The following is a 57,671-nucleotide window of genomic DNA, read 5'->3' as shown; positions in this document are numbered from 1 at the left end:
GTCGGCCGCAATGAGCTGATCACCGTCAAGAGCGAGGTCAGCACCGTCGACGGCGAGCCCGTGTGCACGACCTACAACACCATCGTCGAGCGTGGAGGGGCGGGCTGAGATGGCTGCGACTGTCAAGTACGACGAGGTCGAGACGGGTCTCCAGATCCCGCCCGCCGACTACCCGGTGCGCCGCGCCAACCTGGTGATGTACGCCGGGGCGTCCGGTGACTTCAACCCCATCCACTGGAACGAGCGCTTCGCCAAGACCGTCGGGCTACCGGACGTCATCGCCCACGGCATGTTCACCATGGCCCAGGGGGGACGGTTCGTCACCGACTGGGCGGGCGACCCGGGCGCGGTCGTCGACTACGGGGTGCGCTTCTCCTCCATGGTCGTCGTACCGGATGACGAACAGGGCGCCGTCATCACCGTGAGCGGGATCATCGAGGAGAAGCTTGAGGACAAGCGTGTGGTGGTCGCCCTGACCGCCAGGTCCAACGACTCCCGGGTCCTGTCCAAGGCCCGCGCGGTGGTCCAGCTGTCGTAGGCGCTCATCGGGCGAGGGCGTGCTCGCGGGCCGAATCTTCTCTCGGTCCGTGGGTAGCGTCCCCAGCATGAGCGAAGTACCACCTGATGTGACCAACCTGGCCGAGCGGTGGACCAGGGCGCGAGCCGGGCACGACCATGCCACGGCCGACGCGCTCCGCGACGAGATCAGAGCTGAGGGCTGGCTCGTCCAGGACACCGCGGTCGGCTTCGAGCTCATCCCCGTGCCACCCTTCGAAGTGTGGCCCACGCTCCGTTCCCTGCCCGAGGACGCCTCGGCCGCCGGGAGGCGCGAGGGTTCCGGCGCGGGCTCCGGCGCGCGGCCGGGTACCTCCGCGGACACCGGCACCGAAGACGCAGCCCGGCGGGCCGAATCCGCCGATGCCAGGCAGGTCGCCGAGGCCGCGGATCCGGGGCGGCACCCCGGGCGGCTCGAAACCCTGGACGCGGAGCGGATCGCCGAGACCGAGGCGGCACCCCGGCCGAGGCCCGAGGGCTCCGAGCTGGTCGGCCGGTCGGACGATCTCCACGGCCATCCCGAGCGGATGGTCTCCTCCCAGTTGCTCTGGGACGCCAGCCTGTCGGTCTCCCGGCTCGACGAGACCATCGTCGCCCCCGCCGAGGTCGAGGAGCCGAGGGCGGCGCACTCCACGGTGACCGTCGCGCTGCTGGTCGACGGCCGGCCAGAAGAGCTGCGCGAGTGCGTACGCGCCCTGGTCGCCCGTACGGAGGCCAGGATCCTCGCCCTCGACCTGGGGAACCTGGACGGAGCCGGAGCCGTCCTGCAGGAGTTGGTGCAGGAGTTCCCCCACCGGGTGACGGCATGGCATGTGGCCGAACTCCCGCACTGGAGGGGCGGCTCCGCAGGATGGGGGGAGAGCCGTGACAGGTTGCTGCGCCTCGACACCTCCGACGTGCACGTCGTCATGGACACCTCGATGATCCTGGCAGGCGACGCCATCACCCCGCTGGTCAAGGCGCTGGACGACGACGTCACCGCGGCGGGCTGGAAGGGCGTGAACCCTCGTGAGGACGGCCAGGAGTGGCTGGAGGCCGAGCCGGGCGAGGTCCGGGCACTGCTCGGCCACCTGATCGCGGTCAGACGCGACGCGGCGCTCGCCGCGGGCGGCTTCCCCACCGAGGCCCGTTACTACCGCAACGCCGACCTGGAGTTCTCGCTCGGGCTCCCCGGCACCCTGGTCGGCCTGGGCAAGGACCTCCCGGTCCACCAGGAGCGGCACCGCGGCCAGGACGACGTCGACCCCGAATATCGCGACAGGGAGTCGCGGCGGACCTACGACCGGGTGCTGAGCCTGCTGCGCTCCCCGTAGGCTGGTCGCGGATTTCTGCCGGGTGTGGGGAAGCGTATGACGGAGCGGATGGCAGGGGTACGGCTGGCGCCGTACACGACGCTTGGGCTGGGCGGAGAGGCCAGGGCGTTCGTGGCGGCCGGATCGGCCGAGGAGATCGTCGAGCTGGTGGCCGAGGCCGACCGGGTGGGCGAGCCGGTGCTGGTGCTCGGCGGCGGCAGCAACCTGGTCGTCTCCGACGAGGGGTTCGACGGCCTGGTCGTGCGTGTCGCCTCCCAGGGCGTCGAGATCGACGGGGGCCGGGTCACCGCGCAGGCGGGTGAGGACTGGGACTCACTGGTCGAGCGCGTGGTGGCGGAGGGCCGCTCGGGAGTGGAGTGTCTGTCCGGCATCCCCGGGCTGGTCGGATCCACGCCGATCCAGAACGTCGGCGCCTACGGGCAGGACGTCTCCCAGACGATCACCGCTGTCCGGGTCTACGACCGCCGGAGCGGCGAGGTGCGGGACCTGATCGCGCGGGAGTGCGGGTTCGCCTACCGGCACAGCGCGTTCAAGGAGGAACTCGGGCGGCACGTGGTGCTCGCGGTCACCTACGAACTGGCGGCCGACGACGCGCTGTCCGGCCCGATCGCCTACCGGGAGCTGGCCCTGCGGCTGGGGGTGGCCCTGGGAGACCGGGTGCCGCTGGCGCGGGCTCGCGCGGCGGTACTGGAGTTGCGCGCGGGCAAGGGCATGGTCCTGGACGCGGCCGACCCGGACACCCGCAGCGCGGGGTCGTTCTTCACCAACCCGATCCTGACCGGCGGACAGGCCGCCGAGCTGGAGCTGCGGGCGCCGGGGTTCCCCCGCTGGGACATGCCGGACGGGACGGTCAAGGTCCCGGCGGCATGGTTGATCGAGAACGCCGGGTTCCCGAAGGGATACCGGCGCGGCCCGGCCCGCATCTCCACCAAGCACACCCTTGCAATGACAAATCCGGAAATGTCGGCCTCGACCGAGGAGCTTCTCGATCTCGCCCGCGAGGTCAGGGACGGGGTCTTCGAGAAATTCGGCGTCACTCTCGTCAACGAGCCCGTGATGGTCGGCACCCGCCTCTGAGCTCTGCGGAGCCGAAGGCGCCGGTCTCCGGAAATGAGCATTCCGCCTCGGCTGCTATGGTCTGAGGGAAACACCCGAAGGGGAGTAGTCCCAATCGCGTGATCGACATACTGGCGCCCCTGGGCGCCCGGTCGCGCGGGCCTCGGATCCGGCCGTTCTCACACGGCTCCGGGGCGGACGAGACCTTCGGCCTGGCAGGCAATCATCGATGCCGCCGGGCCGAAGTCGTGCCCGAAACTCCCCGGGTGCCCCCCTTCAGCCCGGCCGCACGTGCGGGAAGGGCACCCTCCATTGGAAGCGTTCTGGATCAGCCTTGTTGTGATCTTCGTCGCGGAGTTGGGCGACAAGAGTCAGCTCATGGCCATGACCTTCGCCACCCGGTTCAAGCCGTGGCCGGTCCTCGCCGGAATCACCCTGGCCACCGCGGTGGTCCACCTGGTCAGTGTCGGTCTCGGCGGCCTTGTCGGTGACTTTCTCCCCACTACGGCGATCACGATCATCGCCGGCATCGCCTTCCTCGGCTTCGCCCTGTGGACGTTGCGCGGGGACGAGTTGACGGACGAGGAGGCCCAGAAGGCGCAGCGCACCACCCGATCGGCGATCATCGCCGTGACCGTCGCCTTCTTCCTCGCCGAGCTGGGCGACAAGACCATGCTCGCCACCATCACCCTCGCCACCCAGCACGGCTGGTTCGGCACCTGGGTCGGCTCGACCGTCGGCATGGTCGCCGCCGACGCCCTGGCCATCCTGGTCGGACGGATGCTCGGCAAGCACCTGCCGGAGAAGGTCATCAGGTACGGCGCCGCCGCCGCGTTCGCCGTCTTCGGCGTGATCCTGCTGCTCGAACCCCTGCTGACCTGACCGCGCTCCTCCCCGGCGGAGCGGTGACCGGTCAGGCCAGCCGGGCTTCGATCTCCCGCACGCTGGGATTGACCAGCGCCGATCCGTCGGGGAGGAGCACGGTGGGAATCAGCCAGGAACCACCGCCGAGGTCGGTGATGAGCTCGATCGCGCCGGGCGTCCGGTCGACGTCCACCTCGACGAAGGGGATCTCCGCGCGGGTGAGCGCGGCCTTCAGCCGGTGGCAGTGACCGCACCACGGAGCGCTGTAAACGGTGAGGGAGGACATGGATTCCCTATTCGAAAGGTGGGTTTGACGTGGACGACAACCAGTGAATATTCTCACTTGCCAAGTGGATGTTAATGGTAGACACAGCAGCTGAGCGGGCTGGCTGGTCGCACGAAAGTGGGTCCCCGTGACCGAGCTCCCCGACGTCGCCCTCACCCGGCGGTCCCTGCTGAGATCCATCGCCATCGTGAGCGGCCTGGCCGCAGTCCCCGGTCTCGCCGCGGCCTGCGGGTCGCCCGAACCGGCGGCCGGGGGCCCGGCGGGGGCGGCGAAGTCCCTTGACGTCCTCAAGGTCGCGCTGCCCTCCTCCCTCGGCTCGCTCGACGCGAGCAAGGAGGCGGGCATCATGAACTACGTCGTCGCGCTCCTGTGCCAGGAGGCGCTCGTCGGGGTGGGGCGCGACGGCAGCCTCCAGCCATCGCTCGCCGAGTCCTGGACCAGGAAGGACGCGACGACCTATGTCTACGCCATCCGCCAGGGCGTGACCTTCTCCGACGGGACGCCGCTGACCGCGGACGACGTCGTGGCCAGCCTCGACCTGCACGCGCGAAAGGGCTCCACCTCGGCCTTCGCGTACGCGTACGCCAATGTGAAAAAGATCGACGCGAGCGGGCCGTCCGAGGTCACGATCACGCTGAAGCGGCCCGACGCCTCGTTCGCCTGGACGCCCTCGCCAGGCACCCTCATGGTCACGAGCAGGAAGTTCATCGAGGTCTCCGGCGACGGCATCGGCACTCCCACCGCGAAGATCCTGGGCACGGGCCCGTACCGGGTGACGGAGTTCGCCCCCGACTCGCACGTGACGCTGGAGCGCAACGACGCCTGGTGGGGAGGCAAGGTCCCGTACCGCCGGATTGAAATCGACTTCGTTCCCGAGGAGTCGACCAGGCTCCTCGCCATGCGCGGCGGGTCCGTCGACGTGGCGCTGAACGTGCCCGCCGAGCAGATCGACCAGTGGAAGGGGCTGCCCGGTGTCGAGGTGAAGGCGGCGAGTGATCGCTCCCTCGTCACGCTCGCCTTCAACACCGCCAAGAAGCCGTGGGACGACGTCCACGTCCGCAGGGCGGTCGCCCACGCCGTCGACAGGGAGGGAATCCTCCGCAGCGTGCTGCGCGGTCACGGCAGGGTGGCCACCACGCTCACCGACCCCGCCCAGTGGGGCGGCGTGCTCGGTGAGGCGGAGGTGGAGAACCTGTACGCGAGCATTCCGCAGTACGGGTTCGACCTGGCCAAGGCGCGTGCCGAACTGGCCGCCTCCTCGGTGCCCGGCGGCTTCGCCGACGTGCTGACCTACCCGAACAGCGGGCCGCAACTCGGCCGGGCCGCACTGACCCTCGCCGAGAACCTCAAGGGCATCGGCATCACCCTTGAGGTCAAGGAGGTCCCGCTGGAGCAGTGGATCGCCGAGCTCGGCAAGCACGCCTCCGGCGTCTACCTGGGATGGTACTTCGCCACCACGGGCGACCCCGCGGAGTACGTCCAGCAGCTTCTGAACGGCGCCGCCACCGGTGTGAACGGCACGAACATCGCCGAGTATGCCAATGCCGAGGTGACCGGGTTGCTCGACGAGGCGAAGACGGGAACCGACGACACGGCACGCGGCAGGCTTCTTGGGGAGGCGCTGGTCAAGGCCGCGGGTGACGTCCCGTACCAGCCGCTCTGGTGGGGAGAGGCGGCGACGGCGTTCGGCCCCGGCGTGGGGACCGGCGAGTTCGGGCCCTACTTCTTCGTAGGCCCCTGGGCCACCGAGATCACCACCCGCTCATGACCGCGGCACTGGAGGCGTACGCCGCACTCGCCGGTCTGCGCGTGCCCGACGCCGTGGTGCTGGATCCGGAGGGGGCTCGCGTCGCCTGCGTTCTTCCGCGCCCGGACGGCCGTCCCGTCGCACACGTACTCGACCTGTCCGGAGCCGAGAGCGGGAACCGAGGACCGGTCCCGGTGCCCGTTCCCGTGGCGGGCACGGGGACGGAATGGCACGCGTTGACGCGGTGGCTGCCGGACGGGAGGCTGCTGCTCGCCGCCGGTGACGGTCCGGACCTCGACCACGTCGAGGTCCGTTCACCCGGCGATCCGGTCCCCGCCTGGCGGGTCCGGGTGGGAGGGGAGATCGAGGACCTCGTCCCCGGTGGTGACGGTACCGTGCTCGTGCGGTTCGCCGACCCCGGCAGCGAGCGCGACGGCAGCCACCTCGGCCTCCGGGTCCGCGACGAGACCGACCCCTTCGTCCGCACGCCGGGCGACAGGCGCAGGCGACTCGCGTGGGCACGGGTGGGCGACGGGGAGCTGCGGCCGGTGCCACTGCGCGGCCTGACCGTGTGGGACGCCGATTGGCGGGACGGCGTCGTACTGGCCGTCACCTCGGCCGACGAGACGCCCGCCGGGTACTACCGGCCCGCCCTCGACCTGGTCGATCCCGAAAGCGGTGAACCCCGGACCCTGCTGCGCACCTCCTGGCAGCTCAGCCGCCCCCGGCTGGCGCCCGGCGGGCGTACCGCCGTCGTGGTCGAGGGGCTCTCCATCGTCTCCGGGCGGATCATCCGCGTCGACCTCGTCACCGGGGAGGCCACGCCACTGGCCGCCGTCGACGACGTCACCGATCTGGGCTGGCTGGACGAGGACACCCTGTGGTTCACCGGGTGGTCGGGTACCGGCACGCACGGCGGAACCCTGACCGCCGACGGCCGCCTGCTGACCCGCTGGACCTCCTGGGGAACCCTGGGCGGGCGCGATGGGCAACCGTCACTCTCGGTGGATCGCACCGGTGCGCTCGCCGTCGCCGTCTGGGAGACGGCCGAATGCCCCCCGGAGGTGGCGGTCGCCCAGGTGGCCAAGGGCGACTGGCGTCAGGTCACCGATCTCAACGCCGCGCTGGCACCGCTCGCCGTGCACCAGGAGGAGATCTCCTGGACCGGCCAGGACGGCCTCGCCGTCCAGGGTCTCCTGCTGCGGAGGTCGCCGATCTCACCCGTCGTCACCGTCGATCCCGCCGTTTCCCCGAACCTCTCCCCCTCCACCGGCCCCGCCGGCCCCACGGGAGGCGGCGGGACCGAAGCGGGACCGTCGCCGCTGGTGGTGATCGTGCATGGAGGGCCGACCTGGCTGTGGTCCACTGCCTTCGCGCCGGCCGAGTCCGGCGGGCTCGCCGCCGCACTCGCGCACGCGGGGGCGGCCGTACTGCTGCCGAACCCGCGCGGGAGCAGCGGGCGCGGCCAGGAGTACGCGCGCCGGGTCATCGGGCGATTCGGTGAGGACGACCTGGGCGACGTCCTCGCGGGTGTGGACCACCTCGTCGCGGCCGGAGTCGCGGACCCGGACCGGATGGCCGTCATGGGGCTCAGCTACGGCGGCTACCTGAGCGCGTGGGCGGTGACCCGGACCGGCCGGTTCCGGGCAGCCGTGGTGATGTCCGGGGTGAGCGACTGGCTCAGCTTCGCCACCGCGAGCAACCTCGGCGGCGGCTTCGACCTCCTCTACCACCGAGGGGCCGACCCCGCCACGCCCCAGGGCAGGGAGTTTCTCGCCGCCCGCTCGCCGGTGTGCCATGCGGCCGGGGTCACCACACCGACGCTGATCCTGCACGGCGCCGAGGACCGCACCACCCCCGTCGGGCAGGCGGAGCAGCTCTATCGTGCCTGGTCGGCGGCCGGCGTCCGGACCCAGCTGGTCGTCTACCCTCGGGAGGGCCACGAGCTGACAGAGAAAGCGCATCGCGGGGACGCGGCGGAGCGCGTGGTCGCGTGGCTGACAGGAAACGGGGTGCTCTGATGGCGGGGCGTGACCGGGGTCTCTTCCTGCTGCGTAGGTTCGCGGGCACCGTCGTCGTCGTCGCGCTGCTGTCGGTCGGCATGTTCGGTCTGCTCTACCTCGCCCCCGGCTCGGTCCAGCAGACCCTGCTGGGCACCCGCCCCGCCACCCTGGAGACCATCGCGGCGATTCAGGCCCGCTACCACCTCGACGAACCGCTGCCCGCGCAGTACCTGCGCTGGCTCGGCGGCGTCCTCCACGGCGACCTCGGGACCTCGGTCAGGACCGGGATGCCGGTCGCCGACATGATCGGCCAGCGACTGCCGCTCACCCTGGCGCTCGTCGGGTACGGTGCGCTGCTCGCCCTGCTCGTGGGGGTTCCGCTGGGCGTGGTCGGGGCGCTGCGGCGGGGCCGGGCCGCCGATCGCCTCGTCGTCACCGCCGGTGTGGTGGGGTTGAGCGCCCCGCCCTTCGCGGTCGGGCTGCTGCTGCTCGTGGTGTTCGCCGCGGGGCTCGGCTGGTTTCCCGTGTACGGGACGGGCGAGGGCCTGGCCGACCAGGCGTGGCACCTCACGCTGCCCGCGGTCGCGCTGGCCGTCGGCGCCGTGGGCATGTTCGTCCGCTTCAGCAGGGCGGCGCTCATCCGCGAACTCGACCAGGACTACGTGGTCTTCGCCCGCGCGCGTGGCCTGAGCGGCGCGGCCGTCATCGGATACGCGCTGCGCAACTCGCTGGTCCCCATCCTCACCGCGGCCGGGCTCATCGTGACCGGCATGCTGGCCGGGACCGTGCTGGTCGAGGTGACGTTCGCGCTTCCCGGTCTCGGATCGCTGCTCGTCGACTCGGTCACCTTCAAGGACGTCCCGGCCGTCCAGGCGCTCGGGCTGCTGTTCACCCTGCTCATCGTCGCAGTCAACCTGCTGGTGGACATCGGCTACTCGGTGGCCGACCCCCGGGTCCGGTTCGGCGGGAGGACATCGTGATTCGCTGTATCTCACCTGAGGGGGCACCGTGAGAGGCCGTTTCCCGGCGGTCGCGCGGCGCCGTCCCCAGGTGGCCGTGGCCGGCGCGCTGGCCGTCCTGCTCGCCGTGGCCGTGGCCGCGGTGCTCTCGCCCTGGCTGGTGCCCGGCGCGACCGACCAGGACCTCGTGCTCGGCATCACCGGCCCCGTGCCAGGTCATCCGCTCGGCACCGACGACCTTGGCCGCGACGTGCTGGAACTGCTCGTCGCGGGAGCCCGTACGGCCGTTCCCGGCGCGCTGTGCGTCGCCGCCGGGTCGATGCTGATCGGCAACCTCATCGGGCTGCCCGCCGGATACTTCGGCGGCTGGGCCGACGCGCTGGCCATGCGCTGGGCGGACCTGATGTTCTCTCTGCCCGCCCTGCTGGTGGCGATCGTCGTCGCCGGGGTACTGGGCGGAGGGTACGGCCTGGCGGTCGCCGTGCTCGTCGTGCTGTTCGCCCCCACCGACACGAGGGTGGTGCGCGGGGCCGTGCTCGAACAGCGGCACCGCCCCTACGTCGAGGCGGCACTGCTCAAGAACCTCTCCGCGTGGCGGATCATGACGAGGCAGATCTGGCCCAACATCGCCTCGGTCACGCTGGCCAACGGGTTTCTCAACTTCGCCTACGCCCTGGTGTCCCTGGCCTCGCTGTCCTTCCTCGGCCTGGGGGTGCCCGCGGGCTCGCCCGACTGGGGGCGCACCCTGGCGGACAATCGGGCCCAACTGCTCGTCAACCCCTGGGCAGTGGTCGCCCCCGGCCTCGCCATCATCCTCACGGCCGCCGCGCTGAACATCGTCGGTGACTGGCTCCACGAACGCGTCGATCGCCGGGGAAGGGCACGTTGAGATGAAGGAGTCCACCGGAACCGGGGCGACCGCCGAGCCCGCGATCCGGGTCGAGGGAATCAAGGTCCGGCAACCCTCCACCGGGCGGACCCTCCTGTCGGAGGTGTCGTTCGAGGTAGCGGCCGGAGAGTCGGTCGCCATCGTGGGGGAGTCGGGTTCGGGCAAGTCCCTCACGGTCCGTGCGATGCTCGGCCTGCTGCCTCAGGGACTGGAGGCCACGGGGCAGGTGCGCATCGCGGGCGAGCGGGTGGACGACGACCCGCGTGCCCGGCGGCGGCAGCGCGGCGGCGTGGTCTCCCTCCTCATGCAGGACCCGTTCACCCTGCTCAACCCGTTGCGCAGGGCCGGGCGCCAGATCGCCGACGGGTTGCCGAAGGGCGCGGACGCGGCCGTCGAGGTGCCACGGCTGCTGGCGGAGGTGGGCCTGCCGGCGAATGTCGCGGGGCGCTACCCCTTCCAGCTGTCCGGCGGCATGCGCCAGCGGATCGGGCTGGCCGCCGCGCTGGCCGGAGGGCCGAGGGTGCTGGTCGCGGACGAGCCGACGACCGCGCTCGACGCCACCACCCAGCGCGAGGTCCTCTCCCTCATCCGGCGTGTCCAGCGCGAACGGGACATGGCGTTCGTCCTCATCACCCACGACCTGCGCCTGGCCTTCTCCACCTGTGACCGGGTCATGGTGATGTACGCGGGACGGGTCATGGAGACCGGCAGTGCGGCGGCCGTGCGGCATGAGCAGTTCCACCCGTACACCAGGGCGCTGCTGGCGGCCGAGCCGCCCGCGGACCGGCGGCTCGCGGTGATCCCCTCAGTGCCGGGGGCCGTCCCCGCGCACGACGCCGCGGCAGGGCGGTGCGGGTTCGCCGACCGGTGCTCGCTGGCCGTGCCGGAGTGCCGCACGGGAGTGCCGGAGCCACGTCCCGTACGCGTGTCGGGGAACGTCCGCGAAGGGCGGCTGTCGGCGTGCCTGCGGGCGGCCGAGCTGCCCGCGCCGCCCGCGCCGGAACCGGGGGTCGTCTCCAGGCCGCCGGTCGCGGCCGAGCCGGTGCTGGAGGTGCGTGACCTGCGCCGGTGGTTCGCCGGGAGCCCGCACCCGGCGCTGGCGGGCGTGAGCCTGACGGTCGCTCCGGGCGAGGTCGTCGGTGTGGTCGGCGAGTCCGGATCGGGCAAGACCACACTGGCCCGATGCGTCGCCGGGCTGGAGCGTCCGGACGGGGGTGCGATCCTGCTCGGCGGCGCGGACTGCTCCGACTACGGGCGGATGGGGCGCGCGGCCGTGCGCCAGGCCCGCCGGATCTCACAGATGATCTTCCAGGACCCCTATTCGACGCTCAACCCCGCCCGGACCGTGGGGGCGACCCTGCGGGAGGCGCTGTGGGCCGACGGCCGTCCCGCCGGGCCGGACGACCTCGCCCGGCTCCTGGAGTCGGTCGGCCTGGCCCGCGACATGGCCGGGATGCGCCCGGCCGGGCTGTCCGGCGGTGAGCGGCAGCGGGTGGCGATCGCCCGCGCGGTGGCGGGCGAGCCTCGCCTGCTGATCTGCGACGAGCCGGTGTCGGCGCTTGACGTCTCGGTCCAGGCCCAGGTACTTGGTCTCCTCGCCGAGCTGCGGGAACGACTGTCCATGGCGATGCTGTTCATCACCCACGACCTGGCCGTGGTCCGCCAGATCGCAGATCGGCTCTACGTGCTGGAGTCGGGCACGTGCGTGGAGACCGGTCTCGCCGACCGGGTGCTCGACGCGCCCGAGCATCCCTACACCCGGACGCTGCTGGCCAGCGTCCCCGACGGCTCCGGCGACTGGCTGGACTGACCGGCTCGCGCGCTCCGTCGTCAGTCCTCGGAGAACGAGATCAGGGTCAGGACGCGGCAGGCGGCGGAGCCGGTGGCGTAGACGTGGTCGGACTCGGCGGCGAAGCGCACGGCGTCGCCCGTGGCGACGGTGACCGACCACCCCTCGGTCTCGACGGTCACCTCGCCGGAGACGACGTAGGCGTGTTCCACCGAGCCGCGGCCGTGGGAGCTCTTGGCGCTGCGGGTGCCCGGCGGGATGTAGCCCTCGGCCAGTTCGAAGCGGCGCCGGTCGGGGGCCGCGAACAAGGCGCGGACCGCCGTGTCCCCGGCGGGGAGGACGAGTCCCTCGTCGTGGCGGATCACCTCCGGGCCGGTCAGGTGAACCCGGGTCAGCTCGCCGAAGGTCAGTTCCAGGGAGGTCGCGAGCCGCGACAGCACCTCGACCGTGGGGTTGGCCACGCCGCGCTCGACCTGGGAGATGAGCGCCTTGCTCACGCCGGTCAGCTCGGCCAGCTCGCGAACGCTGAACCCTCGGGCCAGGCGGGTGCGGCGCAGGTTGGCGGCGATCGCTCCGCGCACCCCCGAAGACTCAGGGGGAGCGGGGGTCATGCCGACGGCGATGCCATTCTCGCGCTGCACGTCTGTCTCCTCTTCCCGATCCGATCGGTATCCATGATGCAGGAGGTCAGCCGATCAGGGCGAGGCGGTGGGCGGCCGCGGAGGCCTCGCCCCGGCTGGAGACGCCCAGCTTGCCGAGGATGTTGGAGACGTGCACGCTCACGGTCTTGGCCGAGATGAACAGCTCGGCGGCGACCTCGCGGTTGGACCGCCCCTGGGCGACCAGCCGGAGCACCTCCAGTTCGCGCGGGGTCAGCAACTGCTCCTGGCTCCCCGTCCGGTCGGTGAGGGAGATCCCCACCCGGCGGGCGAGCGAGGAGATCTCGTCCGCCAGCGGCCGGGCGGAGATCGCCACGGCGATCGGATGGGCGGTGCGCAGCCGGTCGGCTGCACCGTCGCGATCGCCCGCGCCGGCCGCCGCCCGTCCGGCGTGCAGCAGTGACCTCGCCCGGGGCAGAGGACGGCCCAGCCTTTCCCAGAGCGCGGCCGCGGCGTCGTGGTCGCGGTCGACACCGAGCCGGTGGGCCTCGGAGACGGGGCTGTCCACGGTCAACGCGGCCGCCGCCTCCTCGACGTGGGCGCGCAGCGCCGTCACCCGTTCGGGGGCGAACGCCTCGACCGTCTCGCAGATCTCCGCGAGCAGGTCGAGCATCCGCCAGCCCAGCAGGGGCCGGCTCATGATCCGTGCCTCCAGGGCGACCCGCTCGGCGACCCCGAGCGCGGCCAGCGGCTCCCCGTCGAGCATGTGCAGGCCGATCAGGAGCCGGAAGTTGGTGGTCAGCTCCTGGGTGAACTCCGCCGGGGCGGCGCCGAAGGCGCCCACCTCGTTCAGGACGGACCTGAGCACGTCCGTTTCGCCGCGGGCGAGCGCCACGTCCCCGCGGGTCCGCCGCAGGTGGTGGCGGGTGCGCAGGATGGGGCCCATGCCCAGGGTCTGCTCGGCCAGCTGGGCCGCCTCCTCGAACCTGCCCAGCGCGTCCAGCGCCTCGGCCCGGTTGTTGGCGATGAACGTGCCCTGGACCCGGTAGAGGCCGTACTTCCTCGCCAGCCGCTCCCCTTCGAGTGCCAGCTCGATCGCCTCGGTGGAGCGGCCCATGTTGTTCAGCGCGTCCACCTTGTTGGCGAGGGCGCGCAGCACGTTGTCATTGGAGCCGACACGCTCGCCGATCACCCGTGCTGTCGTGTTGAGCTCGATCATGACGTCGATGCGTCCCGCCATCGAGTGACCCACCGCGAGGTCGAGCAGCAGCGTGGCCTCCAGGGGCTCATCGCCGTGCTCGCGCACGATCCGCAGCCCCTCCTCGATGAGCGCCGTTCCCTCGGCCAGCTCGCCGCTGAACATCAGATACGCACCCAGCCTGGACAGCACCTCGGCACGCTCCAGCCCCGGTTCCGGGACCAGCCGCTCGGCTTGGCGGAGGTCATCGAGCACCCCCGGTTTCTGCTTGGCCTTCTTGAACTGCGACCTCCGGACCAGCAGGTCCGCCACCCGTGCGGGCTCGGCCCGCTCGTCGAGCTCGTCCAGTGCGGCCTTGACGAACTTGCTGCCCCGCTCGACCTCCCCGCACGCGCTCGCGGCCTCCGAGGCGCGCTCCAGGACCGTGGTGTGGTCGACACCGATGCGTTCGGCGGCGTCGGGGACCTTGCTCCACAGCGTGAGCACCCGCTCAAGCAACTGCATCATCTCGTTGTAGGCGAAGGTCTTCGCGGCCTTGCCCGCGGCCTCCCAGGCGGAGATGAGGGCCCAGAGGTCGTTTCTGGCGGAGTGCCAGTGGTGGGCGATCTCGATGGCGGCCCGGCCGGGCGGGACGAGTGTGCGGTCTTCGCCGATCTCCTCGGCGAAGCGGGCGTGCAGCCGTACGTGCTCACCCGGCAGGAGCTCGTCGTGCACGGCCTCGCGGATCAGCGCGTGCCGGAAGACATAGGCGTGGCCGTCGGTGACCTGCAGCACGTTGGCCGCGATTGCGGTGCGCAGCGCGTCGTCGAGGTCGGCGTCGGACAGGCCGCTGACCGCGGCGAGCAGGGCGTGGCCCACCCGGATGCCACCGGCCGCGGCGATGCGCAGCACCCGCTGGGTCTCCTCGGGGAGCCGCTCGACGGAGCCGATGATCAGGTCGTGCAGGGAGTCGGGGAAGGCGCAGTCACCGCCGCACTCCATCAGCGCCTCGACGAAGAGCGGAATGCCCTCGCTGCGCTGGAAGACCCTGTTCACCTGGACGAAGTCGGGAGCGGTGCCGAGGATGCCGGCCATCTGGGCCGCCACCTCCGGCAGGGTGAGCCGGGGCAGGTCCATTCGGAGGACCCCGTCCAGCCGGCCGAGCTCGGCCAGCACCGGCCTGAGCGGGTGCTGGCGGTGGAGCTCGTCGGAGCGGTAGGTGAGGACCATCAGCACGGGGACGGCGCGAAGGTTCCGGCTGAGGAAGGCGATCAGGTCGCGGCTGGAGCTGTCGGCCCAGTGCACGTCCTCGACGAGGAGGATCACCGGCCGCCTCTCGGCGAGCCGTTCCAGCAGGGTGAGAACCTGCTCGAAGAGCCGGGCCCGAGCAGTCTCGCTCTCCGTGTCACCGCTCGGCTCACCGAACTCGGGCAGTAGCCGGGCCAGGTCGCGTGCCCCTCCCTCGGGGAGCAGCGCCGCGACCTCCTCGGCACCGCACTCGCGGACGAGTTGGCGGATCGCCGCGGTGAACGGTGCGTAGGCGAGGCCTTCGGTCGACAGCTCCACGCAGCCCCCGTTGAGCACGTGGGCGCTGTCGGCCGAGGCCCGTTCCGCGAAACACCCGATCAGCCGTGACTTGCCGACGCCGGCCTCGCCGCCGAGCAGCACGGTCGTCGCTGCGTTCTTCCGTGTCTGTTCGAACGCCTCGGTCAGATCCGCGAGCTCCGCCTCCCGTCCTACGAAGACAGGGCTTACCGCCCGACCCACCATGTCCGCCAGCATGTCATGCCTTACAGGTAGCACTCTTCTTATTTTTCGTTCGGTGAAATCGATCTTCTACGGAGGCAGAGAGGCCCGGCCGGGCGGGAGGACGCGGCCGGGCTCTCGGGACGTGGTCATGCTGGAATGATCTTGCCGAGGAGACTCCTGCGGAGCCTGCCGCCCGAGCGGGCCTTCCTGGCCTGCTGAGCCTCGCGGGCGAGGCGGTGGTTGTCGGCCTGCTCGCGGAGCTCGGCGGTCCTCTGGGTGATCATCTGGAGCTGAAGTTCGGGACCCATGGGGTTCCTTCCTGAGTGTGGCGCTTTCCTTGCACACTCAAGATTCGTCCTAAGGCCCCCTGTCCCACATCGGAAGGATGTCCTATATCCGGGCCGCTCCACGCCCCACCCCTACCTAGGCCCTACCTAGAACACGTCGGGTGGTTCCCGACCGCCTCCGTCGACGGCCCCGCATGACCCGGAGAGCCCGGACCCGGCGGATGTTGACGAAAACCGACGGGAGGGCTGTGCAAGGTCCAGTTTGGAACTAATCACACCAGTGGGCATGCTGGGGAGGTGTCAACTATGACTACCTCGCTCGCGGACGTGGCCACGTCCAACGCCACGCTGCGAACCTTCCTGCACGGCCTGCCCGGTGTCGATCGCGTGGGCGCCGACCAGCGCGCCGCGATGCTCGCCACCCGATCCATCAAGACGACCGCCAAGGCCCAGGCCATCGATCTCGCCATCGGCATGGTGGACCTGACGACCCTGGAGGGAGCCGACACCCCGGGTAAGGTCCGCGCGATGTGCGCCAAGGCCCTGCACCCCGACCCGGCCGACCCCTCGGTACCCAGGGTGGCCGCGGTCTGCGTCTATCCCGACCTGGTCGCCGAGGCCGCGACTGCGCTGAGGGGCACCGGTGTCAAGGTGGCCAGCGTCGCGACCGCCTTCCCCAGCGGACGCTCCTCGCTCGACGTCAAGATCGCCGACACCGGCTTCGCGGTGGCGGCCGGAGCCGACGAGATCGACATGGTCATCGACAGGGGCGCGTTCCTCGCGGGTGACTACGTCAAGGTCTTCGAGGAGATCGTCGCGATCAAGGCCGCCTGCGGCGCCGCGCACCTGAAGGTGATCCTGGAGACCGGCGAGCTGTCCACGTACGACAACGTGCGCCGCGCGTCCTGGCTGGCCATGCTGGCCGGGGGCGACTTCATCAAGACCTCCACCGGGAAGGTGCAGCCCGCCGCGACCCTTCCGGTGACGCTGATCATGCTGGAGGCGGTCCGCGACTTCCTGGCCGTGAGCGGCCGGAAGGTCGGGGTGAAGCCCGCGGGCGGCATCCGGACCACCAAGGACGCGATCAAGATGCTCGTCCTGGTCAACGAGACCGTCGGCGAGGGCTGGCTCAGCCCCGACTGGTTCCGGCTCGGCGCCTCCACCCTCCTCAACGACCTGCTGATGCAGCGCCAGAAGATGGCCACCGGCAGGTACGCGGGTCCCGACTACTTCACCCTCGACTAAGGCGTTCACATGTTTGAGTACGCACCGGCGCCCGAGTCGCGTGACGTCGTCGACATCAGGCCGTCCTACGGTCTGTTCATCGACGGTGAGTGGGTCGACTCCCAGGGCGGGGAACTTCACAAGACCGTCAACCCGGCATCCGAGGAGGTCCTGGCGGAGGTCGCCTGGGCGACGGAGGCCGATGTCGATCGGGCGGTCTCGGCCGCCCGCAAGGCGTTCGGCGTCTGGTCGGCGCTGCCCGGCTCGGAAAGGGCCAAGTACCTCTTCAGGATCGCGCGGATCATCCAGGAGCGCTCGCGCGAGCTGGCCGTGCTGGAGTCCCTGGACAACGGCAAGCCCATCCGCGAGTCCCGCGACGTGGACCTGCCCCTGGTGGCGGCCCACTTCTTCTACTACGCAGGCTGGGCGGACAAGCTGGGATACGCCGGATACGGCCCCAGCCCGCGCCCGCTCGGGGTGGCCGGCCAGGTCATCCCGTGGAACTTCCCGCTGCTCATGCTCGCCTGGAAGATCGCCCCTGCCCTGGCCTGCGGTAACACCGTGGTCCTCAAGCCCGCCGAGACCACCCCGCTGACCGCGCTGCTGTTCGCGGAGATCTGCGCGCAGGCCGACCTGCCGCCCGGCGTGGTCAACATCGTGACCGGTGCCGGACAGACCGGCGCCGCCCTGGTCGACCACCCGGACGTCGACAAGGTGGCCTTCACAGGCTCCACCGAGGTCGGCCGCCGGATCGCCAGGTCGGTCGCGGGCTCCGGTAAGAAGGTCACCCTGGAGCTCGGCGGCAAGGCCGCGAACATCGTGTTCGAGGACGCCGCGCTGGACCAGGCGGTCGAGGGCATCGTCAACGGGATCTTCTTCAACCAGGGCCACGTCTGCTGTGCGGGCTCCCGGCTGCTGGTGCAGGAGTCGATCGAGACGGAACTGCTCGACGCGCTGAAGCGGCGGCTCGGCACGCTCAGGCTGGGCGATCCGCTGGACAAGAACACCGACATCGGCGCGATCAACTCCGCGGCCCAGCTCGCCAAGATCCGCGAGCTGTCGGACCTGGGGGAGGCGGAGGGCGCCGAGCGCTGGTCCCCGGCCTGCTCGCTGCCCGACAAGGGGTTCTGGTTCCCGCCGACCATCTTCACCGGTGTCGCCCAGTCACACCGGATCGCCCGCGAGGAGGTCTTCGGTCCCGTGCTGTCCGTGCTGACCTTCCGCACCCCGGCCGAGGCGGTGGAGAAGGCCAACAACACCCCGTTCGGCCTCTCGGCGGGCGTGTGGACGGAGAAGGGTTCGCGCATCCTGTGGATGGCGAGCAGGCTCCGCGCCGGCGTCGTCTGGGCCAACACCTTCAACCGGTTCGACCCCACCTCGCCGTTCGGCGGCTACAAGGAGTCGGGATACGGGCGAGAGGGCGGACGACACGGGCTGGAGGCGTACCTCGATGTGTGAGCATCAGCGCCTCAGGCGCCGCCGCCGCCGTGCCCAGAGCACCCGGGGTCACGGCTTCGCCCGTGCCGGGCGGCCGGTGCTGCGTGGCTGGTTCGCCCACCGGTGCGGCGTGAGCCGTTGCGGTCAGGTCTTCGTGCCGGCCCGGCTGGCGCAGCAGGAGAGCTCGTGGAGAGGGCTGGGAAATGAGTAAGGCGGAGAAGCCGGGCCGGGCGCGGGCGACCAAGCAGGTCACTGAGCAGGTCACTGAGCAGGCCCCGGGCCCCGGGGACGGACGCCGGCCCGCGCGGCTCGCCGTGCGCAAGACGTACAAGCTGTACATCGGCGGGGCGTTCCCGCGCTCCGAGAGCGGAAGGTCCTACCCGGTGACCTCCTCCAGCGGCGACTTCCTCGCCAACGCCGCCAAGGCCTCCCGCAAGGACGCCCGCGACGCGGTGACGGCCGCGCGCAAGGCCTTCGGCGGCTGGTCGGGTGCCACCGCCTACAACCGGGGACAGGTTCTCTACCGCGTCGCCGAGATGCTGGAGAGCCGCCGGGCTCAGTTCATCGCCGAGCTGGCCGAGTCCGGGACGAAGAACGCGCGGGAGGTCGTGGACGCGAGCGTCGACCGGCTGGTCTGGTACGCCGGATGGTCCGACAAGATCGCCGCGGTCGCCGGGTCCGCCAACCCCGTCGCCGGTCCCTACTTCAACATCTCCTCGCCGGAGCCGACCGGTGTGGTCGCGGTGGTCGCCCCCGACAAGCCGCTGCTCGGGCTCGTCTCGGTGATCGCTCCGGTGATCGTCACCGGCAACACCTGCGTGGTGATCGCGAGCGAGCGCGCCCCGCTGCCCGCGATCACCCTGGCCGAGGTGCTCGCCACCTCGGACCTGCCCGGTGGGGTGGTCAACATCCTCACCGGCTCCGTCGCCGAGATCGCCCCCCATCTGGCCGCGCACATGGACGTCAACGCCCTCGACCTGGCCGGGGTCACCGACGGGGCCGTGGCGGTCGCGTGCGAGCAGGCGGCGGCGGAGAACCTCAAGCGGGTCCTCCGTCCCGCCGAGACCGACTGGTTCGCCGACCCGGGCACCGGGCGGATGACCGCCTTCCTGGAGACGAAGACGGTCTGGCACCCCACCGGCGTCTGACCCGTACGGGCCGCCCGCGCGGGGTCACCCGCGCGGGCGGCCCCGGCGCCGCGCCGGTGAGCGGCGGCCGGACGGCCGCGGCCGGACAGAAAGACGATCAGGCGGGCAGGGCGTGGCGGGTCCAGGGGCGGGCGGTCTCCAGCTGGCCGGCCAGGGCCAGGAGCTGCGCCTCGCCTCCCGGGGCGGCGACGAGCTGGACGCCGATCGGCATGCCGCTGGAGTGCCGGCCGTACGGGACGGTCATGGCGGGCCAGCCGGCCATGTTCCAGGCCGCGGTGGCGGGCGCGTACGTCAGGTTGACGCGGACGTTCGCCAGGAGTCCGCGCCGGCCCCAGCGCTCGGCGGCCGGTGGCAGGGCGGCGAGCGTCGGCGTGACGAGCACGTCGGCGTTGCCGAACCACTGGTCGGCGCCGTACGCGCGCCAGCGCTCACGGCCCGCCGTGCCGTCCGCCCCGAACCTGGCGAGCAGCCGTCCGGCCCTCGCCAGGGACCTGGTACGCCGTTCGAGGCCGCGCGGGTCGAGGCCGTCCACGTCGCCCCTGGCGCAGGCGAACCAGGTGGCGACGGCGGCCGCACCGACCTCGAAGGGCATTCGCCGGGTGTGCTCCACCACGGTGTGCCCCGCGGCGCCCAGGACCTCCGCCGCCCCGGTCACCGCCCGCTGGAACTCGGCGTCCACCGAGAGCCCGGAGGGCAGCGGCATTGGCGCGACCGCGATCCGCAGTCTCAGCGGTTCCGACAGGGTCAGCCCGCCCGGGTAGTCGTCGATGGCGCTGTCCACGCCGAGTGCCTCGCTCTCGCCGGGCGTCGCCAGTGACATGTCATCCGCCATCACGGCCAGGGCCAGGGCGAGATCGGCCACGGTGGTGGCCAGCGGGCCGTTCTCCGACATCCCGTACCAGTCGTGCTCGGGCGGCGGGACCACCCCGTGACCCGGCTTGATCGAGACCAGGCCGCAGCAGGCGGCCGGGATGCGCAGCGAGCCCAGCCCGTCGTTGCCGTGGGCCAGCGGGACCATGCCCGCCGCCACGGCCGCCGCGCTTCCGCCTGACGACCCGCCGGGGGTGCGCCCCAGGTCCCACGGGTTGCGCGTCACGCCGTACACGCTGTCGGAGAATCCGGCCAGGCAGAGCTCCGGCACGTTGGTGACGCCGACGACCACCGCACCCGCGGCCCTGAGCCTGGCCACCACGGGATGGTCCTCGTCCGCGGGCGTGTCCGGCGTCGCCGCGGAACCGTTGCGGGACGCCTCGCCCCTGATCGGCACATTGTCCTTGATCGCGATCGGCACCCCGGCGAGCGGCAGCCCGGACAGGTCCGCCCGCTTCTGTAGTGCTCGCGCCTCGGCCAGCGCCCGTTCGGCGAGGACCGTGCGGAACGCCCCGACGCGCCCGTCACGCTCGGCGATGGCGTCGAGGTGCTCCTCGACGACCATGGGCGCGGTGACCTTCCCCCGTCGCACGGCCTCCGCGATCTCCACTGCGGAACTTCCCACCCACGACATGAACCGAGTTTGGTCCGGCGAGTCCGCCAGGGGAAGCGTCCCACGTCTCAATCAGATGACTTGTCCGGCTCATCGGTGTTATTCCGCTCGCCCCGCCGGGGCTCGCGACCCGCCGCCCTGAGCGCCAGGCGGAGTGCGTACTCCAGTTGGGCGTTGACACTTCGCAGGTCGTCGGCCGCCCATTTGGCGATCACCTCGTAGACGGCCGGGTCGAGCCTCAGCAGGATCTTCTTGCGCTCAGCCATAGAGGCTGCCGGCGTTGACCACCGGCTGCGTCGCCTTGTCACCGCAGAGGACGACCAGCAGGTTGGAGACCATCTGCGCCTTGCGCTCCTCGTCGAGTTCCACCACCTCATCCTCCCGCAGTTTGGTCAGCGCGAGCTGAACCATGCCGACCGCGCCGGCGACGATGTGGGTGCGCGCCGCGACCACCTGGGCGGCCTGCTGCCGGACCAGCATCGCCTGGGCGATCTCCGGAGCGTAGGCGAGGTGGGTGATCCGCGCCTCCAGCACCTCCACCCCGGCGAGCTGGGTGCGGTCGCTCAGCTCGGTGGTGAGTTCGGCGGCCACCTCGACGCCGTCGCGCAGGCTGGTGCGGCCCTCCTCGTGGGCGTCGTACGGGTGGCTGGTGGCCAGGTGCCTGACGGCGGCCTCGGACTGGATCGCCACGTACTGCTCGTAGTCGTCCACGGAGAACGTCGCCTTGGCGGTGTCGGCGACCTTGTAGACGACGACGGCGGCGATCTCCACGGGGTTGCCGTCGGCGTCGTTCACCTTGAGCTTGGCCGTCTCGAAGTTGCGCACCCGGAGGGTGACGCGCGCCTTGCTGGTGAACGGCAGCACCCACTGGAACCCGGCCTGGTTCACCGTTCCGATGTAGCGGCCGAAGAACTGCACGACCTTCGCCTCGTTCGGGTTGATCACTGTGAACCCGGTGGCCATGACCATCGCGACGATTCCCCACCCGATCGCCGCGGCGATCAGCCCCGTTTCCCCCGCCGTCCACCCGGCCCAGGCCAGGACGGCCCCGAGCGCCAGGAGCCCGACCAGGACGCCGAACCCGCTCATCCGGAAAGCACGTCGTTCCATGTGCGCCACCTTTGCTATCGAAGTGATATCACTACGATAGCTGACGAAGGCCGGCCGCGCGCCGGTCGTCGGATGCGGTGCGGTTTCCGGCCCCGTCGCCGGGAGCGCCGGGCACGATCGCCCGGCCGGTACGGGAGGTGAGGAGGCGTGTGCCGGGCGTGGCTCCCGGATCGGCAGGGGAGGTGAGCGCCCGGAGTCGGCGCCGTGTCAGCGTCGCGGGTTGGTGCGGCGGGTGGCGGTGGCCGACATGGGGTCGTCCGGCCAGGGGTGCCGGGGATAGCGGCCGCGGAGCTCGGCGCGGACCGCGCGGTAGCCCTCGCGCCAGAACGAGGCCAGATCGGCGGTGACCGCGGCCGGACGGCCCGCGGGGGAGAGCAGGTGGATCACCAGCGGGACTCCCGCGACACGCGGGGTCTCGGCCCAGCCGAACAGCTCCTGCAGCTTGGCCGCCAGTACCGGCTGCTCGCCCGAGTAGTCGATCCTGATCCTTGACCCGCTCGGCACCTCGACCCGTTCCGGGGCAGTCTCCGCCAGCCGGGCGTGCCACGGGACCAGGCGGTGCAGCGCGGAGACCACGTCGAGGCGCTCCAGGTCGGATCGGCGACGGGCCCGCGACAGCTCGGGTTCCAGCCAGCGGTCGGCCGCCTCGATCAGCGCGTCGTCGTCCGTCGCGGGCCAGGGGTCGCCGAGCGTGCGCCGGCAGAAGGCCAGGCGCTCGCGCAGGGCCACGGCCTCGGGTGTCCAGCGCAGGACCGACAGGCCCTCGGCGCGCAGACCCTCCAGGACGGCGGGTCGTACGTCGGCGCTGCGGAGCGCGCTGTCGGCCAGCTCGATCGCGCCCAGCCGCTCCACCCGGCGAGCCGACACGTCGCCACGCCGCCCGCCCGGCGGTACGCGCCAGATGATCTCCTCGCCGGAGTCGTACAGGGGAGCCGCGGCGAGCCTGGCGATCTCCTCGTCGATCACCACCGCCTGCCTGATCCGGGCGGACGCCGCCCCGGCGGGCCGGTCCGCGACCGCGATGGCCAGCCACTCCGCCGTCCCCAGCCGCGACCCGCGTGGCAACTCGGCGGCCGTTCCCGAGGCCATCAGGTACGACCCGCCCCGGCGCCGCGCCACCCGCTCGGGATAGGCCAGCGCCACCACGATCCCGGCCAGGGCGTCGTCGTCCCAGGCGGTCCTGCCGCCCCGGGGCGTGAGGTCGCCGGCCGGCGGTCGCCCCTGACGCCGGTCGGGGCCGGGGACGGCGCGAGCCAGGCGCCCGGCCTCCTGGCGCCACCGGGCGGAGAAGCCGTCCCCGCCCCGGCGCGCGGAGCGCCAGACCGCCACCAGGTCGTCACCCGCGTCCCTGGGCAACTGCTCCGACAGCAGCGCCACGACCTCGGCGACCCGGGACCTCGCGTTACCCCCGGTGCCGGCCAGAGGGTCGGTTCCGGCATCGATCAGGGCCCGCGCCAGGCGCGGGTGGACCCCGGCCCCGGCCATCCGCCGTCCCCGCTCGGTCACCCGGCCCACGGCGAGAGGCTGCGTGTCAGGGGAGTCCAGCGCGCCCAGCGCGTGCAGGGTACGGCGGGCGGCGTCCATCGCGGCGGCTGGGGGCGGGTCGAGCAGGGCCAGGCCGGTGGCGGCGGGGTCGCCCCAGCAGGCGGCCTGGAGGGCGAAGCCGGTCAGGTCGGCGAGCGCGATCTCGGGCCGCGCGTGCTCGGGCAGCCGCTCGTGCTCGGCCCGTGACCAGCAGCGATAGACCACGCCCGGTGCCTCGCGGCCCGCCCGCCCCGCCCGCTGGGTGGCCGAGGCCCGGGACGCGCGGACCGTGGTGAGCGAGCCGAGACCGCGGGCGTGGTCGGTACGGGGCTCCCTGGCCAGGCCGGAGTCGACCACCACCCGTACACCGGGCACGGTCAGGCTCGACTCGGCGACCGAGGTGGCGAGAACCACCCTGCGCCCCTCGCCCGGGGAGAGGACCGCGTCCTGAACCCGGGCCGGGGCCTGGCCGTGCACCTGGAGGACGTCGACGCCGGGAAGCATCGCGGCCACCCGGCCGATCTCGCCGACGCCCGGCAGGAAGCAGAGCACGTCCCCCTCGTGCTCGGCCAGCGCGCGCCGTACGACGGCTGCGACATGGGCCAGGAACGCCGGGTCCACCCGCATGCCGTGGGGCGGTGCGGCGTTCCCCGAGGGCGGGACCCAGACGGGCGTGACGGGATATGCGATGCCGGACGCGTGCACGATCGGCGCGGGGTCGCCCGAGCCGAGGAGGCGGGCCCAGGGGGCGGCGTCGGCGGTGGCCGAGGTGGCGACGATCCGCAGGTCGGGGCGGAGCGTGGCGCGGACGTCGAGGAGGAAGGCCAGCGCGGTGTCGGCGTCCAGGTGGCGCTCGTGGCACTCGTCCAGCAGGACCGTGTCCACGCCTTCGAGGTCGGGGTCGCGCTGGAGCCGCTGCAGGAGGACCCCCGTGGTGACGACCTCGACGACCGTCCTGGCACCGGCCCTGCGCTCGCCGCGGACGGAGAACCCGATCTCCGCGCCCACCTCCGACTCCAGCAGCCATGCCATCCGCCTGGCCGCCGCCCGTACCGCCATCCGTCTCGGCTCGGCCACGATCACCCGCTTCGGCGCCGGGCCGTCGAGGAGCCCGGCCAGCGCGAGCGGGACGAGCGTGGTCTTGCCGGTGCCCGGGGGCGCGGTGAGCACGGCGACGCCCCGCTCACCCAGCGCCGCGAGCAACTCGGGCAGGGCATGGCGGACGGGCAGGTCGGACCAGTCGGAACGCATCCGTCCAGTGTCCACGAGCCCGCCTCGCCGCGAGACGCGCCCCCGGCCTCGCGGGCTCGGGATCACATGTACCACGGCGGACCGGGCTCGCCTGCGCCGACGGGGCGGGCGACGCCATGGGCCCGCGCGGCGCCCTCCGGGCTCCGGGTCGCCGCCGGCAGCGGGTGCCGGGAGAGGCCGGGACCCTAGGCCGACGGGTCGAGGACCCCGGTGCTCACCAGGGCGATGATGAGGACGCCGAGGGCGATCCGGTAGATCACGAAGCCGGTGAAGCGGTGGGTGCTGATGTACTTCAGGAACCACGAGACCGCCAGGTAGCCCACCACGAAGGAGATCACGGTGGCCAGGATCGTCGGGCCCCAGGCGGGCGCCGGGCCTTCGCCGATCTTGGACAGCTCCAGGAAGCCGGCGCCGAGCACGGCCGGGATGGCCAGCAGGAAGGAGTACTTCGCGGCCTCCTCCCTGCGGTAGTCCAGCAGCAGCCCGGCGCTGATCGTGCCGCCGGAGCGTGACACGCCGGGGATCAGCGCGAGGGACTGGGCGAAGCCGTAGACCAGGGCGTGGGTGAAGCTGAGGTGCCGCTCCAGGGTGAGCCTGTTGCGGGCGGTGCGGTCGGCGAACCACAGGACGAGACCGAAGACGATCAGGGTTGTGCCGATCAGGCGCAGGTCGCGGAAGACGCTCTCGATGGAGTCCTTGAAGAGCAGGCCGAGCACCACGATCGGGATGGTTCCCACGATGACGTACCAGCCCATCCGGGCGGAGTGGTGGCCACGCAGGCCGGGTGTCCACAGGGAGCGCGTCCAGGTGGAGATGATCTCCCAGATCTCCTTGCGGAAGTAGATCACCACCGCGGCCTCGGTGCCGAGCTGGATGACCGCGGTGAACGCGGCTCCGGGGTCCTGCCAGCCGAAGAACGCCGAGACGACCCGGATGTGGGCGCTGGAGGAGATCGGTAGAAACTCCGTCAGTCCCTGAATCAGTCCGAGGACCACCGCTTCGAACCAGCTGATCACTTGAGCACCTTCCATACCAGCACGTGCGTGGCGTACGCGAGGCTAGCGCAGGGGCGGGCCGGCTGTGACCCGGTCCGCAGGCTGAGATGTGTCATCGGCCCCGCCGCCGGAGGGGCCGGCATGGTGACTGCGGAGTATCGGAATGGCCCCCCGGACATTTTGGGCAGCCCCAAAATCTAGTGGCACTTAAGCCGTTGCCAAGTTGGATACAAGAGGGGTTCACATACTCCGACATAAGGAGTTTGCCTAACGAAACGGCGTCATATGGCACCGCAGTCCCCCCTGACCGTCCTGCATCTGTTTCAGGAGCGCGTGCGAGCCACACCCCAGGCGATCGCGCTGATCACGTCGGACGGCGTTCTCACCTACCGGGCGCTGGACGCCCTGTCGAGTCGGCTGGCGAAGCGGATCGCCGGGCTCGGAGCGGCTACGGAGTCTCTCGTCGGGGTTCTCGCGGATCGCTCCGTGGTCCTCGTCGCGGCCCAGATCGCCGTGTTGAAGACGGGCTCCGCCTTCGTGCCGCTCGATCCGGCGACTCCGGCAGAGCGCCTCCACACCATGCTGGACGACGCCCGGGTCGTCGCCGTGGTGACCGACTCGAACTGGTCGGCGCGACTGACGCACCGCGACGCTCCTCCCCTGATCCTCGTCGAGGACCTCGAAGGGGAGGATCTCGAAGACAATGACCTCGAAGGCGGAGAGACCGCTCGGGCACACCCCGGCGGGCTCGCCTACGTCATTTACACGTCCGGCTCGACCGGGCGCCCGAAAGGGGTCCTGGTACCGCACGGCGGGCTGGTCAACCTGGTGCGATGGCACCACGAGGAGTTCGGCACCACGGCGGAGGACCGGACCGCGATCATCGCCGGCCCTGCCTTCGACGTCAGCGTCTGGGAGATCTGGACCTACCTGGCGGCGGGGGCGAGCATCGCGATACCGGACGCCGACACCCGGGGTTCCCTGACCTCCCTGCGCGACTGGGTCGTGGCACAGGAGATCACCGTGTGCTTCTTTCCCACGGCCGTCGTCGAAGCCCTCGTCGATCTCGACTGGCCGCCTGCGACGAAGCTCCGGATCATGTTCACCGCCGGGGACCGCCTCACCCGCTACCCGCCCCCGGGGCTTCCCTTCCGTCTGGTGAACGGCTACGGGCCCACGGAATGCTCAGTCCTCGCCACCGTCGCCGAGATACCCGCCCACGCCGAGAACACCGGCGCGCCCTCGATCGGCAAGGCCATCGGCGGCGTGGACATCCACCTGCTCGACGAGCATCTCGAACCGGTGCCGTCCGGCGAGGCCGGCGAGGTCTACATCGGCGGAGTCGGACTGGCCAGGGGTTATCTGGGGCGTCCCGAGCTGACGGCTGCGGCCTTCGTCCCGGACCCGTTCAGTGGATCGGCGGGCGCGCGGCTCTACAAAACGGGTGACTTCGCCAGGATCAGGCCCGATGGCCAGCTTGATTTCATCGGCCGCGCCGACCACCAGGTGAAACTCCGGGGTTACCGGATCGAGCTCGGCGAGATCGAGGCGGTGCTCAGCCGACACCCCCACGTGCAGTCCGCCGCGGTGCTCCTCCAGCAGGACCGGCTCGTCGCCTATGTCGTCATGACCGGTGGGGCGGTCGAGGAGTTGCGGGCGTTTCTCGGTGCCAAGCTCCCCGAGTACATGGTTCCCGCGCGCTTCATCCCGCTCACGGAGATGCCACTCACCCTCAACGGGAAGATCGACCGCCGTGCACTGCCCTCGGTCCGAGGCGCCGACGCGGTCCGCGACTCGGCATCACCTCGGACACCCACCGAAGCGGCCGTCGCCAAGGCGTGGCGGCGCGTCCTCAACCTGGAGCGGGTCGGCGTCCACGACGACTTCTTCGCATTGGGAGGTCATTCGCTCGCCGCGATGCGGATGGCCGTGCAACTGGAGGAGGCCCTGCGCAGGCCGGTTCAGTCGAGGATCTTCTTCGAGCATCCCACCGTCGCGGCCGTCGCCCGAGAGATCGACGGCGGAGTGAGGGAAGTGTCGCGGCCTCTCGTCCTCGGCTCGGTGAGCGAGTGGTCGCCGCTCTCACCCGCACAACAGCGGCTGTGGTTCATCGACCGCCTGGTTCCCGACAGCGCGCTCTACAACGTGCCGATCTCCTACACGATCGACGGCGACCTGGACGCCGCCGCGCTCGAACGCGCGGTGAACGAGATCGTCAGGCGGCACGAACCCCTGCGCACCCGCTACGACGAGCGGGCGGGCCTGCCCGCCCAGCACGTGGCCGCCTGGCGGCCCGTTCCCTTCGTCACCGCCGACCTGCGCGGGCTCCCGGGTGAGAGGCGCGCCGAACTCGTCGATGCCGACGCCCGGGCCCCCTTCGACCTCCGTACCGGCCCGCTGCTGCGGGGGCTGCTGCTGCGGCTCGCCGACGACCGGCACGAGCTCCTGCTGACCGTGCACCACATCGCGTTCGACGGCTGGTCGACGAACGTTTTCCTCGCCGAGCTGGGCGAGCTGTACGAGGCGTTCGTCACCGGGCGTCCCCCGGCACTGCCCACGCTCACCGCCCGCTACGCCGCCCTCACCGCCTGGTCGGCGGAGCGGCTCCAGAGCGTCGCCGAGGAGCAGCTGGTGTTCTGGGGCAGGCGCCTGGAACGACTGCCCGAATCCCTGGCACTTCCCTACGACCGCCCTCGCTCCCCGGCCAGGAGTCATCGCGGCGCGAAGCTTCGCCGTCCGTTGCCCACTGAGCTCGTCTCCACCCTGGAGTCGGTGGGCGTGCAGGCGCGGGCCAGCCTGTTCATGGTGATGTTCGCCGCCTTCCAGGTGCTGCTCCGCCGCTACACGGGCCAGGAGGACATCGTGGTGGGAGTGCCCGTCGCGGGACGTGACCACCCGGCGGCGGAACAGCTGGTCGGCTTCTTCACGAACACCCTTCCCCTCAGGGTCGACCTGCCGGGGGACCCCCTGTTCGCCGACCTGCTCCGCGAGGTGCGGCGGACGACTCTCGACGCGTCGGCCAACGCCGACGTCCCCTTCGAGCGGATCGTCGAGAGCCTCGGCATCGGCGGGGGAGCCGCCCACAACCCGCTCCTCCAGGTCCTGTTCGTGATGCAGCAGGAGGTGCCCGCCGCGCACGCCGCCGGAATCCGCGTCGCGACGAACGGGGAGATCGACAACGGCTGCGCCAAGTTCGACCTGCTGACGTCCGTCGACTTCCCGCCGGACGGCCCCGTGCTGACCGTCGAGTACAGCACCGACCTGTTCGACGCCGAGACGATGGGGCTGTTCCTCGCGCACTACGAGGAGGTGCTGCGGGGGGTCGCGGAGGACCCGCTCCGCCGGATCTCCGAGCTGCCGCCGGCGACGGGGACCGAGCCGCTGCGCGGCCCCCGTGCGAAGCCCGCCGACGCCTGCCCGCACACAGCGGTCGAGTTCGAGGGCGCCCGCCCCGCGCCCGTACCGGGGAGCGAGGTGTTCGTCGCCCCGGCGACGGCACTGGAGAAGGTCATCGCCATGAGCTGGGGCGAGATCCTCGGGGCGGAGGAGGTGGGGTCCCACGACGACTTCTTCACCCTGGGCGGCCACTCCCTCCTCGCCACGCGCGCGGCCTCGGCCCTTCGGGAGGCGCTGGACGTCGACGTCCCGCTGAGGGTCCTGTTCGAGGGACCCACCGTCGCCGCGCTGGCGAGGACGCTGCTTGACGAACACGGCCCAGGCCTGGAGGAGGCGGCCGAGCTGTTCCTGGTGGTCGCCACCTCCTCCGACGACGACATGGAAGTACTTCTGCGAGAGATCGGGGACACCAGGTGAACGGTGATCAGTTGTCGCCTCGCCGGCGCGAGCTGCTGGAGGCGCTGAGAAGGGAGCGGCGGCTACCGGCCCGCGCCGACGGCATCCCCCGACGCGAGCCGTCGGAGCGGGCGCCGATGTCGTTCTCCCAGCAACGGCTCTGGTACCTGGATCGGATGCTGCCGGGCGCGAGCCTGTACCTGGTGCCCGTCGCCTACCGGCTCCAGGGACCGCTCGACCACGAGGCGCTGGTCAAGGCGCTGAACGAGCTGGTCGCCCGGCACGAGAGCCTGCGGACGACCTTCGCCATGGACGGTGCCGAGCCAGTGCAGCTCATCGCGGCGGACCTGCGCCTGGACCTGCCCGTCGTCGACTGCGACGGCGAGGACGAGCTGTGGTCGCGGCTGGCGGCACTGGCCGTGGAGCCGATGGACCTGAGCCGCGGGCCCCTGCTGCGCGGGCGGCTGCTGCGGCGCGGTCCCGAGGAGCACGTCCTGCTGCTGACCTTCCACCACGCCGTCGCCGACGACTGGTCGCTTGAGGTGTTCAACCGCGAGCTGGGCGAGCTGTACGCGGCTCATCACGCCGGTCGGCCGGTGGAACTGCCCGAACCGGCCATCCAGTACCCGGACTTCGCGATCTGGCAGCGGGAGTGGTCGGCGGGCCCCGAGTACGACGCCCAGCTCTCCCACTGGCGGCGGGCCCTCGAAGGCGCCCCCCAGGTGCTGGAGCTCCTCCCCGACCGGCCGCGCCCGCCGGCGCAGTCGTTCGAGGGCAGGTCGCTGCCGTTCCGCGTCGAAGGGCCGGCGGAGGATTTCCACGTCTTCTGCCGCGCTCTGGGCGCCACTCCGGCCATGGTGCTGCTGGCCGCCTTCCAGGTCCTGCTGGCCCGCTACACCGGGCACACCGACATCGTCGTCGGCACCCCGATCGCCAACCGCGACCGCGCGGAGCTGGAAGGTCTCATCGGGTTCCTCACCAACACCGTGGTGATCCGTACGGACGTCTCGGGGAACCCCTCCTTCGCGGCGGTCGTGGCGCGCGTGCGCGAGGCGATGCTGGACGCGCACGCCAACCAGGGCCTGCCCTTCGAGAAGCTGGTCGAGGCGCTGCGCCCGGAACGTCACCTCAGCCGCAGCCCGCTCTTCCAGATGATGTTCATCTACCAGCAGGGAGCCGAGTCCCGGCCGGACCTGGACGAGCTGACCGTCACCCCCGTCCAGGTGCCCTGCGAGACGTCGAAGTTCGATCTGACGCTCGCCGTGCGGGACGGCGAGGACGGCATCGAGGGGTCCGTCGAGTACAGCACCGACCTGTTCGACGAGGCCTCGATCCGCGCTCTCACCCGTCACTTCGGCACACTCCTGGCCGCCGCCGTGGCCGACGCGGCGACGCCGGTGTGGGAGCTGCCGATCCTGTCGCCCGTGGAACGCGAGCGGATTCTCGTCGGGTGGAACCAGACCGACCAGCCGATCGGTGAGAACCTCGTTCACCGGATGTTCACCCTGCGCGCCCGGGCCGTCCCGGACGCCGTGGCCGTCGTGGACGAAGGCGGGGAGCTGACCTACCGGGAGCTCGACGCCGCTTCCGACGAGTGGGCGCGGGCTCTCCAGGCGCTGGGGGTCGGCCGCGGCAGCCTGGTCGGGATCTGCCTGGAGCGCTCCGTCGAGTTCGCCGTCGCCTTCCTCGCCGTGCTCAAGGCGGGCGGGGCGTACGTACCGCTCGACCCCGCACAGCCTAAGGACCGGCTGGCCTTCGTGCTCGACGACACACAGGCGGCTCTGCTGCTGACCTCGGGGCGGCTGGCCGACCGGTTCGCCGGCTCGCCGGCCCGGGTGGTCGAGGTGGAGACGCTCGACGGCTCCGGGGCGCCCCCGTTGCGGGAGAGCGGGACCGGCCACGACGACCTGGCCTACGTCATCTACACCTCCGGCTCGACCGGACGGCCCAAGGGCGTGATGGTCACGCATCGCGGTCTCGCCAACTACGCGGCCTGGGCCCGCGACGAGTACGCTCCCGTCGGCGGCGCGCCGGTCCACTCCTCCGTCGGGTTCGACCTGACCGTCACGAGCATGTTGGTGCCGCTGCTCGCCGGTGGCACGGTACACCTGCTGCCCGAGGGCGTGGGGGCCGAGGGGCTCGGCGAGGCGCTCCTGGCCAGGCGGGCGCCGTACGGCCTCACGAAGATCACCCCTGCTCACCTGGAGGTCGTGGCGCACCAGCTCCCGCCGCACGAGGCCGCGGGGAGGACCAGGAGTTTCGTGATCGGCGGGGAGAGCCTGCTCGCCGAGAACATCGCGTTCTGGCGCCGGCACGCTCCGGAAACCCGCCTGATCAACGAGTACGGTCCGACGGAGACCACGGTCGGCTGCGCCACCTACGAGGTCTCCGAGCGGTCGCCGGTCACCGGGGCGGTCCCGATCGGCCGTCCCATCGCCAACACCAGGCTGTACGTCCTCGACCCCCTGCTGAACCCGGTCCCCGTCGGGGTGGCCGGTGAACTCCACGTCGGCGGGGCGGGCGTCGCCCGCGGCTACCTGAACCGCCCGGGGCTGACCGCCGAGCGGTTCCTGCCCGACCCGTTCTCGACGTCGGGCGGCGAGCGCATGTACCGGACGGGAGACATCGTCCGTTACCGCGCCGACGGCAACCTGGAATACCTCGGACGACAGGACACCCAGGTGAAGCTGCGCGGGTTCCGCGTCGAGCTGGGCGAGATCGAGGCCGTGATGACGCGCCTGCCGGCCGTCGCCGAGGTGGCGGTGACGCTCAGGGAGGACACCCCCGGCGACAGACGCCTCGTCGCCTACGTCGTGGAGTCCGGCGACGGTGACCAGGGCGGTGCCGGCGCGCTGCGCGAGGCGCTCAGAGCCGAACTGCCCGACTACATGGTCCCCTCCGCGTTCGTCGTCCTGGACGCGCTGCCGCTGACGGCGAACGGCAAGGTCGACAGGGCCGCGCTGCCCGCCCCGTCCTCCGGGCCGGTCCCCGAGCCCGCGCGCGACAACGAGATGGAGGGGGACGTGGAGGGGATCGTCGCGGGCGTGTGGAGAACGCTGCTCGGCCGGGACGACATCGGGGCGCACGACAACTTCTTCGAGGCCGGCGGCCATTCACTGCTGCTGCTGGCCGTACACGGGAGGCTGGTGGAGCTGTTCGGCGACCGGCTCACCGTCACCGACCTGTTCCGCCACCCCACGATCCGCTCGCTGGCCGACTTCCTCGTCGCGGGGGACCCCGCCAGGGCCACCGTGGCCGTAAAGGCCGCCGTACCCTCCGGCGGCGCCATCGCCGTCATCGGGATGGCCTGCCGTTTCCCCGGCGCCCGTACACCGGAGGAGTTCTGGAGGAACATCGACGACGGGGTGGAGGCCGTCCAATCCTTCTCCGACGAGGAGATCCTCTCCGACGGAGGCGATCCCGCCCTGCTCGGCGACCCCGCCTACGTCAAGGCCGGCACCGTACTCGCCGACATCGACCGGTTCGACGCGGGGTTCTTCGACCTCACCCCCCGCGAGGCGGAGATCCTCGACCCGCAGCACCGCCTGTTCCTGGAATGCTCCTGGGAGGCGCTGGAGTACGCGGGGTACGACCCGCACCGGTATTCCGGGCAGATCGGGGTGTTCGCCGGCTCGGGCAGGAGCACCTACCTGACCGACAACCTCCTCCAAGCCCCCGAGGTCGTCCGCGCGGTCGGTGAGTACCAGCTGATGCTCAGCACCGAGAAGGACTTCCTGCCCACCCGTGTCTCCTACAAGTTCAACCTGCGCGGTCCGAGCATCAGTGTGAACACGGCCTGCTCGACCTCGCTGGTGGCGATCCACCTCGCGGGAGCGAGCCTGCGGTCGGGCGAGTGCGACCTCGCGCTGGCCGGCGGGGCGAGGGTCGAGGCGGCGCAGCGCCGCGGTTACCTCTACCAGGTGGGCGGCATCGAGTCCCCGGACGGCCACTGCCGTCCGTTCGACGTGGACGCGCAGGGCACGTTCGGCTCCAGCGGCGTCGGAGTGGTGGCGCTCAAGCGGCTTGAGGACGCGATCGCCGACGGCGACGTCATCCACGCGGTCATCCGCGGCTCCGCGGTGAACAACGACGGCGCGCGCAAGGTGGGCTACGTCGCCCCCGCCGTCGACGGGCAGGCGGAGGTGATCGAGCGGGCGCTGGCCGCGGCCGGCGTCTCCCCGGGCACGATCGACTACATCGAGACGCACGGCACGGCGACGCCGCTCGGCGACCCGATCGAGGTCGCCGCCCTGGCCCAGGTCTACGGGCGCGAGGAGACCTCGCGGCCCTGCGCCCTCGGCTCGGTGAAGTCCAACATCGGCCACACCGACGCGGCCGCCGGCGTCGCGGGACTGATCAAGACGGTCATGGCGCTCAAGGACGGCACACTGCCCGCGAGCCTCAACTTCAGCGCGCCCAACCCCAGGATCGACTTCGACGGCACGCGCTTCTACGTCAACACCGAATCGCGTGCCTGGCCCACCGGTGACGGCCCTCGCCGGGCTGCGGTCAGCTCGTTCGGCATGGGTGGCACGAACGCCCACGTCATCCTTGAGGAGGCGCCGCGGATCCCGCCCAGGGACACCGCCGACGACCCGGAGCTTCTCGTCCTGTCCGCCAGGACGCCCTCCGCGCTCGACGCCGTGACCGAGCGGCTCGGCGACCACCTGCGCGACCACCCCGAGGTGAGCCTCGCGAGCGCGGCCACGACGCTGCGGCTGGGACGGCGCGAGCTGGACCACCGGCGGACGCTCGTCTCCGCCGACCGTAAGGCCGCCGTCGAGATCCTGACCGCGAAGGACCCGCAGCGGCTCCGCTCGGGAACGGCCCGGCGGACGCGTGGCGTGGCGTTCGTCTTCCCGGGGCAGGGGTCACAGTACCCGGCCATGGGCGCGGGCCTGTATCGGCGGGAGGGCGTGTTCCGCGCGACCGTCGACCTCTGTTCGGAGTTCCTGCGTCCGCACCTCGGCCTGGACCTGCGCGACGTCCTCTACGCCGGCGACGGCTCGACGCTGCAGCAGACCTGGCTGACTCAGCCCGCCCTGTTCGTCACCGAGTACGCCCTCGCCCGCCACCTGATGGAGTGGGGAGTGCGGCCCGCGGCCATGGCGGGCCACAGCATCGGCGAGTACGTCGCCGCCTGCCTGGCCGGGGTCTTCTCCGTCGAGGACGCACTGAGACTGGTTAGCGCCAGAGGCCGCCTGGTCCAGGACCTGCCCTCGGGGGCCATGCTCGCCGTGCCCCTGCCCGAGACGGAGGTGCGCTGGCTGCTGGACGAGGAGTTGTCGCTGGCCGCGGTCAACGGGCCCGCGCTCTGCGTGGTGGCGGGCCCGCACGCGGCCGTCGCCGCGGTCGAGGAGCGGCTGTCGCGGCGCGGCGTCACCTGCCGGCAGCTGCGGACCTCCCACGCGTTCCACTCCTCGATGCTGGACCCCGTGCTGGACGCCTTCGCCGCCGAGGTGGGCCGGGTGTCCCTCCAGCCACCCAGGCTCCCCTACCTGTCGAACGTCACCGGATCGTGGGTCACCGCCGAGGAGGCGACCGACCCGGCCTTCTGGGCACGGCACCTGCGGGAGACCGTGCGGTTCGGCGACTGCGCCCGGATCCTCCTGGAGGAGGGCCACGCCGTCGCCGAGGTGGGACCCGGCCGTACACTCGCCACGTTCCTGCGGAACCGGGACGCCGGCCGGCCGGACCGGCGGGAGGAGGGCGGGCCGGAGACCCCGGCGAACGCCGTCGTCACGCTGATGCGGCACCTGGCCGACGACACGGACGACCTCGCCCACGTGCTGGACGGGGTGGGCCGGCTCTGGCTCGCCGGCGTGCCGGTCGACTGGGCCCGCCTTCCAGAGGGCGGGCCGCGAGTGCCCCTGCCCACCTACCCGTTCGAGCGGAGGAGGCACTGGGTCCAGGGGCGGGGCATGCCCGCCCAGCCGGCGGAGGAGCCCGCCGGTGACCTTTCTCCGCTTTCCTCACCGGAGGTTGCGGCCGGCGACGCGACGCGGGCACGCGTCGCCGCGGTGTGGGAGGAACTCTTCGGCATCACCCCCATCGGGGACCACGACGACTTCTTCGAACTGGGCGGTCACTCGCTGCTGGCCACCCAGCTCGTGGCCAGACTCCGCTCGGTCCTCGGGGTGGAGATCCCGATCGAGGCTGTGTTCAAGCACCCCACCGTGGCTCGTCTGGCCGCGTCGCTGCCGGAGTCAGGGACCGTCACCGAGGAGCGTCCCGAGTCCGTCACCAAGGAACCGCCGGAGAAACCGGACGACGGGGAGCATCCCGAGTCCGTCACCAAGGAACCTCCGGGCGAGGTCACGGAGGAACCGCCGGGGAAAGCGGACGACGGCCCCCTGCCGCTCTCCTTCGCGCAGCGGCGCATCTGGTTCCTGGACCAGATGTACCCCGACCAGCGCGCCTACACGATCGCCGTGCCGCTGGAGCTGGAGGGCGAGCTGGACGAGCGCGCCCTGCAGGCCGCCGTACAGGAGATCGTCCACCGGCACGAGGTGCTTCGTACGACCTTCCCGGTGTCCGGCGGGGAACCGGTCCAGCTGGTCGCCGCGCCCGGCCCGGTCGAGCTGCCGGTGATCGAGGTTCCCGATATGACGGCCGCCGAACGGGTCGCGTCCGAGCTGGCGCGGACCCGGTTCGACCTGGCGGAGGGGCCCGTGTTCCTGCCCACCCTGCTGCGGGTGGGGCCGACGCACCACGTCCTGTCCCTGAACATGCACCACATCGTCTCCGACGGGTGGTCGATGGGGATCATGGCCAGGGAGCTGGGGGTCCTCTACAACGCGTTCGCCGCGAACCGCGAATCGCCGCTGGGCGACCTGTCCCTGAGCTACGGCGACTACACGCGGTGGCAGCGCGAACGGGTGGAAGAGGTCCTGGAACCCGAGCTGGCCTACTGGACGCGGCAGCTGGCGGGCGCGCCGCCGGCCCTGGAACTGCCGACGGACAAACCACGGCCGCCAATGCAGACCTTCGACGGCGCGGTCTCCACCCGGCTGCTTCCCCTGGACCTGACGGACCGGCTGCGCGGGCTCAGCAGGGAGCACGGGCTGACCCTCTACATGACGCTGCTCGGCGCGCTGCAGACGCTCCTGTACCGCTACACCGGGCAGTCCGACATCTGTGTCGGCTCGCCGGTGGCCGGGCGCACCCGAGCCGAGCATGAGGAACTGATCGGGTGTTTCCTGAACACACTCGTACTGCGTACCCGGCTCGACGGCCAGATGTCGTTCGGTGAACTCCTTCCCCAGGTCCGCGAGACGGCCCTGAACGCGTACGCGTGCCAGGACGTCCCGTTCGAGCGGCTCGTCGACGCCCTCAACCTGCCCAGGGACCCCAGCAGGAACCCTCTCTTCCAGGTCATGTTCAACCTGATGAACCTGCCCTCGGACGAGGTGCTGATGGATGGGCTGCGGGTCCGCAGGCCGGATGTCAACGCGGATGCCTCCCAGGTCGACCTGGGGCTCTACGTCTACGAGGTGGAGGGCGGGCTCGACTGCCATCTGAAGTACAACACGGACCTCTTCGAGGAGCGCACCGTCGAGCGCATGCTCGGCCACTTCGAGACCCTGCTGGAGGCGTTCGCCGCGGATCCCTCGATCCGGCTCGCCGACGTCGAGTTCCTGACCCCCGCCGAGCGCCGTGAACAGCTCGTCGAGTGGAACGTCTCGGCGGATGACCAGGTACCCGCCTGCCGTATCCACGAACTGGTCGAGCGGCAGGCCGACCGCACCCCCGAGGCGATCGCGATCACCTTCGACGGGCTCTCGCTGACCTACCGCCAGCTCGACCGGCGGGCGAACCGGCTGGCGCACCGTCTCCGCTCGCTCGGCGTCGGCCCCGACGTGCTGGTGGGGGTGGCCGTCGAACGCTCGCAGACGATGATGGTGGCACTGCTGGCGGTGCTCAAGGCCGGTGGGGCGTACGTACCGCTCGACCCGATGTACCCGCGCGACCGCCGGACGTACATCCTGGAGAACTCCGGGGCCGCGGTCCTGATCACCCAGGAGGGACTCCTGGGTGACTACGGCGGGTACGGCGGGCAGACGGTCCTGCTGGACGCCGACATCGAGCAGGAGAGCGCCGACAGACCCGAGGTGCCGGCTCCCGCCTCAAGCCTCGCCTACATCATCTACACCTCGGGATCGACCGGCCGCCCCAAGGGCGTGGCCGTCCCGCACTCGGCGGCCGTCAACCTCCTGCACTCCGTGGGGCGCGCGCCGGGGATGAAACCGTCGGACACGCTCGTGGCCGTGGCGAGCTTCGCCTTCGACATCTCGGTCCTGGACATGTTCCTTCCGCTCTCCGTCGGAGCCCGGGTGGTGATCGCGACCCGCGACCAGGCGTATGACGCGACGAGGCTGGCCGCCCTGATGGCCGCGGAGAACGCGACGTTCCTGCAGGTCACGCCCGCCACCTGGCACCTGCTGGTGTCGTCGGGGTGGCAGGGGATACCCGGGCTCAAGGCCGTGACCGGAGGGGACGCGCTGCCCGCCGCGCTGGCCGCCGACCTGCTCGACCGGACCGGCGAGCTGTGGAACATGTACGGCCCGACGGAAACGACGATCTACTCGACCGGAGCGCGGGTCCACAAGGACGGCGGCCCCATCACGATCGGCCCCCCGATCGCGAACACCCAGGTCTACGTGCTCGACCCCGCGATGCGGCTCCTTCCTGTCGGCGCCGTCGGCGAGATTCACATCGGCGGCCTGGGAGTCACCCGGGGCTATCTCGGACAGCCCGACGTCACCGCCGACCGGTTCGTGCCCGATCCCTACGGGCCCGTTCCGGGGGCGCGGCTCTACCGCAGCGGGGACCTCGGCCGGTTCCGGCCGGACGGCACCGTCGAGTTCGTCGGGCGCAATGACGCGCAGGTGAAGGTGCGCGGCTTCCGGATCGAACTGGGCGAGATCGAAACCCAACTGCTGGCGCACCCCACGGTGCGCGACGCGGTGGTGGTCGTCCGCGAGGAGGACGGCGCCAAGGAGATCGTCGCCTATCTGCGGCCGCACCCCGGCCAGGACCCGGTCGATGCCGGTGAATGGCGGACTTACCTGCGCAGGAACCTGCCCGACTACATGGTGCCCACGGCATTCGTGACGATGGAGGACTTTCCGCTCACTCCGAACGGCAAGGTGAACCGGCAGGCCCTGCCCGCTCCCGACCGTAACCGCTCCTTCGACGACAGTGGTTACGTCGCGCCGAGGACCCCGCTGGAGACGGCTCTGGTCACGCAGTGGGCGCAGGTACTGGGCGTGGAACGTCTCGGGATCGACGACAACTTCTTCGACCTGGGCGGCGACTCGTTCAAAGCCGTGCGTGCCGTCAGGGGGAACGACCTCTCCGCCGGTGTGCTGGACCTTTTCAACAACCCGACCGTCCGCTCGTTCGCCGAGCACGCCGGAGAACGGAGCACACCGGAGAGCGGAGAGCGGAGCACGAGGCTCTTCCACGAGCTGACGCCACCCCGTGCCAAGGGGGACTCCCCCTTGACGATCGTCTGCCTGCCGTTCGCCGGCGCGGGTGCCATCATCTACCGGTCGCTCGCCGCCGCCGCCCCGTCCGGGGTCTCCCTGTACGCGCTGGAGCCTCCAGGCCACGATGTCAACCGGCCGGACGAACCGATGCTCCCGATGGACGAGCTTCTGAGCCGCTGCGTCGAGGAGATCAAGGAGCGGATCACCGGCCCGCTCGTGCTCTACGGGCACTGCATGGGGGGCGCGATGACCGTCGCGCTGGCCGAGCGGCTGGAGTCCGAGGGGATCGACTTCGCCCGGCTCTTCATCGGCGGCCATTTCCCGGCGCCACGCCTGCCGGGAAGGCTGGCCGACCTGCTCCACAGGATGTTCCCGATAGAGCGCCGTACCTCCAAGCGCGCCCAGCTGGACTTCCTGCGCGCCATGGGATTCTTCACCGACGCCCTCACCGATGAGGAGCAGGCGTTCCTGATGCGGGTGTTCTTCAGGGACGTCGAGAACGGTGAGGACTACTACACCGCCCGGTACCGAGACGGCGGGGCCCGCAAGCTCGCGGCGCCGATCGTCTCCGTGATCGGAACCGCCGACCGGGCCACCGAGCTGTACCAGGAACGGTTCAGGGAGTGGGAGGAGTTCTCGGACTCGGTGTCCCTGGAGCTCATCGAGGGGGCGGGCCACTACTTCCAGAAACACCAGGCAGCCGAGCTCATGGACATCATCACCTCCTATCATGGGCGGCCCGACGGCCGGAGCGGGAACGAACAGGCCCGGAATGATCACATGGAGAACGGCCGGGCCCGGGAGGAGCGGGCCGGAACACCGCCGGCGCGGACCTCACAGCCGAGCCTGCGGACGTTCTCCCTCGTCGCGGCAGGGCAGATCGTCTCGGTCATCGGCACAGGTCTGACCACGTTCGCCATGGGCCTGTGGGTCTACCAGCGGTCCGGGTCGATCTCACTGTTCGCCCTCACCACGGTCCTGGCCCTGCTGCCCGCCGTCGTGCTGGCACCGGTCGCCGGAACGCTGGCGGACCGCTGGGACCGGCGAAAGATCATGATCTTCGCCGACACCTTCGCCGCTGTGGGGACCCTCGGCCTCGGTGCCCTCTACCTGTTCGGCCACCTTGAGCTCTGGCACATCTTCGTCGCCGTCGCCATCGGCTCCTGCGCCAACGCGTTCCAGCAACCGGCCTATCTGGCCGCCGTCACCCAGCTCGTGCCCAAGCGGTACTACGGGAGGGCGAACGGCATCACCCAGCTCGGCAGCGCTGTCAGCACGACCCTGGCTCCCCTGCTGGGGGGCGCGCTCGCCGCCGCCATCGGGTTGCAGGGCATCATTCTCATCGACCTGGTCTCGTTCCTGGTCGCGGTCACGATCAATCTCAGCATCCGGTTCCCCGACACGCTCTTCGTCAGGAAGGAGGAGCCGTTCGGCAAGGAGCTCATCGGCGGCTGGCGTTACATCTCGCGGCGGCACGGCCTGATGGCCATCATCGGCTTCACCGTCGTGCTGAACTTCATGATGGGAATGGTCGAGTTGCTGGCGACCCCCCTCGCGCTGTCGCTGGGTGACACCTCCGTGCTCGGCATGGTTCTCGCCGCGAGCGGTGTCGGGCTGCTGGTGGGCAGCGCTCTCATGGCCGTGACAGGCGGTCTGCGCCGTCGCACCACGGGCATCCTCGGCAGCTTCGGCCTGATCGGTCTGTCGATGGTCGTCATGGGGCTCTGGCCGCACCCGGTCTTCCCGGCTCTCGGCCTGTTCGGCATAGGCCTGGCCACCGCCGGGGTCAACACGCACTGGCTCTCCATCGTCCAGGCCAAGGTCGGACTCGAACTTCAGGGCCGAGTGATCGCGACCACTCTCATGCTCAGCTGGATGATGGTGCCCGCCGGATTCCTGCTGTCCGGGCCGCTCGCGGAGCACGTCTTCGAGCCGCTCGCGACCAGTCCGGGGCGAGGCATCGCACTTCTCATGATCACTGCCGGTGTCTGCACGATGCTGCTCGGTCTCGCCGCCTATCGCTACCGGCCGGTTCGCCTTCTCGAAGACGACCTGCCGGACGTCATCCCCGACGCGAAGATCATCACCGACAAGGACGTACTCCAGGAGCTGGCCGACCGCCAGCTCGTCATGAAAGAAGGGGCCACCCGATGACCGCCGACCTCTACACCGTCGTGGTGAACCACGAGGAGCAGTACTCCGTCTGGGCCGCCGGCCGGGCGATCCCCAACGGCTGGCGCGAGGTGGGGAAGACCGGTTCCAAGGAGGACTGCCTGGCCTACATCCAGACCGAGTGGACCGACATGCGCCCGCTGAGCCTGCGCGGCGAACTCGGCGGATGAGCACTCATCGCGCGCGGGCACGTCCCCGCGGCAGGTGAATGGTGCGGGGCTGATTTGAAGGGGCGGCCGACCGGCCGCAAACAGTGAGGCTGGGCGGGGTCTGTGACCGCCCAGCCTCACCCGTTTCGGCCTGGATCTACTAGCGGGTCACCTTGACGTCGTCGATGCCGGCCTCGACCAGGGGTTGGAGGCCGCGCCGAGCTGCTGGAACACCTGGGTGGTGGTGGAGCCGACGACCTTCACGCGCAGGAAGTCGGCGGTGGAGGAGTTGGAACCGTGCGCGCTGACCGTGGTGCCGAGCTGCTTGGCGCCGCTGGAGGTGGTGGCCTGCGGGACGCCGCGCTCCCACTGGCCCGAGGTGGCGGTGTCGGTGCCCGAGGGGTTGGTCGTCCAGCCGGTCGAGGTCTCGAAGGTGTCCTGCCAGACGATCGTCGGCGGCGTGGCGGTGGCGGTGGTCCACACCGCGTAGGCGATGGCGTCGGCGTTGCGGTTCAGCGCGGTGTCGCTGATGTTGGCCGTGGTGTCGCAGGCCCGGTGATAGCAGGGGTCGAACGCCTGGCCCGACGTACCACCCCAGAGGGTGGCCTGGGCGCTGGTCTTGACGCCCTCGGCGCCGGTGAAGGTGCCTCCGGCCGGGATGCCGACGGCGATGAACGGACCGTAGTCGGAGCGGCCGTCGAAGTCGGTGCCCCGGGTGGCCACGCCGATCGAGGTGAAGTACGCCTGGAGCGTCGCCTCCAGCTGCGCCGAGCCCGCCGGGCCGGGGCCCGAGCCGACGCCGTCGGAGTTGTCGCCGTCGTAGACGAAGTAGCCGGCGTTGGGCGAGCCGACCATGTCGAAGTTGTAGTAGCCCTTGACCTTGGCCCGCTCGGTGGCCGAAAGGCTGTTCACGTAGGCCTGCGAGCCGCGCAGACCCAGTTCTTCCGCGCCCCACCAGGCGAAGCGCAGGTGCTTGGTGGGAGCCAGGGACTGGCGGGAGACCTCCAGGGCGGTCTCCAGGATGGCCGCGCTGCCCGAGCCGTTGTCGTTGATGCCGGGACCCGCGGTCACGCTGTCGAGGTGGGCGCCGACCATGAGGATGTCGTTCGGGTCGCCTCCGGGCCAGTCGGCGACGACGTTGTAGCCGGTCGCGCCGCCGTAGGTGAACGACTGCAGGGTGGTGGTGAACCCCGCGCCGTCCAGCAGGCCCTTGACGTAGTTGGCCGAGGCCAGATAGCCGGGGCGGCCGTGCGCGCGGTTGCCGCCGTTGGCGGTGGCGATGGACTGGAGTTGGGTGAGGTGTGCCTTCACGGCGGTCAGCGAGATGTCCGGTGGAACGGCGGCCGACGCCGATGGTGCGGTGAATGCCAGGGGGATGGCCAGGATCGCCGCCATGCCCATGGTCCACAGACTGCGCATCATGCTCCTCGGGTTTGAGGGTGTGGGGGTCCCCCGAGCGGCGCGCACCCGTGGTGGGTGCGCGCCGTACAGCGTGGTGGTGCGCTTTGCTGGATTTTGTAGCTAGCGGGCCGCGCCCTCGGGAGCCGTCGCGGTCCGTGCCGCGGTCCTGGCGAGCGTCGCGGCGTTGCGGTCGGGGATGCCCGTCAGGTCGTAGGCGAAGAACGCGGTGGCGTAGCCGATGGCCTTGGAGTTGCGGTCGAGCGCGGTGGCGTCGATGTTGTCGATGCCGTCGCAGGCGGCGTGGTAGCAGGGGTCGTAGGCGACACCGGCGGTCCCGCCGAACTTGGCGGCCTGCTCGGCGGTCTTGATGACCTCGGCGCCGCTGAAGATGCCTCCGGCCGGGATGTCGTTGGCGATGAACGCGCCGTAGTCGGAGCGGCCGGTGAAGTCGGTGCCCTCGAAGGACAGGCCACGCTTGCCGTAGAACCTCTCCAGGCGCTTCTCGATCTCGGCCGACCCCGCCGGACCGGCCGGGGCGCCCTCGCCGTCGGAGTCGTCACCGTCGTACAGGAAGGCGCCGCCGTTCGGCGAGGCGATCATGTCGAAGTTCAGGTAGAGCCTGATCTTGTCACGCTCGGCCTGGGACAGGCCCTCGACGTACTGCTCGGAGCCGAGCAGACCCAGCTCCTCGGCGCCCCACCAGGCGAAGCGGAGCTTGTACTTGGTCGGCACCTTGGCCAGCTTCAGCGCGGTCTCCAGGACGGCGGCGCTGCCCGAGCCGTTGTCGTTGATGCCGGGGCCCTCGGGCACGCTGTCCAGGTGCGCGCCGACCGCCACGATCTCGCCGGACTTGCCCCAGCGGGAGTCGGCGATCAGGTTCTTGGTACGGCCGACCGTGGTCTTGGCGTCCACCTTCAGGCGGACCGTGGTGTTCGGGTTGGCGGCCAGGTCCAGGCCGACGGCCGTGCTCGCCATCACGATGGGGAAGCCGAAGCGCCACTCGACGATGTCGAAGAGGAGCGGGTCGGTACGGCCGGGCTGGCCCTCGTTGAAGAAGATCACACCGGACGCGCCGGCCGCCTTGGCGTTGGTGGCCTTGTCGACGAACGGGCAGGTGCCGCGCTGGAGCAGAGCGATCCGGCCGGGGACGAACCCGGCGAAGTCAGCGGTCTCGCAACCCGCGGTCGAGGTGTTCGGGTTCGGCGGCGTCGGAATGATCGCGTCGACGACCTGGATCTGGGCGGTGACGTCGCCTCCGCTGGAGGAGATCACCGTCACGAAGTCGGCGGGGTTGGCGTAGGTCTTCGCCACCGGAGCCGTCTGCTGCAGGATGGCGGGGCTGAACTCCTGCCAGTCGAGCGGGAACTCGACGTCGGTCGTGGAGGTCTTGTATCCGGCCTTGTTGAGCTTGTCCTGTACGTAGGCCAGGGAGGCGTCGTAGCCGGACGTGCCCGCCGCCCGGTTGCCGCCGTTGGCGGTCGCGATCTGCTGGAACCTGTCCAGGTGTTTCTTGACGTTGCCGCCCTTGATCTGTGTCGCGAACGCGTTGGCGAGGACGTCCGGGACGCTGGGGGCCGCGATGGTCGCGCTCGCCGGTGCGGTGAAGGCGAGGGGGAGGGCGATGGCCGTGACCAGGGTGGCGGTCTGGACCATGCCGCGTCGTAACCTCAGGCGCATAACGCTCCTAGGGGTGGAACGGAGGGGGATTCCCTATTACGTACATGGCGGAACGTACCGTTATCGATCGCGTTCGCCTAGATGTGCTGACACCGAGTTGCAAGAAAAGTTATCAAGCCCGACCCTGTCAGGGTTTTCTCAGGGGCGTCTCGGGAACGTGGCGGTTCCGGTTGTTCGTTTGACTGGACGAAGAACACCGATTCGGGGAGAGGCACCGTGTACCGTTCGAGAAATCACAAGATAATCGCCGGAGTCTGCGGCGGGATCGCGGACAGTCTCAACCTGCCGCCCACCCTCGTCCGGGTGCTGTGGCTGCTGCTCTCGCTCATCCCGGGACCGCTCTGGGTCGCCTACGTGCTCATGTGGATCTTCATCCCCAAGGCGCCGGAGGCTCGCTACTGAAAATAGGCTGGGGGTATGAGGCAACGCCCCCTGACCCTGGTCCAGGACGACCTGGTCGACTACGAGAAGGCGATGGAGCGGATGACCGACCTGGTCGGTCAGCGGCAGCGCGACGAGCGCCCCGACACGCTCTGGCTGCTCAGCCACCCGCAGGTGTACACCGCGGGGAGGCGAACCCTTGAGCAGCACCTGCCGGATCCGGCTCACGGCATCCCGGTCGTGAGCACGGGTCGCGGCGGCCAGCTCACCTACCACGGCCCCGGCCAACTGGTCGGGTACCTGATCGTCAAGCTCGGCGAGGACGAGGGGATCGTCGACTACGTCCGGGAGGTCGAGCTGAGGCTCGTCGCGGCGCTCGGCGCGCTGGGAGTCGCGGCCGAACGCCGCGACACCCCGCCGGGCTCGGAGTTGCTGACCGGCGTGTGGACCGTCGAGACGGGACGCAAGATCGTCTCGATCGGCATGCGGCAGAGCCGGGGCGTCACCAGCCACGGGTTCGCCCTCAACGTCGACGGCGACCTGACCCCGTGGGACTGGGCGGTGGCCTGCGGCATGCCCGAGGTCGACATGACCTCGATGCGGCGGGAGGCCCCCGCCACCGCGGCCATGGAGCGGGTCCGGGCCGCGGTGGCGGAGGCGTTCGAGGCGAGCTGACCGGTTTTTCGGGGTGACCCGGATCCGCGCCGGTCGATCCTCAGACGGTGACCGGCGCGGGTCTCGGGAAGCGGGCCGGCCGGAGCCCGGTCAGCCGATCGGCTCCTTACCGGCCGGGTCGAGCTCGTCGATCGTGCGGCGCGGGCCGGTGAACCAGTGCCTGGCCGACAGCGCCCACCACAGGCCCACGCCCAGCACCATCACGCCGACCACGATCGGCGCGTAGTTCACCGCGCTCCAGGTGAAGTCGTCGCTGAACGGTACGGCCGCCGGGACCAGCGGCATGATGAAGTAGATCGAGACGATGACGATCTCGACGATGGCGATCCAGCACATGACCCGGTACTTCGATCCCAGCGTCCAGGGCCCCGGCTCGAACCGGTCGCCCATCCGCAGCCGGAGCCAGATCGGGATCGCGAAGGCGATGTAGAGGCCGATGACCGCCACCGAGACGACCGCGTAGAAGGCCAGCGGCAACCCGCCGGGGGCCTCGTACAGCGCGGGCAGGGTGAGGACCAGCGCGGCCGCGCAGCCGAAGATGATCGCGTTGACCGGGGTCCGGTTGCCGTCCACCTTCGACCACAGGCGCCAGCCGGGGACGGCGCCGTCCCGGGAGAACGCGTAGGTCATCCGGGACATCGAGGTCACGCAGCTCATCCCGCAGAAGAACTGGCCGATGGTGGAGATCGTGAAGATCGCCGTGGCCAGGTTGCCGGGGAGCGCGCTGTCGAAGATGGCGCCCACGAAGCCACCCGCCTCGTTGACCGCGGTCACGTCGGTGGCCGCGAACAGGAAGGCCAGCAGCAGGATCCAGCCGCCGATCGCCGAGTAGAAGATCGACTGCCACAGTCCCCTGGCGGCGGCGGTGGAGGCGCCCTGGGTCTCCTCGGACACGTGCGCGCACGCGTCGAACCCGGTGATCGTGTACTGGGTCAGCAGGAATCCGAGGGGCAGCACGTAGAACCAGTAGGACGAGTCGGAGAAGCCGGAGTTGTTGATCGTCTCGGTGAAGACGAACGACATCGACTGGTGCGAGTCGGGACCGAAGATCAGGATCAGCACGATCACCGCCGCGCCGAACACGTGCCACCACACCGAGACGTTCTGCAGCAGCGAGATCAGCCGGTGGCTGAAGATGTTGATCAGTGCGTGCAGCACCAGGACGATCGCGAACAGGATGAACGCGTTGGTCAGGGTGGGATTCCAGCCGGGGAGGAACCGGTTGAGGGTGATGTTCAGGAAGGTCGCGCAACCGTAGTCGACCGAGGCCGTCACGGCGATCAGGCCGATGAGGTTGAACCAGCCGGTGAACCAGCCGTGGATGGGCCTGCCCATCTTCGCGGCCCACCAGTAGATGCCGCCGGCGGTCGGGTAGGCCGACACCAGCTCTGACATGCAGAGCCCGATGATCAGGATGAAGATCGAGATCAGCGGCCACCCCCATGAGATCGCGATGGGGCCGCCGTTGTTCCAGGCCTGGCCGAACGTGGTGAAGCAGCCGGCCAGGATGGAGATGATCGAGAAGGAGATGGCGAAGTTCGAGAAACCGCTCCAGGTTCTGGAGAGCTCCTGCTTGTAACCGAGTTCGGCGAGCCGTCTCGCGTCCTCGTCGACCGACGTTGGCTTGGTCACGCAAGCCTCCTAGCGTGGTGGTGCGGGGGGTGGAAATCCGGTGCTCGCGCCCCGGACGTCATCGACGAGCCGGCCGAACCCCGGGTCGTCCAGGTCTCGTACGGCCTGTGAGAACTTGTCGGCCGCCTCGGCCTCGTAGTCGAAGTCGGCGGCGGCGGCCCGCTCCTTCAGCAGCCCGTGGTGCACGGCGAACCAGAGCGTCCAGGTCAGGTTGGACATGATCAGGTTGAGCCGGACCCTGGAGGTGAGCCGCCGGTCGTCGGTGCCGAAGTAGGCGCGGGCCAGCCGGGTGGTCAGGTCCGGGTCGTAGTCCGCCTCGGCGGCGATGTCGCCCAGTTCGAAGGCGGGGTCGTTGTTCCCGGAGAGCTGGTAGTCGACGATCCTGACCTCGGCGCCGCAGCGGATGAAGTTCTCCGGCAGCAGGTCGTTGTGGCACGGCACCTTGGGCAGCGGGTCGGCGGCCAGCGCCCGTTCGATCTCCGCCGCCGCGGCGAGACGGTCCTGGTAGCCGTCGGGTGTGCCCAGTTCGTGGGTACGGCAGAGGGTGAGGAACTCGTCGAGCTTGCGGAAGATGGAGAAGTCGTTGACGAACCGGGGCCCGGCGTGCAGCCGGCGGCAGGCCGCCGCGATGGGGCCGGGAAGCGTCCGTACGGTGTGCGCGTCCAGGGTGACGCCGTCGAGATACTCCAGCACCAGCGCGCCGGGCAGCCGGTGCAGCACCCTGGGACCGACCCCCGCGTCCGCCGCGTGGACGGTGTTGGCGATCTCCTCGTCGAGTGGTATGCCCAGGCCGGCGGCCGACACCCGGGGATCGAGCACCCGCAGCAGCCAGCGCTGTCCGTCGGCGGCGTCGAGCCTGGCGATCCGATGGCTGAGCCCGCCCTTGATCGGTGTCTCGGTCACGGGCTGTCCGGCCCATTTACGGACATCCTCTAGAGGATCTGGCATGCCGCTCTCCTTTGGCCTACCTTCAGACCATTGATCCGATTCTGCGGACGAGGTGTTACAGAGGGGTTGCGGACTTTGAAACTTCCCAGCTCTGCACGGGCCGTCGTGATCGGTGGCGGGGTGGCCGGGTGCAGCGTGGCCTATCATCTGGCAAGGCTTGGCTGGACCGAGGTGATACTCGTCGAACGTCACGAACTCACCGAGGGGACCACCTGGCATTCGGCCGGATTCGTGGGCCAGCTCCGCTCCACGGTCACCCAGACCAAGATGATTATGTATTCGGCCGGTCTCTATCCCGAGCTGGCCGAACTCACCGGCCTGGACCCGGGGTGGCACGGGGTCGGCGGTCTCCGTCTGGCGACCACGCCCGAGCGCCTGGAGGAGTCCCTGCGCCTGGCCGGGGCCGGGGAGACCTACGGGCTGGGGCTTGAGATGCTCTCCGGCGCCGAGGCGAGGGAGATGTCCCCGCTGCTGTACGCCGACGACGTGCGGGCCGCGCTCTGGCTGCCCGGGGACGGCTGGCTGGATCCGGCATCGCTGGCCAGGGCGCTGGCGGCCGGGGCGCGGAAGCTGGGCGTGCGGATCCTCACCGGGACTCGCGCGGTGGGGCTCGACGTGGCGGGCGGGGCGATCACCGGTGTACGGCTCGCTTCGGGCACCGAGGGAGCCGAGGATTTCGAGGAGTGGCCGGTCCGGGCGGAGACCGTGGTCGTCGCGGCGGGTGCGGCCAGCGGGCGGGTCGGGCGGCTGGCCGGGGTGGACATCCCGGTTGTGCCGATCAAACACCAATATGTGGTCACCGAGCCTTTCGGGGTTCCTTCCTCCATGCCCACGGTGCGGGATCCGGACAACATTGTCTATTTCCGGGAAGAGAATGGCGGCATTCTGGTCGGTGGATATATCCGCAATCCGGAAATCTGGTCCACGGCTGCCCCGCTTGAGGAGCCTCGGACCGTCTTTCCCCCCGATATGCCGAAATTTCAGGAATCGTGGGAGTCGGCGGTACGGCGGGTCCCCGCCCTGGCCGGTACCGAGATCACGAAGGTCGTCCACGGCCCCGAGGCGTTCACCCCCGACGGGGAGTTCCTCCTCGGCGAGACCTCGGTCCGCGGGTTGTGGGCGGCGGCGGGCTTCTGCGTCCACGGTCTGGCCGCGGCCGGCGGCGTGGGCAAGGTGATGGCCGAGTGGATCGTGGACGGCTCACCCGAGTACGACGTGTTCGGCATGGACCTGCGACGCTTCGGGCTCCACGCCCGTTCCGCGGCGTGGAGCCGCGCCAAGGCCCTGGACTCCTACTCGAAGTACTACGACATCGTCTACCCGGGCGAGGAGCGGACCGCCGCCCGGCCGCTCCGCCGCTCTCCCGCCTGGGTCCGGCACGCGGAGCTCGGGGCGGTGTTCGGCGAGAAGGCCGGCTGGGAGCGGGTGAACTGGTTCGAGTCCAACGCCCGCCCGGCGGCGGAGCCCGACCGGTACCGTCCCCTGGACGACGGGGATGTCCGCTCGGAAGGCCGGGGTCTCCGGAAGGACGGCCGGGACGCCCGTGAGAACGGCCGGGGCCTCCGCCCTGCCGGGTGGGCAGGGCGGATCTGGTCACCGGCCGTCCGCGAGGAGTGCCTGGCCACCCGCGACGCCGCGGGCCTGTTCGACCAGACCTCGTTCGCCAAGCTGGAGGTGGCGGGGGCAGGAGCACTGGAAGGGCTGCAACGGGCGTGCGCCGGACAGCTCGACAGGCCGGTGGGCTCGATCGTCTACACCCAGCTCCTCAACGCGCGCGGTGGGGTCGAGGCCGACCTGACCGTCACCCGCCTGGCCGACGATCGCTTCCGGTTGGTCACCGGCACCGCCTTCGGCGTCCACGACGCCGCCTGGCTCCGTGGCCAGGGACTCGACGTCCGCGACGTCACCTCGGCCCATGCCTGCTACTGCCTGTGGGGCCCGCGAGCGCTCGACATCCTCGGCTCCGTCTCCGGCGACGACCTGACCTTCGGCTACCTGAGGGCCAGGGAGATCAGCGTCGGAGGAGTCCCGGTGCTGGCCCAGCGGGTGACGTTCGTGGGCGAGTTCGGCTGGGAGCTGTACTGCCCCTCGGAGTACGGCCTGACGCTCTGGGACACGCTCGTGGCGGCGGGAACGCCGTATGGCATGCGCCCGGCCGGGTACCGCGCGATCGACTCGATGCGCCTGGAGAAGGGCTACCGCGTCTGGGGCCTGGACATCACCCCGGAGACCACCCCGTACGAGGCGGGTCTGGGCTTCGCGGTCGCCGGGGACAAGGACTTCCTCGGCCGTGCCGCCCTGGAAGCCGCCCACCGCCCCGTCGACGACGGTCGCACACCGGCTGTGCCGGCCGCGAGTCCAACGGCCACGGTGCCCGCGCGGCGCCTGTTCTGCCTGGTCCTGGATGATCCGCGTCAGGTCTGCCTCGGTGGCGAGCCGGTCCGCTCCGGCGGCCTGCCCGCCTCGCGGGTGACCAGCGGCGGGTACGGCCACCGCGTCGACCGCTCGATCGCCTACGCCTACCTGCCCGAGGTCACCGCCCCGGGCGACCGCGTCGAGGTCGGCGTGACCGGCACCTGGGTGGGCGCCGCCGTCGCCGCCGAACCCCTCTACGATCCGTCCTCCGAACGTGTCCGTCGCCTGCCGCCGAGTTCCTCCGGATGATCAGGACTGATCATCACCTCTGACCCGCCATACGCCTGACCCGAGAGAAGGGCCGCCCACCGCCGATTTCCGGTAAAGCCCGTCACCGACCTGCACATCGGCGATCCTGGGCTCCGGAGATGGTTCCAGATGCACCCCCCGGGACGACCACGGCTCCCACGAGCACGGACAGTAGCCGTGAAATACCCCGAGGGGGTTATGTGTTGCCATGGTGAGAGGGCAGAGTACGTTCGCCCACACCCGTGGCGGGGACGACCGCCCGAACGGGCCGACGCCCAGATCGCGATGAGGCGCCCCGACAAGGCGCACGGCCGGGCACGACGACAGACGAGGCACAAGGAGAGGACATGACGTCCATGACCACCGGCAGGCCGTCCGCCGGCGGCGAGATCGAGCTCGCCATCGGTGGCATGACCTGCGCCTCCTGCGCGGCACGCATCGAACGCAAGCTCAACAAGCTGGACGGCGTGACCGCGACCGTCAACTACGCCACCGAGAAGGCGAAGGTCGCCTACCCCGGTGACGTCACCCCCGAGGACCTGGTCGCGGAGGTCGAGAAGGCCGGATACACCGCCGAGCTGCCCGCCGCGCCGTCCCCCGAGGGGACGGCGGAGCCGGTCGAGCCGGACACGCTCACGCCGCTCAGGCAGCGCCTGATCATCTCCATCGTGCTGTCGGTGCCGGTCGTCGCGATGGCGATGATCCCGGCGCTGCAGTTCGACAACTGGCAGTGGCTCTCCCTGGCCCTGGCGGGACCCGTCGTGGTCTACGGCGGCTGGCCCTTCCACCGGGCGGCCTGGACCAACCTGCGGCACGGCGCCGCGACCATGGACACGCTGGTCTCGATGGGCACGATCGCCGCGTTCGCCTGGTCCCTGTGGGCCCTGTTCTTCGGTACGGCCGGGATGCCGGGCATGCGGCACGGCTTCGAGTTCACCCTCTCCGGGGGTGACGGCTCGGGGAACATCTACTTCGAGGCCGCCGCCGGAGTGATCACCTTCATCCTCGCGGGCCGCTACTTCGAGGCCCGTTCCAAGCGCCGCGCCGGTGCCGCGCTCCGCGCACTGCTGTCGATGGGCGCCAAGGAGGTCACGCTGGCCTCCGGGAAACTCGTTCCCGTCGACAGCCTCAAGATGGGAGACCTCTTCCTGGTACGGCCGGGGGAGAAGATCGCGACCGATGGCGTGGTCGAGGAGGGTTCCTCCGCCGTGGACGCCTCCATGCTGACCGGTGAGTCGGTTCCCGTCGAGGTGCGGCCGGGTGACACGGTGGTCGGTGCCACCGTGAACGCCGGGGGACGGCTCGTGGTCAGGGCCACCCGGATCGGCTCGGACACCCAGCTCGCCCAGATGGCCAGGCTGGTGGAGGACGCGCAGAACGGCAAGGCCGCCGTGCAGCGGCTGGCCGACCGGATCTCCGCGGTGTTCGTGCCGATCGTGATCGCCCTGTCCGTGGTCACCCTGGGCTTCTGGCTCGGCACCGGTTCCGGCGCCGCGGCGGCCTTCACCGCCGCCGTGGCGGTACTCATCATCGCCTGCCCCTGCGCCCTGGGCCTCGCCACGCCGACCGCGCTGATGGTCGGCACCGGCCGTGGCGCCCAGCTGGGCATCCTGATCAAGGGGCCCGAGGCGCTGGAGTCGACCCACGGCATCGACACCATCGTCCTGGACAAGACCGGCACCGTGACGTCGGGCACGATGACCCTCAAGGACGTCTTCACCGCGGAGGGGCAGGATCGCGACGAGGTGCTCCGGCTGGCCGGGGCGCTGGAGGCGGCCTCCGAGCACCCCATCGCCCGCGCCGTCGCCCGCGCCGCGGACTCCACCGCCAAGGTCGAGGACTTCGCGAACGTCGAGGGCCTGGGCATCCAGGGTGTCGTCGACGGGCACGCCGTCCTCGTCGGGCGCCCCCAACTGCTCGCCGAATGGTCGCAGCACCTGCCGGCCGACCTTTCGGAGGAGCTGGACCGGGCATGGGCGCGCGGGGAGACCGCCATCGCGGTCGGCTGGGACGGCGAGGCCCGCGCGGTGCTCACCGTCGCCGACGTGATCAAGCCCACCTCGGCCGAGGCGATCGCCGAGCTGCGCGCGCTCGGCCTGCACCCGATCCTGCTGACCGGCGACAACGAGACGGTGGCCCGTACGGTCGCCGAGGCCGCGGGCATCGACGACGTCATCGCCGAAGTGCTGCCCGCGGACAAGGTGGAGGTCGTCAAGCGTCTCCAGACCGAGGGCCGTACCGTGGCCATGATCGGCGACGGGGTCAACGACGCCGCCGCGCTCGCCCAGGCCGACCTCGGCATGGCGATGGGCACCGGCACCGACGTCGCGATCGAGGCCTCCGACCTCACCCTGGTCCGCGGCGACCTGCGGGTGGCCGCGGACGCGATCCGGCTGTCCCGCCGCACGCTGCGCACCATCAAGGGCAACCTGTTCTGGGCCTTCGCCTACAACGTGGCCGCCATCCCGCTGGCCGCGTCCGGGCTGCTCACCCCGATGATCGCCGGAGGCGCGATGGCGCTCTCCTCGGTCTTCGTGGTCAGTAACAGCCTCCGGCTGCGCCGCTTCAGGTGACCGGTCACCGTACCGGCACCGCCAGGTCGGCGGAGGGTGCGGGTTCGACGCCAGGGCTCGGCGCGGGGTCGCCCGCGCCGAGCCCGTCGCGTTCCGACAGCCGGAGGATCCTGCCGACCGTCGCTGAGTCCGCGGCGTAGATGTGCGGCACGTCGACGAAGATCCTCATCGACCCGCAGCCCACCATGAGGCCGTCCGCCACCTCGCTCTGGACACCGCGCAGCGGCACGTAGTTCAGGTAGCTGGTGAACGCGTTCTGGGACCGGAAGGCGGCGGTCATGGCCAGCCGCCCGGCACGGAGCCTGAAGGCGAGGCTGGTCAGGCAGGGCACCGCGTCGGGCTGCTCGCCGGGAACGGTCAGCGAGATCCAACCGCTCTTGGTGTACGGCTTGGAGCGGAGCACGTCGACGATCCAGCCGAGCTGGTCGACACCGAGCAACTGGCGGAGCCGCCCTCCGTAGCTGTACTTGAAGGGTGGCACGATCGACCGCTCGCTGAACTTGCTGGCGTACAGCGGAATCTTCCCCGCGTCGCCGTAGCACTTCAGGACCGGATCGTCCCAGGCCAGACCGGTGATCTCGAACAGTACCGCCGGTGCCTCGATGATCGGGCCGCGATCGTCCAGGGCGGGCCGGCCGTTGTTCGTCACGTGTCGCATCAGCCAGATCCACGTCTCCCCACAAGACGCGAATCTGAGGAGGTCGGGCATTCAGGTCTCCACGTTGGGGAAATGGAAGGGATTGTGTGGGAGTCGGCGTTGCCGGGAAACGTTGGCGCGGACGTAGTAGACGAAGTAGTGGATCATTGCGAGCAGTCCGATGATCACCAGGAGCAGAGCTGTGGTGGGTACGGCTCCGATCATCCCGAGCACGCCGACCGCGATGTAGGAACTGTTGACCAGGGCCAGCATCATCACGTTGATCCCCGGCCAGGCCAACGGCGCGTACGTCTCCGGATAGCGGGGGTCCACCGGCAGGTTGGGAGTCCAGCCGAGGGCTGAGAACTGGTCCTTGAGGTGGACGACGTAGAGCAGACGGAAATTGTTGAGCGCCCGCGCGGTTCTCATGTGCGCGTTCACCGCCTCGATCAGCCGCAGGAAGGACAGTACGCTGAGCAGCCCGAACGCGGCGACCGTCGCGAACAGGTACCAGGGCGCGCTCTGCCATGAGGCCAGCATGTTCGGGCTGATCACTTTCGCGCCGGCCAGCGCGATCGCGGCGGCGAACGGGGCGGAGAGCAGGCTCATGGAGAGCCTGGTCAACTTGATGCGCTCGTCCTTGGCGGCCAGGTAGACCTGGTACGTTCCGGTGAAGTCCACGGACACCAGGGCAAGGAATTCTCCAGGTGCCACCGGCAGCCCGTCCAGGGTCTCGGGCAGTGCTTCCGCGGTCGCCCGCGGCGACGTCTTCCGCATCGGGACCCCACTTTCGACGAAGAGTGGATTTTCCCGTAGGAAGATATTGACTCACTTGTCAGGCTAATGAGTGTGTTTTGACGACATATATCTCAGGACTTCTGCGGGCACGTCACCCACGAGGCGCGGCCGGCCGTTCACGGCGGCCGGACGGGGCCCGCCGGACCGGCACCGCCGCGCGTCCGCAGGTGTCCTTCAGCCTTCCATCGCCCCGGCCCCCCCGAGTGGCGGTGTCTCCCCGAGTGGCGGTGTCTCCCCGAGTGGCAGTGCCTCCTCCACGGAGGCGGCCAGCGTGAAGTAGCTCAGCAGCCCGGCGGTGGCGAGCATGTGGTGCAGCGTCCGGCTCACCCCGGTCACCACCAGGCGGGTCCGCGTCTCCTGGCTCTGGCGCAGGATCCTCAACAGTTCCGCGAGCCCGGTGGAGTCGCAGAAGGTGAGCCCGGCCAGATCGAGGATGAGCAGGGGGGTGGCCTCGGCCCGGATATCCGGAACCAGTGGCGACGGGGAGAGCGGACTCTCCGGGAGGAGCGGCGGGGGAGAGAGCGGAGAGTTTTCGGTGCCCGTGCTCCAGAATCGGTCGATCTCCCTCCGGAAGACCGGTGCGTAGACGTAGTCGAGTTCGCCGATCGCCCTGACCACGATGGCGCCCTGGTGCGCGCCGGTCGAGATCGAGAGCGCGTTCACACCTTCGGGTGGCATGGAAAGACTCCTTTGGCCCGCAGTTCACAGGGCGGGCATTCCCTCCGTCTTACCAGGTATGTGCAGCCGACTGCCCCGGTGGAGGGTGGAATCACTGAATACTTATGATTTTTCGTCTCATCAGATATGCGACGAGGTGGGCATGGGGTCGGCCGGAGCGCGATCTTTGTCGTGAGCAGCCGGTCGCCCCTCGCCGACCGGGGTGACCTGGGAGTTTCGTGCGCGATCGTGCCGTCCCGCCGTTCTCGGTGCCGGGCGCCGGCGCATACCGCGTTCGGAGACCGGCCGCGGTCCGATCTCCTTGCCGAAGCCCATCTGGTGGAGAAGCCATCCCAGGGCGCCGCCCAGGACCACGACCCCCACGCCCGCCCAGAAGAAGGGAACGCTGGCGGCCACCATCGCCAGCCCGGAGATCGCGAAACCGGTGATGCAGACGATCGAACCGGTCCAGCCTGCCACGGTGTGCCCCATGTCGTGCTCTTCGTGGATCTCCGCCAGCTCCGCGAGGTCTTTTCTTATCCCCATGCGCTCCCCTCCATCCGGATCCCGCCTTCCGCAGGTCCCGGTGGGGCGTCGGACGGCAGGCGGCTAAGTTGGATCTGCTCGTATTATTTAACTCACGAGCTAAACTTCTTAGATAGTAAGGAGAATTCGCGATGGAAGGCAAGTCCGGCCCCGGGGCCTCGCCGCTGGATGTCCTGAGCCGGATGGACCAGCTGATCGCGTTGAGCATGGTCGGGCAGCACGCGCTCGCCGAGCGCCTCGGCATCAACGTCACGGATCTGACGTGTCTCGGCTTCATCCTCGGCGCGAAAGGGGAGGCGCTCACCGCGGGGCGCCTCGCCGAACTGGCGGGTCTCACCACCGGGGCCGTCACCGGGGTGGTCAACCGCCTGGAGAGCGCGGGCTACGCCCGGCGCGTCCCCGACCCCCACGACCGCCGTCGCATCCGGATCGTCCCCGAGGGGGATCCGGCCGCCCGTGTCGCGGTGGCGTACGAACCCACCTACCGGCGGCTCATCGAGCTCTTCGAGAGTTACGGCCCGGACGAGCTGGCCGCCATCTCCGACTGGTTCACCCGCGCCGCCGACGCCATGCGGATCTCGCTGGCCGAGATCCGCGAGTCTCCGGCGCCCTGAGCCTGTGTCCTGGAGGGCGTCAGTCGTTTTTGAAGGGGTCGTGCTCCGCCAGCAGCTTGTCCAGCCTGGCCTGGTCGACGCGGCTGACGACCGCGGCCTCCTCGGTGCGGTCCCGGACGCACTTGGCGAGAGTGAACGTCGACGTCACCACGTAGAGCAGCCCGATGCCCATGAAGGACCGGACCCAGGCGGTCACGGGCAGGTAGGCGATACCGATCACCATGGCCGCCACCGACAGCCCGAACGAGAGGACGGCCTGCAGGTAGAAGGCGGCGGTCGTGGTGTTCTTCACCGGTCGTGTCATGTCCCCATCGTCGGGCCGATCCGCCTTTCGGGGCATGAGCGCGGCTACTCAGTTACCGGTGAGTACGGTAGCGCGGTGACCGGCCCGAGGTGCTGAACGCCCGCTCCGCCAAGGGCGGTCCGTGAACCTCCACGGCGGCATGGGATGATTGCCGGACCATGCTCGCGACCTGGCCTTTCCGTATCGCCCGGGCCGCCGCCTTCGCCGCGGTCTGCCTGGGCCTGAGCGTGATGGCGCATGTTCTCGCGGGAGGCTCGGTCTCCGCGCCGAGCGCGGCCGCCGCCCTGGCCCTCGCCTTCGGTGCGGCCCTCGCCACCTCGGGGCGCGAGCGCACGCTGGCGGTGATCCTGCCGCTGCTGGCGGGGGTGCAGGCCGGGGTGCACGTGCTGTTCTCCCTCGCGCACGCCGCGTCTCCCGTCGAGGTCGTCGGGCATGTCCACGCGGGGCTGCTGCCCGGACTGGGCATGCTGGTGGCGCACGGGTGGGCCGTCGGGCTGACGGCGCTCTGGCTGGCGCGCGGCGAGGCGGCGCTGTGGGCGCTGCTGCGACGGCTCGGTGCGCGGTTCGGCCGTGTGCTCATCGTGCCGGTGACCCCGGCGTACGTGGCCTTCCTCACCCCGCCCGCGATCGAGCCGGGTCCTCTCCGCTCCGCCGTGCTGCGCCACGTCCTCAGCCGGCGTGGCCCTCCCCGGACCGTCACCGCCACCTCCGGCTGACCGCGCGGGTCACCCGGGGGCATCACCCGTTCCCGAGCCCGCACGCGCGGGCCTGCGCCGACGCGGCCTTCCTGCCGCCCGGCGGACCGAACCAGCGTGACAGTTCCAGGCTGCCTGCCCGGCATGGCCATCGAGCGGCGTCCGGCCGCGGCCTGTCGGCTGCCCGGCCAGAAGAGAGGCATCACCATGTCCGTTCGTCGTATCACCCCTGCCGGAATCCTGGTCGCGGCCGTGCTGGCCCTGGCCGGGTGCGGCTCCCAGAGCACCGTCGCCCCGGCAGCGGCCCCCGCCGCGGCCCCCGCCACCTCCGCCGCTCCCACCTTGACGATCACCGACCCGTGGGTGAAGACCGCCAAGAAGGGGATGAGCGCCGCCTTCGGCACCCTGGTCAACAACACC

General features: G+C 70.8%; 42 protein-coding genes (2 of these 42 only partly in view). 24 read left to right on the top strand and 18 right to left on the bottom strand.

Annotation, left to right across the window (positions count from 1 at the left end; all coding sequences use genetic code 11):
- The 5 genes from IG98_RS0133895 to IG98_RS0133875 all read left to right on the top strand — a co-directional run.
- Positions 1-108, top strand: the final stretch of a protein-coding gene (locus IG98_RS0133895; protein WP_030921769.1) for a MaoC family dehydratase N-terminal domain-containing protein. It extends 339 nt beyond the left edge of the window; the window shows 108 of its 447 coding nt (coding positions 340-447); the start codon falls outside the window, past its left edge; it ends in the stop codon at positions 106-108.
- A 1-nt stretch (position 109) separates the two neighbouring features.
- Positions 110-538 carry a MaoC family dehydratase gene (locus tag IG98_RS0133890; protein WP_030921766.1) on the top strand — a complete coding sequence of 143 codons (429 nt, stop codon included), beginning with the start codon at positions 110-112 and terminating at the stop codon, positions 536-538.
- 67 nt (positions 539-605) lie between these two features.
- Positions 606-1,868 carry a glycosyltransferase family 2 protein gene (locus IG98_RS47610; RefSeq protein ID WP_157594676.1) on the top strand — a complete coding sequence of 421 codons (1,263 nt, stop codon included), beginning with the start codon at positions 606-608 and terminating at the stop codon, positions 1,866-1,868.
- Between the two features lie 36 nt (positions 1,869-1,904).
- Positions 1,905-2,945 (top strand): UDP-N-acetylmuramate dehydrogenase, encoded by a 1,041-nt coding sequence (locus IG98_RS0133880; RefSeq protein ID WP_030921759.1) that lies wholly within the window; start codon positions 1,905-1,907, stop codon positions 2,943-2,945.
- Positions 2,946-3,236: 291 nt separating this feature from the next.
- Positions 3,237-3,806, top strand: a complete 570-nt coding sequence (locus IG98_RS0133875; protein ID WP_030921757.1) for a TMEM165/GDT1 family protein — start codon at positions 3,237-3,239, stop codon at positions 3,804-3,806.
- A gap of 31 nt (positions 3,807-3,837) precedes the next feature.
- Here the strand turns inward: IG98_RS0133875 and IG98_RS0133870 are convergent, their stop codons facing one another.
- Entirely contained in the window at positions 3,838-4,074 is a 237-nt protein-coding gene (locus IG98_RS0133870) for a glutaredoxin family protein (protein WP_030921755.1), read from the bottom strand.
- 127 nt (positions 4,075-4,201) lie between these two features.
- Here IG98_RS0133870 and IG98_RS0133865 point away from each other — a divergent pair, with 127 nt between their 5' ends.
- From IG98_RS0133865 to IG98_RS0133845, 5 genes are read left to right on the top strand one after another with little or no spacing between them, the layout of a single operon-like run.
- A complete protein-coding gene (locus tag IG98_RS0133865; protein ID WP_037971919.1) occupies positions 4,202-5,842 on the top strand; it encodes an ABC transporter substrate-binding protein in 1,641 nt (546 codons plus the stop codon).
- Positions 5,839-7,842, top strand: a complete 2,004-nt coding sequence (locus tag IG98_RS0133860) for an alpha/beta hydrolase family protein (protein ID WP_051753297.1) — start codon at positions 5,839-5,841, stop codon at positions 7,840-7,842. The genes IG98_RS0133865 and IG98_RS0133860 overlap by 4 nt, the downstream gene beginning before the upstream one ends.
- Positions 7,842-8,804 (top strand): ABC transporter permease, encoded by a 963-nt coding sequence (locus tag IG98_RS0133855; protein ID WP_030921750.1) that lies wholly within the window; start codon positions 7,842-7,844, stop codon positions 8,802-8,804. Before IG98_RS0133860 ends, IG98_RS0133855 begins: the two co-directional genes overlap by 1 nt.
- A gap of 28 nt (positions 8,805-8,832) precedes the next feature.
- Entirely contained in the window at positions 8,833-9,672 is an 840-nt protein-coding gene (locus IG98_RS0133850) for an ABC transporter permease (RefSeq protein WP_030921749.1), read from the top strand.
- A 1-nt stretch (position 9,673) separates the two neighbouring features.
- Complete coding sequence (locus IG98_RS0133845; protein WP_051753296.1) at positions 9,674-11,482, top strand: dipeptide ABC transporter ATP-binding protein; 1,809 nt, start codon at positions 9,674-9,676, stop codon at positions 11,480-11,482.
- 20 nt (positions 11,483-11,502) lie between these two features.
- Here IG98_RS0133845 and IG98_RS0133840 read toward each other — a convergent pair whose 3' ends face one another.
- The 3 genes from IG98_RS0133840 to IG98_RS51140 all read right to left on the bottom strand — a co-directional run bounded on the left by IG98_RS0133840 (position 11,503) and on the right by IG98_RS51140 (position 15,294).
- Positions 11,503-12,102 (bottom strand): helix-turn-helix domain-containing protein, encoded by a 600-nt coding sequence (locus IG98_RS0133840; RefSeq protein ID WP_051753295.1) that lies wholly within the window; start codon positions 12,100-12,102, stop codon positions 11,503-11,505.
- Positions 12,103-12,148: 46 nt separating this feature from the next.
- The gene (locus IG98_RS54435; protein WP_281178562.1) at positions 12,149-15,007 is read right to left on the bottom strand and encodes a helix-turn-helix transcriptional regulator; all 2,859 of its coding nucleotides are present in this window, start codon (positions 15,005-15,007) and stop codon (positions 12,149-12,151) included.
- Positions 15,008-15,132: 125 nt separating this feature from the next.
- Complete coding sequence (locus IG98_RS51140) at positions 15,133-15,294, bottom strand: hypothetical protein (RefSeq protein WP_157594675.1); 162 nt, start codon at positions 15,292-15,294, stop codon at positions 15,133-15,135.
- A 285-nt stretch (positions 15,295-15,579) separates the two neighbouring features.
- Between IG98_RS51140 and deoC the strand changes: the two genes are divergently transcribed.
- Genes deoC through IG98_RS0133815 form a run of 4 tightly spaced genes read left to right on the top strand, consistent with a single transcriptional unit; the run spans position 15,580 to position 19,082 of the window.
- Complete coding sequence (gene deoC, locus IG98_RS0133825) at positions 15,580-16,518, top strand: deoxyribose-phosphate aldolase (RefSeq protein ID WP_030921740.1); 939 nt, start codon at positions 15,580-15,582, stop codon at positions 16,516-16,518.
- A 9-nt stretch (positions 16,519-16,527) separates the two neighbouring features.
- A complete protein-coding gene (locus IG98_RS0133820; RefSeq protein ID WP_030921735.1) occupies positions 16,528-17,955 on the top strand; it encodes an aldehyde dehydrogenase family protein in 1,428 nt (475 codons plus the stop codon).
- Entirely contained in the window at positions 17,948-18,145 is a 198-nt protein-coding gene (locus tag IG98_RS51135) for a hypothetical protein (protein WP_157594674.1), read from the top strand. Before IG98_RS0133820 ends, IG98_RS51135 begins: the two co-directional genes overlap by 8 nt.
- Complete coding sequence (locus IG98_RS0133815) at positions 18,138-19,082, top strand: aldehyde dehydrogenase family protein (RefSeq protein WP_084195841.1); 945 nt, start codon at positions 18,138-18,140, stop codon at positions 19,080-19,082. The genes IG98_RS51135 and IG98_RS0133815 overlap by 8 nt, the downstream gene beginning before the upstream one ends.
- A 97-nt stretch (positions 19,083-19,179) precedes the next feature.
- Here IG98_RS0133815 and IG98_RS0133810 read toward each other — a convergent pair whose 3' ends face one another.
- From IG98_RS0133810 to IG98_RS0133790, 5 genes are all read right to left on the bottom strand, one after another.
- Positions 19,180-20,586, bottom strand: a complete 1,407-nt coding sequence (locus IG98_RS0133810) for an amidase (protein ID WP_030921729.1) — start codon at positions 20,584-20,586, stop codon at positions 19,180-19,182.
- 47 nt (positions 20,587-20,633) lie between these two features.
- Positions 20,634-20,831, bottom strand: coding sequence for a type II toxin-antitoxin system antitoxin (locus tag IG98_RS0133805; protein WP_030921727.1), 198 nt, complete (start codon positions 20,829-20,831; stop codon positions 20,634-20,636).
- Complete coding sequence (locus IG98_RS0133800) at positions 20,824-21,675, bottom strand: SPFH domain-containing protein (RefSeq protein WP_030921725.1); 852 nt, start codon at positions 21,673-21,675, stop codon at positions 20,824-20,826. The genes IG98_RS0133805 and IG98_RS0133800 overlap by 8 nt, the downstream gene beginning before the upstream one ends.
- Before the next feature lie 207 nt (positions 21,676-21,882).
- Complete coding sequence (hrpB, locus tag IG98_RS0133795; RefSeq protein ID WP_030921723.1) at positions 21,883-24,450, bottom strand: ATP-dependent helicase HrpB; 2,568 nt, start codon at positions 24,448-24,450, stop codon at positions 21,883-21,885.
- 185 nt (positions 24,451-24,635) lie between these two features.
- Positions 24,636-25,466, bottom strand: coding sequence for an undecaprenyl-diphosphate phosphatase (locus IG98_RS0133790; protein ID WP_245651832.1), 831 nt, complete (start codon positions 25,464-25,466; stop codon positions 24,636-24,638).
- Between the two features lie 312 nt (positions 25,467-25,778).
- Here IG98_RS0133790 and IG98_RS0133785 point away from each other — a divergent pair, with 312 nt between their 5' ends.
- Genes IG98_RS0133785 through IG98_RS0133775 form a run of 3 tightly spaced genes read left to right on the top strand, consistent with a single transcriptional unit; the run spans position 25,779 to position 41,070 of the window.
- Entirely contained in the window at positions 25,779-29,258 is a 3,480-nt protein-coding gene (locus IG98_RS0133785; RefSeq protein WP_169750229.1) for a non-ribosomal peptide synthetase, read from the top strand.
- Positions 29,255-40,882: a hybrid non-ribosomal peptide synthetase/type I polyketide synthase gene (locus IG98_RS54430; RefSeq protein WP_084195840.1), complete on the top strand. Its 11,628-nt coding sequence runs from the start codon at positions 29,255-29,257 to the stop codon at positions 40,880-40,882. Before IG98_RS0133785 ends, IG98_RS54430 begins: the two co-directional genes overlap by 4 nt.
- Complete coding sequence (locus tag IG98_RS0133775) at positions 40,879-41,070, top strand: MbtH family protein (RefSeq protein ID WP_030921712.1); 192 nt, start codon at positions 40,879-40,881, stop codon at positions 41,068-41,070. Before IG98_RS54430 ends, IG98_RS0133775 begins: the two co-directional genes overlap by 4 nt.
- A gap of 147 nt (positions 41,071-41,217) precedes the next feature.
- Here the strand turns inward: IG98_RS0133775 and IG98_RS0133770 are convergent, their stop codons facing one another.
- Together IG98_RS0133770 and IG98_RS0133765 are read right to left on the bottom strand one after the other, a co-directional pair.
- A complete protein-coding gene (locus IG98_RS0133770; protein ID WP_245651831.1) occupies positions 41,218-42,471 on the bottom strand; it encodes a M28 family metallopeptidase in 1,254 nt (417 codons plus the stop codon).
- A 99-nt stretch (positions 42,472-42,570) separates the two neighbouring features.
- Positions 42,571-44,127 (bottom strand): M28 family peptidase, encoded by a 1,557-nt coding sequence (locus tag IG98_RS0133765; RefSeq protein ID WP_030921708.1) that lies wholly within the window; start codon positions 44,125-44,127, stop codon positions 42,571-42,573.
- A 216-nt stretch (positions 44,128-44,343) separates the two neighbouring features.
- Between IG98_RS0133765 and IG98_RS0133760 the strand changes: the two genes are divergently transcribed.
- Positions 44,344-44,529 carry a PspC domain-containing protein gene (locus IG98_RS0133760; RefSeq protein ID WP_030921705.1) on the top strand — a complete coding sequence of 62 codons (186 nt, stop codon included), beginning with the start codon at positions 44,344-44,346 and terminating at the stop codon, positions 44,527-44,529.
- A 15-nt stretch (positions 44,530-44,544) separates the two neighbouring features.
- Positions 44,545-45,183, top strand: coding sequence for a lipoyl(octanoyl) transferase LipB (gene lipB, locus IG98_RS0133755; protein ID WP_030921702.1), 639 nt, complete (start codon positions 44,545-44,547; stop codon positions 45,181-45,183).
- Positions 45,184-45,273: 90 nt separating this feature from the next.
- Here lipB and IG98_RS0133750 read toward each other — a convergent pair whose 3' ends face one another.
- The gene (locus IG98_RS0133750) at positions 45,274-46,815 is read right to left on the bottom strand and encodes an amino acid permease (RefSeq protein ID WP_030921699.1); all 1,542 of its coding nucleotides are present in this window, start codon (positions 46,813-46,815) and stop codon (positions 45,274-45,276) included.
- A gap of 9 nt (positions 46,816-46,824) precedes the next feature.
- Positions 46,825-47,763 (bottom strand): choline kinase family protein, encoded by a 939-nt coding sequence (locus IG98_RS45620; RefSeq protein WP_169750228.1) that lies wholly within the window; start codon positions 47,761-47,763, stop codon positions 46,825-46,827.
- Between the two features lie 105 nt (positions 47,764-47,868).
- On the opposite strand from IG98_RS45620, the gene IG98_RS0133740 reads away from it, so the two are divergent.
- Complete coding sequence (locus IG98_RS0133740) at positions 47,869-50,427, top strand: GcvT family protein (protein WP_281178563.1); 2,559 nt, start codon at positions 47,869-47,871, stop codon at positions 50,425-50,427.
- A 347-nt stretch (positions 50,428-50,774) separates the two neighbouring features.
- Entirely contained in the window at positions 50,775-53,000 is a 2,226-nt protein-coding gene (locus IG98_RS0133735; RefSeq protein WP_030921690.1) for a heavy metal translocating P-type ATPase, read from the top strand.
- 4 nt (positions 53,001-53,004) lie between these two features.
- Here IG98_RS0133735 and IG98_RS0133730 read toward each other — a convergent pair whose 3' ends face one another.
- The 4 genes from IG98_RS0133730 to IG98_RS47605 form a co-directional block, all read right to left on the bottom strand.
- Entirely contained in the window at positions 53,005-53,658 is a 654-nt protein-coding gene (locus IG98_RS0133730; protein ID WP_211264241.1) for a thymidylate synthase family protein, read from the bottom strand.
- A 51-nt stretch (positions 53,659-53,709) separates the two neighbouring features.
- Positions 53,710-54,414 (bottom strand): hypothetical protein, encoded by a 705-nt coding sequence (locus IG98_RS0133725; RefSeq protein WP_030921684.1) that lies wholly within the window; start codon positions 54,412-54,414, stop codon positions 53,710-53,712.
- A 195-nt stretch (positions 54,415-54,609) separates the two neighbouring features.
- Positions 54,610-55,113: an STAS domain-containing protein gene (locus tag IG98_RS0133720; protein WP_084195839.1), complete on the bottom strand. Its 504-nt coding sequence runs from the start codon at positions 55,111-55,113 to the stop codon at positions 54,610-54,612.
- A gap of 120 nt (positions 55,114-55,233) precedes the next feature.
- A complete protein-coding gene (locus IG98_RS47605) occupies positions 55,234-55,638 on the bottom strand; it encodes an HGxxPAAW family protein (RefSeq protein WP_051753292.1) in 405 nt (134 codons plus the stop codon).
- Between the two features lie 131 nt (positions 55,639-55,769).
- On the opposite strand from IG98_RS47605, the gene IG98_RS0133710 reads away from it, so the two are divergent.
- Entirely contained in the window at positions 55,770-56,252 is a 483-nt protein-coding gene (locus tag IG98_RS0133710; RefSeq protein WP_030921676.1) for a MarR family winged helix-turn-helix transcriptional regulator, read from the top strand.
- A gap of 19 nt (positions 56,253-56,271) precedes the next feature.
- Here the strand turns inward: IG98_RS0133710 and IG98_RS0133705 are convergent, their stop codons facing one another.
- Positions 56,272-56,556 carry a YiaA/YiaB family inner membrane protein gene (locus tag IG98_RS0133705; RefSeq protein WP_030921672.1) on the bottom strand — a complete coding sequence of 95 codons (285 nt, stop codon included), beginning with the start codon at positions 56,554-56,556 and terminating at the stop codon, positions 56,272-56,274.
- 158 nt (positions 56,557-56,714) lie between these two features.
- Between IG98_RS0133705 and IG98_RS0133700 the strand changes: the two genes are divergently transcribed.
- Together IG98_RS0133700 and IG98_RS0133695 are read left to right on the top strand one after the other, a co-directional pair.
- Complete coding sequence (locus tag IG98_RS0133700; protein WP_051753291.1) at positions 56,715-57,272, top strand: hypothetical protein; 558 nt, start codon at positions 56,715-56,717, stop codon at positions 57,270-57,272.
- A gap of 96 nt (positions 57,273-57,368) precedes the next feature.
- Positions 57,369-57,671, top strand: partial view of a copper chaperone PCu(A)C gene (locus IG98_RS0133695; RefSeq protein ID WP_245651830.1) — the 5' end (the start) only. It continues 354 nt past the right edge of the window; the window shows 303 of its 657 coding nt (coding positions 1-303); it begins with the start codon at positions 57,369-57,371; the stop codon falls past the right edge of the window.

Source organism: Streptosporangium amethystogenes, from assembly GCF_000721075.1.
Classification (GTDB): domain Bacteria; phylum Actinomycetota; class Actinomycetes; order Streptosporangiales; family Streptosporangiaceae; genus Streptosporangium; species Streptosporangium amethystogenes.
Note: the sequence above shows the minus strand (reverse complement) of the source record. Positions and strands in the feature narration are given on the sequence as shown.

Excerpts from the sequence above, each read along its gene's own strand:
- IG98_RS0133890 (WP_030921766.1), top strand. The coding sequence starts at position 110 with ATGGCTGCGACTGTCAAGTACGACGAGGTCGAGACGGGTCTCCAGATC.
- IG98_RS47610 (WP_157594676.1), top strand. The coding sequence starts at position 606 with ATGAGCGAAGTACCACCTGATGTGACCAACCTGGCCGAGCGGTGGACC.
- IG98_RS0133880 (WP_030921759.1), top strand. The coding sequence starts at position 1,905 with ATGACGGAGCGGATGGCAGGGGTACGGCTGGCGCCGTACACGACGCTT.
- IG98_RS0133870 (WP_030921755.1), bottom strand. The coding sequence starts at position 4,074 with ATGTCCTCCCTCACCGTTTACAGCGCTCCGTGGTGCGGTCACTGCCAC.
- IG98_RS0133860 (WP_051753297.1), top strand. The coding sequence starts at position 5,839 with ATGACCGCGGCACTGGAGGCGTACGCCGCACTCGCCGGTCTGCGCGTG.
- IG98_RS0133855 (WP_030921750.1), top strand. The coding sequence starts at position 7,842 with ATGGCGGGGCGTGACCGGGGTCTCTTCCTGCTGCGTAGGTTCGCGGGC.
- IG98_RS0133845 (WP_051753296.1), top strand. The coding sequence starts at position 9,674 with ATGAAGGAGTCCACCGGAACCGGGGCGACCGCCGAGCCCGCGATCCGG.
- IG98_RS54435 (WP_281178562.1), bottom strand. The coding sequence starts at position 15,007 with ATGGTGGGTCGGGCGGTAAGCCCTGTCTTCGTAGGACGGGAGGCGGAG.
- IG98_RS51140 (WP_157594675.1), bottom strand. The coding sequence starts at position 15,294 with ATGGGTCCCGAACTTCAGCTCCAGATGATCACCCAGAGGACCGCCGAG.
- deoC (WP_030921740.1), top strand. The coding sequence starts at position 15,580 with ATGACTACCTCGCTCGCGGACGTGGCCACGTCCAACGCCACGCTGCGA.
- IG98_RS0133820 (WP_030921735.1), top strand. The coding sequence starts at position 16,528 with ATGTTTGAGTACGCACCGGCGCCCGAGTCGCGTGACGTCGTCGACATC.
- IG98_RS51135 (WP_157594674.1), top strand. The coding sequence starts at position 17,948 with ATGTGTGAGCATCAGCGCCTCAGGCGCCGCCGCCGCCGTGCCCAGAGC.
- IG98_RS0133815 (WP_084195841.1), top strand. The coding sequence starts at position 18,138 with ATGAGTAAGGCGGAGAAGCCGGGCCGGGCGCGGGCGACCAAGCAGGTC.
- IG98_RS0133810 (WP_030921729.1), bottom strand. The coding sequence starts at position 20,586 with ATGTCGTGGGTGGGAAGTTCCGCAGTGGAGATCGCGGAGGCCGTGCGA.
- IG98_RS0133805 (WP_030921727.1), bottom strand. The coding sequence starts at position 20,831 with ATGGCTGAGCGCAAGAAGATCCTGCTGAGGCTCGACCCGGCCGTCTAC.
- IG98_RS0133800 (WP_030921725.1), bottom strand. The coding sequence starts at position 21,675 with ATGGAACGACGTGCTTTCCGGATGAGCGGGTTCGGCGTCCTGGTCGGG.
- hrpB (WP_030921723.1), bottom strand. The coding sequence starts at position 24,450 with ATGCGTTCCGACTGGTCCGACCTGCCCGTCCGCCATGCCCTGCCCGAG.
- IG98_RS0133775 (WP_030921712.1), top strand. The coding sequence starts at position 40,879 with ATGACCGCCGACCTCTACACCGTCGTGGTGAACCACGAGGAGCAGTAC.
- IG98_RS0133770 (WP_245651831.1), bottom strand. The coding sequence starts at position 42,471 with ATGATGCGCAGTCTGTGGACCATGGGCATGGCGGCGATCCTGGCCATC.
- IG98_RS0133765 (WP_030921708.1), bottom strand. The coding sequence starts at position 44,127 with ATGCGCCTGAGGTTACGACGCGGCATGGTCCAGACCGCCACCCTGGTC.
- lipB (WP_030921702.1), top strand. The coding sequence starts at position 44,545 with ATGAGGCAACGCCCCCTGACCCTGGTCCAGGACGACCTGGTCGACTAC.
- IG98_RS45620 (WP_169750228.1), bottom strand. The coding sequence starts at position 47,763 with ATGCCAGATCCTCTAGAGGATGTCCGTAAATGGGCCGGACAGCCCGTG.
- IG98_RS0133735 (WP_030921690.1), top strand. The coding sequence starts at position 50,775 with ATGACGTCCATGACCACCGGCAGGCCGTCCGCCGGCGGCGAGATCGAG.
- IG98_RS0133730 (WP_211264241.1), bottom strand. The coding sequence starts at position 53,658 with ATGCGACACGTGACGAACAACGGCCGGCCCGCCCTGGACGATCGCGGC.
- IG98_RS0133725 (WP_030921684.1), bottom strand. The coding sequence starts at position 54,414 with ATGCGGAAGACGTCGCCGCGGGCGACCGCGGAAGCACTGCCCGAGACC.
- IG98_RS0133720 (WP_084195839.1), bottom strand. The coding sequence starts at position 55,113 with ATGCCACCCGAAGGTGTGAACGCGCTCTCGATCTCGACCGGCGCGCAC.
- IG98_RS47605 (WP_051753292.1), bottom strand. The coding sequence starts at position 55,638 with ATGGGGATAAGAAAAGACCTCGCGGAGCTGGCGGAGATCCACGAAGAG.
- IG98_RS0133710 (WP_030921676.1), top strand. The coding sequence starts at position 55,770 with ATGGAAGGCAAGTCCGGCCCCGGGGCCTCGCCGCTGGATGTCCTGAGC.
- IG98_RS0133705 (WP_030921672.1), bottom strand. The coding sequence starts at position 56,556 with ATGACACGACCGGTGAAGAACACCACGACCGCCGCCTTCTACCTGCAG.
- IG98_RS0133700 (WP_051753291.1), top strand. The coding sequence starts at position 56,715 with ATGCTCGCGACCTGGCCTTTCCGTATCGCCCGGGCCGCCGCCTTCGCC.